A 53971-nucleotide genomic window follows, 5' to 3' on the forward strand; every position below is an offset into this window, starting at 1 on the left:
TCCTTCGGCAACTTCCTGATCAAGCAGGTGGTGCAGGATCTCGCCCGCGAGCTGCCGAACCTGAAGACCTTCGTGACCCTCTCGCCCGTGCCCGGCTTTGCCGGCTGGGTGCGGCGCGAGCTCAAGACCGAGGCTTCCGCCGCGATCGATGACGACACGCGCCGGGCGATGGCCGCGATCGAGGAAGGCGGCGACATCGCGCAGGCGAAAGATGCCATCACCGCGCTCGCCGCCTATTACTTCCTGAAAGCCAAGCTCCCCTCGGGCAAGCCGGTGGACCCCGTCGCCCGCTTCCATCTCGGCAACGGCGCGCGCCTGGAACGCCTGAACTTCCTTGGCGACGCCTCCGCCAAGGGCATGAAGCAGTCGTACGGGCTGATGGTGAACTATCTCTACGCGCTCGAGCACATCGAGGCGAACCACGAGGCCTTTGCGGAAGCCGGCACCGTCGTTGCCTCCGACAACGTGAAGAAGGCGCTTCGCGCAAAACTGTCGTCGCGCGACCTCGTTCCCAGTCCTCACACCAACTCGCAACGGAAGATCTCGTCATGAGCTCAAACCTGTACGACCGCTTGCTCGCCGGCGCGGAGTCCGATCAGTCCATCTGCATCGAGAAGGACGACGCCGCGGCATTGAGCTATGCCGAACTTGCCGCGCTGAGCGGCAGGTTCGCGAACTTCCTCGCGGGGATCGGCGTCGGCCCCAACCACCGTGTCGCGGCCAAGGTGGAGAAATCCGTCGAGGCCATCGCGCTCTATCTCGCAACGCTGCGCGCAGGCGCGGTCTATCTGCCGCTCAACACCGCCTATACGCCGGCCGAGACCGAGTATTTCATCCGCGACGCCCAGCCGACATTGATCGTGTGTGATCCCAGGGAAGAGGCCGATCTGCGGGCCATCGCCGCCAAGGCAGGCGGCCGGGTCGAGACGCTCGATCAATGCGGCAAGGGTTCGCTCGTCCACGCCGCGGCCGACTTTCCGGCGCGATTTGACAGCATCGCCAGGACGAATGACGATCTCGCCGCCATCCTCTACACGTCGGGCACGACCGGCCGCTCGAAGGGAGCCATGCTGACGCACGGCAACCTTTCTTCGAACGCGCTGACGCTCGTCCAGGAATGGCGCTATTCGAGCAAGGACGTGCTGATCCATGCCCTGCCGATCTATCACGTTCACGGGCTCTTCGTGGCTTGCAACGTCTCTTTCGCCGCACGCGCGCGTATCCTGTTCATGCAGAAGTTCGACGCCGAGCGTATTCTGGCGTCGATGGGGCGCAGCACGGTTCTGATGGGCGTGCCGACCTTCTATGTCCGCCTGCTCGAGAGCCCTGACCTGAACGAGCCAAGCACCGCCAACATGAGGCTGTTCGTCGCCGGCTCGGCGCCGCTTCTAGCCGAGACACACCGGGCCTGGAAGCAGCGGACCGGGCACGCGATCCTGGAACGCTACGGCATGACCGAGACCGGGATGATCGCCTCCAATCCCTATGAGGGGCCCCGCATTGCCGGCTCGGTCGGCCGGCCGCTCCCCGCTGTCGAGGTTCGCATCACCGATCCAGAGACCGGCGCAATGCTCCCCGTCGGCGAGGTCGGCATGATCGAGGTGAAGGGGCCGAACGTGTTCACGGGCTACTGGAACATGCCGGACAAGACCGCGGCCGAATTCCGTGCCGACGGCTCCTTCATCACCGGCGATCTCGGCAAGCTCGATGCGAATGGCTATCTGCACATCGTCGGGCGCGGCAAGGACCTCATCATCACCGGCGGGTTCAACGTGTACCCCAAGGAGATCGAAACCGAAATCGACGCGATCCCGGGCGTGTCCGAGAGCGCTGTCGTCGGCGTGCCGCACGCCGATTTTGGCGAGGGCGTCACCGCGGCGGTGGTTCGCTCGCCGGGCTCGTCGGTCGATGAGCGCGCCATTCTCGCCGCGCTGTCCGGACGATTGGCGAAATTCAAGCAGCCGAAGCGGGTCGTTTTCGTCGACGCCTTGCCGCGGAATGCCATGGGCAAGGTGCAAAAGAACCTGCTGCGGGAGCGCTTCGCTGACGTCTACTCAGCCAAACAGGATAAGACCGTGTTCACGCAGACGATGCGTTCCTAAACAGTTGGCCTTGGCAAGCACTGAGACACATGGAAGAATTGATAACGTCAAGTTCAGAATACTTGGCAACTTTTGTCTCACTGATCTCCGGCAGCCATTGGCGGGACACGGTATCTAGAAGGCCCGTGCGCAATAGGCCCTCCGAAGGTCCGAAGGCTACACGTTCGAACCGTGTCGGATTCGCCACGTTTTGCGGCGAGACGGCTGGTTTGTCAGTCAGGGTGCGAGCCGAGAAGCACCGTGAGCGCTGAGGGCAAGTTCAAAGCGGCACCTTCGGCGCGGCGGATAGGTAGGTGCTCTTCCTTTCCGCCGCGTACCATGTCAAGTGCAGCCCCTCGCAAGAGCGTGCTGTGTCCGCTTAAACGTCTAACAGCGGCGCAGAGCAGACATTCCGCAACTGCCATGCTCCACTGGTCATGTTGTCCTCCTCCGGTGGTTTCGTCCTGCTATTATTGGCGCCTTCGCAGATTGAATGCGGATCAGCTCGCCAGTCGCGCAGCAGCGCTCGCGTGTCCGAGCGCGCGGGCCAGCACGCGCCCGATTGTCGCGGCCTGTGAGGCGCTGCCGCGCCATGCCACAATCTGGTCGGGACGTATCAGCGCGAGGTCCGTCTCGTAGAGATCGCGCAAGGAGGCCGGCAGCGTGACGAGCTTCACCTCGACCACGAGCGCACGGGCAGCTTCCGTCACCGCAGCTTGAGCCGAGGCGACTTCGCCGAACTGGAGCAGCGTCCATTCGAACCCCAACAAATCGTACAAGGACACGCCGCCCTCCAGCCACGCATGCGGTGCGCGGCCCCCGGGACAGGCGCTCGGGGTGTAGACGTTTGCGGTATCGGGCGGCGGTGCGCTGCCGTCGGAGACGATGATCGGCGAGCCGTCGTAACGCCCGCCGAAAGGTGACGCCGGGGATGTTGAACTCGGCGCGGGCGTGCTGCTCGAGATAGTCACCGGCAATCCGCCGTGCTTCGCGGCCAGCGTCGGTTGCGTCCTCGATCTCCGCTGCCGGAGCGAACAGACCGAGAGAGTCGGCAAAGCGGCGCGCATAGTCGGTGTTGCGGAGCGCCACCGGACGCCGCTCGACCTCGTAGCTGTCGAGCAGGGCAGCCGGGCTCACGCCCTTAATGACGCTTGCGAGCTTCCAGCCGAGATTGACCGCATCCTCGATCGCGGTGTTGTAGCCGAGCCCGCCGGTCGGCGTAAACAGATGCGCCGCGTCGCCGCCGAGGAAGACCCTGCCCCGCTGCATCCCGTTCGCGACCAGCGCGTGACCGGCGGTCCAGGTCAGGAAGGACAGGACTTCGCAATCGATCGGCGCACCGCAGGCGCGCTGGAACGCGGCTTTGGCCTCGGTGATCGTGATCGCGCTTTCGTCCTCGCCCGGGCGCAACTGCGTGTGGAACCCAAATTCATCACGGCCGTTCACCGAGGCCATGAAGGCGTGGCGATCGCCGTTGAAGCAATTGTACATCCACGCCTTGGCGTGGGGGACGCGCGCGTAGAAATCGGGCGAGCGGAGATAGACCGCCAGCATGCGGCCGCCCATGAAATCGCGCTGCGTCCCAGTCTCGCCGCCGTAAACGATCCCGAGCGATTGCCGGAGCGTCGAGCGCGGCCCATCCGCCCCGACCAGGAAGTCGGCGCGGACCCGGAAGCGGCTGCCATCGTCGAGGCGTTCGATTTCGCCGACGATACCGTCATTGCTTTCGAGGTAGCCGATCAGCCGGTGACCGTAGTTGAGCTCGATTCCCGGGAGCCGTTCGGCGTGGCGGCGCAGCACCGCCTCGACATATTTCTGCGAGACCCGATGCGGCAGCTCCGCCGCGCTCCAGGAGCCCGACATGCCCTTGATCAGCTCGCCGGCGCGCGACGATGACGGCAGCGCGAACCGCGCCAGCTCGTAGCCGGCATAGCGCGTGAAATACGCAACGTCGGTCGGGTAATCAGCGGGCAGGCCTTCGCGTCTTATCTCGTCGGCAAACCCCAGCCGCCGATAGTGCTCCATCGAGCGCGCCTGCGTCGCATTAGCTTGCGGATTGAACGCGGTGCCCGGCTTCTCATCGACCAGCACCGCAGAGACGCCGCGACGGCCGAGCTCGTTGGCCAGCATCAGCCCGCAAGGGCCCCCGCCCACGATGAGCACCGAGGCCGCCAGACGTGTTTCCAAGACGCTTCTCCCTACCAGGATTATCCTGCATGGTAAAGTCGCCTGACGATATCGTCAAGTCGCCTGACTAGTACGCGCCGTCGAGCGTATCGAACTTCGCCCCGTAGACCGCCAATCCCTTCAGGATCGCGTCCATGCTGGCCTTACCGAGCTCGGCGCGCATCTCCTGCTCGGCGATGTCGACGGCATCGCGGAACGCATCCAGCCATTTGCGCCCGGCCGGCGTGAACATGACGATGCGCGCGCGCTTGTCGGTGGGATCGGCGATGCGCTCTACGAGGCCGAGCTCGGCGCATTGATCGACCAGCTCGCCCATCGCCTGCTTGCTCATGGAGGCGCGGCGGGCGAGCTCCGTGAGCCGCGTCCCCTCCACGTCGAGATTACGGGTCAGGCTGACATGCGCGATGCGCGTCTCGTCGTGGCCCTTTTCGCTCATCAATTCGAGCACGCGGCCTTCGAAGCGCCGCACCGCATTGTTGAGCAGGCGGCCAATATTGGCATGCCGCCACGCTGTTCCTGATGTCCTGGCTTTCAATGGGTATCCCTTTTGGGGAGCGCTCCAAATTCGACAAGAGTATTTGACTTATTTCACCTCGTCGATCCAGATCTGGCTCCGATGCTAGGCGGGTATAAGTCAGGCGACATCCGAGAAGACCCGGATCTGGGCGGCAGGTCAGGGTTCAGGTAAGCGGCGTTCATGATGTGCAAGGGGAGCTCCCAGTTCGAGAGCACGGGAGCGAGCTTGCCTGCGATGAGGTCGTCGGAACGATGTGGAGCGGGTGATCAGGTGCTGGCCGGACCGCAGACGATCCGGCATGATTGCTGATGGCGCGATCTGGACCATCTGCGTCGTGCTCACAGCATCGCTGTTCGCCTTACCGAACAGGTCCCGCAGATGACCGACGGCGGCTTTGTTTCGCCCCGCTGAGGTCGTGCCCGCCTGCGGCCTTTCGAAGCCGTGCAAAACGACGCGTCTCGAGATAAACAGGGGATACCACTTCGACCTGCCACAGGGTCGCTTCGACCTCACGACAGACCTGCCACGAGCGGACGTCGCAGATGTTTTGCCATCAACTCCGCGGCGTCGCCATAGCGACGCAGTTCCAGGACGTCAAGCAAGCGCAAATGCTCACGTACATGGCGCCTCATTCCATCGCGGTCGGCAAAACTGCGGTAGGCGAACAGGCGACGAATCGAGTTCACGCGCCTGAGCGCTTCGACGAAGAACGGGTTTTGGGCACCGCGGATGATCTCTTCGTGGAAGTCGCAGCCGGACTGATAGATCTCGCCGATGGTCATCTTCTCGAACTCGCCGTCGAGGACCCGCTGCTGTCGTTCCCGCAGCCTCACGATCACCTCGTGCGATAGCTCATAGCCGGGCTGTGCAATCGCCGCCGGCTCGATCACCACGCGAAAGGCTGTCGCCTGCGCCTGCGCGGCGGGACTCGCGACGGTCTCCGCGAAGCGCCAGCCATAGCCCGGTAGGCGCGCAATCCAGCCCTCGGCCGCGATGCGGTCGAGCAGCCGCTGCAGCTCGGCTCGGCTGAGATCGTAGCGCCGCATCAGCTCCGCTTCGGTGACGTCGGCCGTAAGCCGGCTCGAAAGAACATCGCCGGCAATGCTCGCATAGACCTGCTCGCCGCGCCTGACCGCCGCGAGCGCCGGCTGGGCCGCGCCACTGGTCGGATTCTTCGTCAGCACGAAGCCGCGATGCGGCTCGCCGCGCGCGAGCCCGGCGGCTTCAAGCGCCTTCAGGCCGAGCCGGATCGGCGCGCGGGAAAGATCGAGCGCATCCGCCAGCCTCTGCTCGATCAAGCGATCACCGGCCTTCATGCCGTCGCGCCGGGCAAGCGCCATGATCAGGCCGGCGAGGTGTTCGGCGCGCTCGGAACCGATGGACTTAGCTGCGCGCTGTCGGGAACTGTCGGACGCGGTCATTGCGGTGCACACAAGTTTATGGCTTGACAGAGCCTCCCACAAATTGTTCTTTAATGCAATAATATACAATCCAGCAGGGAGAGCCCGATGGCGCGCGCGCCCGATGTCCACATCTGCGAAGTCGCTCCGCGCGACGGGCTGCAAAACCTGGACGTCTTCGTTCCGACGGAGGCCAAGTGCGCGCTGATCGATGCGATCGCCGCCGCCCGTGCACGTGAGATCGATGCCGGATCCTTCGTGCCGCCGAAAGTCGTGCCGCAATTCGCAGATGTCGATGCGGTGATGGCTCATGCGCTCTCGCACGAGACCGCGACCATCGGCGCGCTGGTGCCGAACGCCAGGGGCGCTGAGCGCGCCATCGCGGCCGGCGTCGACGCCATCTATTTCGTCATCTCGGCCAGCGAGACGCACAACCGCGCCAACGTGCGCCGCTCGGTCGACGAGCAGGTCGACGGCTTTCGCGCAGTCCGCGCCGCGATCGACGCCCGGCCGGCGGGCCAGCGGCCGCAACTGATGGGCGCGATCTCCACCTCCTTCGGCTGCTCGCTGGAAGGTGAGGTGAGCGAAGCGGCCGTGTGCCGTGTGGCAAGCGCTTTTGCCGAAGCGCGGGCCGACGAGATCGGCCTTGCCGACACCGTCGGTTATGCGACGCCCAAATCGATCCGGCAGATCGTCGCCGCCGTGCAGCGCGAGATCGGAACGCAAATGACGCTGCGGCTGCATCTGCACGACACGCTCGGTGCGGGCCTTGCCAATGCCGTCGCCGGCCTCGAGGCCGGCATCCGCCGTTTCGACGCCGCGGTGTCCGGCCTCGGCGGCTGTCCCTTCGCTCCCGGCGCGCGTGGCAACATCGTCACCGAGGATCTGGTGTTCATGCTGGAGCGCATGGGACTCTCCACGGGCATCGACCTCGACCGCCTGATGCAGACGCGGGAGATTCTTGCCCGCCATATCCCGGCAAACCATCTGACCGGCCATCTGCACGAAGCCGGGATTCCCAAGGTCCTGCGGAGCGCGGCATGACCACGGCTGTGCGGCAGACGGCACCGGAGCTTCGTCCGCTGGCGGGCGTTCGGGTGATCGAGTTCAGCCAGATGGTGATGGGGCCGAGCTGCGGCCTGATCCTCGCCGATCTCGGCGCCAACGTGATCAAGGTCGAGCCGCCCAAGGGCGACCGCACCCGCACCTTCAAGGGGCCTGCCGCCGGCTTCTTTGCGACCTACAGCCGCAACAAGCGCAGCATCGCGCTGGATACGTCGACCGCGAAGGGCCAGAGTATCGCACGCAAGCTGATCGAGAACGCCGACGTCCTGATCGAGAACTTCCGACCGGGGCTGCTGAAGCGGATCGGCCTCGACTACGAAAGCGTCGCGGCCTTTGCACCGCGCCTGATCTATTGCTCGCTCAAGGGCTATCTGCCGGGTCCTTACGAGAACCGCCTCGCGCTCGACGAGGTCGTGCAGATGATGGGCGGCCTCGCCTACATGACCGGTTTGCCCGATAGGCCGATGCGTGCAGGCGCCTCGGTCAACGACGTCATGGGCGGCATGTTCGGCGTGATCGCGATCCAGGCTGCGCTCGCCGAGCGGCAGCGCACCGGCCGGGGCCGCTACATCCAGAGCGCGCTCTATGAGAACAACGTGTTCCTCATGGCGCAGGCCATGATGTGTGAGGTGGTCAGCGGTCAGCCCTCCATCCCATATTCGATCAAGGACAGCCCGTGGCCGGTCTATGACCTCTTCGACACCGGGGACGGCTCAAAACTGTTCGTGACCATCGTCGGTGAAGAGCAATGGGAAGCGTTCTGCCGCGCCTTCGATCGTCAAGCTTGGCTCTCCGATGCCCGCTTTGCGACCAGCAACGACCGGGTCGATCATCGCAACTGGCTGATCCCCGAGATCGCGAAGATCTTCAAGCAATGGGACAAGGCCGATCTCGCCGCGCGGCTCGAGCAGCTCGATCTGCCCTACGCCCCGGTGAACAAGCCCGGCGATCTCTTTGACGATCCCCATCTCAATCAATCTGGTGGGCTGACGGATATTCACCTGCCCGACGGCCGCCCGGCCAAGACGCCGCTGCTGCCGATCTCGATGGACGGTCAGCGTCTGCCCAATCGCTACGATCCGCCAGCGATCGGTGAGCACACGGACGAAATCCTGAGTGAGGCTGGCCTCACCGCCGACGACATCGAGGCGTTGCGGGAAGCAGGAACGATCCGGGTTGCATCGATGCCATCCTGACGAATGGCACGATCAAACAAGAACCAAGGGAGCAGCACATGGCTATCACCAGGCGCACGGCGCTGATCGCAGGCTCCGCATGGGCGGGCACATCGCTACTGCCAGGACGTTCGCGCGCCGAGGCTAAGCAGGTCTCGCTCGCCTTCGGCCCGGTCTCGCCGGTCTATGCCATCGGCATGATTGCGGAGCTGAAGGGCTACTTCAGGGACGAAGGGCTGGATTCAAAGCTCATCACCGGCAATGCGGGCACGTTCGGCCGCCAGACGCTGGCCGCGGGACAGGCGCTGTTCGCGCATGGCGATGCCAGCCATCCACTGCAGCTCAACGCGCGCGGCAAGCCCTGCAAGATCCTGCTCGCGACGGAGATGGTGTGCTCCTACGCCAACATCGTGGTCCGGCAGGATCTTTACGAGAGCGGCATCAATTCGGTCGAGAAGCTCGCAAGCTACAAGCGCGCCGACGGCGCCAAGCCGGTCGTCGCCGCGACCGCCATCGGCTCGGGGACCTGGGTGTTCGGCACCTATGTGTTCGAAGCACGCCGGCTCGGCGACAAGGTGAACTGGGTCGCCGGCGGCGGTCCCAACACGATGTTTCCGTCGCTCCAGACCAGGCAGTTCGATGCCATCATGGCGCCGCCGAGCTGGATCGTCGAAGTCGAGAAGAAGGGCTTTGGCAAGACCATCTACGACACCTCCAAGCCGGGCGTGTTCGAAAAGGATTTCGGTGGCACGCTGCCCGTGCTCGTGATCTACACGCTGCAGGATACGATCGACCAGGACAAGGCTATGGTGCAGGCCTATGTCAACGCGATCAATCGCGCCATGGTCTACGTGAAGGCAACACCACTCGCCGAGGTCCAGGCGCTTGTCGCGCCGAAATACTTCTCCGGGGTCGATCCGGACGCCGTCAGCGCCGAGCTCGGCTTCGACAAATCGACCTGGGCCTATGACGGGCACATTGACAAGGCCTCGTTCGAACGTGGCGAGAAGCCCTGGTATCGCAAGGGCACCGATATTCCCGAAACCAGATATGACGATGTCGTCGACATGAGCTTCCTCATGGCCGCGAGAGCGAAAACCAAATGATGGCTGTGCCAGGCCCGAGCCCAAGTCCAAGCACTCGCCTCGCGCTCGCGCGAGAAGACAGGCACGCGGATGCGGCCCGCACGCGCATCGCCGTGCAGGGTCTCACCAAGCGCTTCACCTCGACCGGCCGCGAGTTCGTCGCGGTCGATGACGTGTCCTTTGAAGTAAAACAGGGTGAATTCGTCGCGCTGCTCGGCCCGTCCGGCTGCGGCAAGAGCACCATCCTCAACATGGTCGCGGGCCTGTTGCCGCGCTCGGGCGGACGCATCCTGATCGATGACGACACCGTCGAGACCGGCAGGGTCAACCGCAAGGTCGGCTACGTGTTCCAGCGCGACACGCTGTTTCCCTGGCGCACCGTGGAGCAGAATATCGGTTACGGCCTGGAGATTGCGGGGATTCACAAGGCTGCGCGTGCGGGCCGCGTTGCATCCGCCATCGACAAAGCAGGGCTCGCAGGGTTTGCGCAGAGCTTCCCGCGCATGCTGTCCGGGGGCATGCGTCAGCGCGTCGCGCTGATGCGCACCTTGATCCTGGAGCCCGAAATCCTTCTGATGGACGAGCCATTCGGAGCGCTCGACACCCACACCAAGCTCGAGATGCACAAGACGCTGCTGGAGATCTGGGAGCGCGAGCGCCAGACCGTGTTGTTCGTGACACACGATCTCGGCGAAGCCATCACACTGGCGAGCCGCATCATCCTGCTCTCAGCGCGCCCCGGTCGGCTCAAGGAGGATTTCGAAATCGCCCTGCTGCGGCCGCGCGATCCCGTCAGCCTGCGCGAGAGCGCCGAATTCGGGCGCCTCTATTCCCACATCTGGCATTCGCTCGGCGAAGAATTCCGCCGCACCAGGGTCGACTGACATGCCCAAAAGCCGCATCGTGATCGTGCTCTGGCAACTCGCCATCCTCGCTGCCGTGCTCGTCATCTGGCAATGGGGCTTCGACTGGAGCAAGGCGCTGCTGCCGAAGGCCTATGTTCCGAAGATCCTCGACCCTTATTTCGTCGCCAAGCCCTCGCTGATCTGGCAGAGCTTTCTGCGACTCGGCTGCTTGGACGACAGCGGCGGCTTTGCCGCTTGTATCAAGGGCAACGACAACAATCTGTGGCTTGCGACGCTAATCACGCTGAAGAACACCTGGTGGGGATTCCTGTTCGGATCAGCCAGCGGGATTGCGGCCGGCCTGATCCTGGGGCGCTCCGATTTCCTGGCCCGCGTGTTCGGGCCCTACATCGTGGCGTTCAACTCGATCCCGCGCATTGCGCTGGTGCCGCTCGTCATTTTGATCTTCGGCCTCGGCGATCTCTCCAAGATCGCGACCGCTTGGCTTGTCGTGTTCTTCGTGGTGTTCTTCAACACGTTCGAGGGCGCCCGCGCCGTGGACCGCGACCAGATTGCAGCCGCCCGCTTGATGGGCGCCAGCGAATTCATCGTGCTGCGCACCGTCGTCGTTCCCTCCGCACTTGCCTGGGTCTTCGCTTCGCTCCTACCGGCAGTCTCATTTGCGCTGATTGGCGTGATCGTCGGGGAATTCATTGGCGCCGAGCGGGGACTCGGTAAGCTCATCATTGAGGCCGAGGCGCGCGCCAACGCCAGCGAGATGATGGTCGCCATTTTTATCATGATGTTTGTCGGAATCCTGCTGGCGGTCGTCGTTCGCTCGCTACAATCCTACCTGCTGCGATGGCAGCCGCAGTTCGAGAGATCAATGTAAACGGAACGTTTGTTCGCCCTCAGGCCCGCAGCATGTTCCTTGAAAGGGCGTCCTCTCCGCGATTCCGCTGTAAATACCTTGACCGCAACCAGGTAAAATTGAGCGTTCGGTCGTGCTGGGACCAGACTGGCCACCTCGCCCCCCTGCTAATGCTACAGCTTGAAAGGAACGTTGTAGCAAGCCGCGATCAAGGAAAGCTCGTGGGCCAGCGCGGGGCCGATAGGAACGCCTTGTGCCAAGTTGGTCATTTTCGCCAAGTATTCTCGCTCTCCCGGCAAAAAGATTTGCTGTACGCCGGGAGCTCTTTTTGCGCTTTTGATATCGCCGATGGCCTTCTGCATACGCGCTGCGTATGATGCGGGCTCATCGAATGCAGCAACGGGCAACACACCAAACAAATGACCACTATTTTGCGGCTCGCTCGTTTTCGCGTACAAATCACTGACGTCGCGTCCGAAGAGCGCTCCCGATAGCATCGTGCTCAAGAGCCCAACGGTTAGGGTAAGGGCATATCCCTTCGGGCCGCCAACCGGGACCATGAAGCCCTTCAAAGCCTCCGCTGCGTCCACGGTTCCGGACCAGTGGCCCAATCGGAGGGAATCGGCTTACCTTCCTTGGCTGCCACGATTATTTTGCCTCGCGCAGCTACACTGCAAGCCATGTCAAGAACAATCGGGAAGTCTCCCGAGGCAGAAAAGGCTATGGCAAATGGGTTGTTGCCAAGGATTGCCTCCGCACCGCCCCCGGGAGCCATGTGATTGATGGCTCCAATCGTAAATACGATTCCGATCATCCCGTTCCGAGCGGCCATTTCCGCGTAGTAGGCGGCTGCTCCAAAATGATTGCTGTTGCGAACCGCAACGAAGACGCAGTCGTCATTGGACGCCTTTTCTATCGCAGCTTCCATCGCGCGTACGCCAACGAGATGTCCGAGGCCATTGTCGCCGTCGATGACCGCAGTCGTGCGGGTCTGACGCACGGTCTTGATAGTTGGCCGGCCATTTGTCCCACCATCCACCAGCCGCTTGACATAAATGGGGAACCGAACGACTCCATGGGATGCGACACCCCGGAGGTCGGCCTCTATCAGATTGTCTGTAACGATCATTGCGTCATCGGTCGGAACGCCGAGCCTAATCAACACCCCGACGCAGAAGTCATTTAATACACGTTCTAGAACGCGGACCGGCATCTTCTCGTTCATTCTGTCCTAAGCTCCGCTCACGAGAGTCCGACCAGGGCTCTTGTCTCTGAGGGGGTCGCGACCTCCCGTCCCATAGCGCGAGCCAATCTAGCGATCTCCCGCACCACCTCTCCCCATTGTCGGGTGCGCCGAGTTCCGGCCAACCGTAGTCTCCAAGTCCGACCGCAACGTGTCCACCGAGCTCGATCGAGGCCGCGGCCGGACCGATGGGATTTCCGATCTTGGTGCATACCGTCCATTCGATCGGCTTCATTGGAAGAAAATCAAGGTGAGCCATCAAGCCCTTGATCGTACCCGGATGTCCGCCGAGAATACCATGGTCAGTTAGCTCGAACATGAAGTATGCGGGTTCAGCCACGAGCCCCATTTCGCAAAGCGCCTCGAAGCTGCGTGTAAATGCAATCGTCCAGCTCACGAATTGGGGTTTGATGCCAAGTTCTGGTAGCCGTTTGGCAAAAGCGATTAGCGTTGCGGTATCGTTGCGATATGTCTGCGTGTCCGTGACATAACGGCGCTCTTCTGCATCAAAACGATCGATATTGGTGCTACCTGTATCGATAGGCGCCAAATCTGGTCGTGTAGCGGGATCGCGCGAAAGCTGCTCAATATGCGCGAGCCGGTCCATTGCATCGCCTGATTTTGAGATTTGGCCCAACGTCGGAAAAACCAGGCAATCACACCGGGCACGGATTGCGCGGGTCGCCTCCGCATAAACGGATGGATCGTGCGAAGGAGAGCCATCGGCATTGCGTGGATGAAAGTGAACAATGCTCGCGCCCGCCTCACAAGCTTTCTCGGCTTCGGTGGCTATTTCTGCTGGCGTGTAAGGAACATGAGGGTTTGCCGAGCGCGGCATGTATTCGTTAATGCGTGCTTCGATGATGAGCTTCTTAGGCTGCAACTAACCCTCCCTTGAGCCATTCGGTACAATTTCAGTACCGGAGCAAGTCGGGAAGTCCTCAGACTTGCTTATGAGTGTTCTCGCTGGCGCGGCCACAGATCCATCCAACCTGCAATGCTTTGAAAACGCTCGCGCAGAGACCAGCCATCGCCCTAAACCGCTATCATACCGCCGTCGACCACCAGTTCGGCCCCCGTCATATAACTGGATCCGTCAGAAGCAAGAAAAGTGAGTGCTGCCGCGACCTCAGAGCACTTCCCGGGTCTTGCCATGATCGTGCTTCCCAGAATGAGCCGCGTCTGCTCCGGATCTGAGAAATAATCTTCATTTAGCGGCGTCCTGATCGTCCCAGGATGAATCGAGTTTACCCTTATCCGGTACTGCCACAAGTCGACAGCAGCGGCCTTTGTCAACATGCGGATGGCGCCTTTCGTCGCAGAGTAACCACTCATGCCTGGCATATTCGCAACGATGCCCGACACTGAGGAAACGTTGACAATCGAACCGCCGCCGGCGCGCCTCATGCTGGGAACGATCAGCTTACACCCGAGGAAAGTGCCGCCGACGTTCACGTCGTATAGTCTCTTGAAGTCAACGAGCGAGAAGCTCTCGATTGTCTTTCGGATTAGTATTCCTGCATTGTTAATGAGAACATTGACGCATCCGAGAGCGCGCTCCGCCTCTCCGATGACATTGATCCATGACTCTTCATCGACTACATCATGGGCGACGAAGATCGCTTTGCCGCCCGATGACGAGATCTCGCGGGCGACCCGAGTGCCGTTTTCCGTGTCTACGTCGGTCAGCACAACTGCCGCATGTTGCTTGGCAAACTCGCGGGCGTGGGCTTCTCCCATTCCCTTGGCAGCACCGGTGACTATGGCAACCTTCCCCTGGAGCATCTCTCCCCCTTTCATCCAGCCGAGCTGTGACGGATTGCACGCCGGTCAAATTCCTGTTGTGTTAAGACACACGGCATAGATCGAAGTGCTTGCGGCCATGAACAAACGATTCTTGCGGCGACCGCCGAAGCACACGTTTGCACAGGTCTCAGGAAGATGTATTTTCCCGATCAATGCGCCATCTGCAGAATAGCAGCGAACCCCGTCCTCGGCAGGATCGGCCCATCCCATGCTGCACCAGATGTTTCCGTGGACGTCGACCCGAAGTCCATCAGCAAAACCAGGAGCAAAGTCATCTGCAAACACGGAGCCGTTCTTCAAGCGTCCATCAACTACATTGAACTGGCGGATATGGGAGGGACCGCCGTCTGTGATGCCGCTGTCGACAACATAGAGCCGAGACTCGTCAGGGGACATCGCAAGGCCATTTGGCCTGACGAAGTCGTCAGCGACTACCGTGAGTGAGCCGCTCGGATCGAGTCTGTAGACCGCGCGAGGGAGCTCGGCTTCCTGCTTGATGCCTTCATAGTCGCTATCAATCCCGTATCCCGGGTCAGTGAACCAGACGGCGCCATCCGACGTCACAATGACGTCGTTGGGTGAGCTAAGACGTTTTCCTTCGTAACGATCTGCGAGTACCGTTATGTTGCCGTCCAACTCCGTTCTGGTGACGCGCCTGAGATGCTCGCAGCTCACGAGGCGTCCGGCCCGGTCGCGGGTATTGCCGTTGGCGTAGTTTGAGGGGCTTCGGTATATTCCTAATTTTCCATCGGATTCGAGCCATCGGTAAATGCGATTGTTCGGGATATCGCTGAATAGAAGGCAACCACTATCGCCGAAATAAACCGGACCTTCTACCCAGCCGAAGCCGGTTGCAAGGCGCTCGATCGGCGCATTGCCAATTTTGTAAGTAAAGCGTCTATCCAACGCCTCGACGCCGGCGACCGGATACCGTGAGCTATTTTCAATCGGGCCGAGAGCAAAACCCACAGCAGATTCTCCTCACCCTAGGCTTCTTTCAAGCGGCCGCCAAACTTGTCGGCGCACACAGCCATCAGGATGATCGCGCCGATCACGACCTGATGCCAGAACGTGTTGACGTTCAGGATATTGAGGCCGTTGCGTACGACGGCCATGAGGATCGCACCGGCCGCGGTACCCAGCAGGGACGCCTTGCCTCCGGCCAGGCTCGTCCCTCCCATGACCACTGCTGCGATCACGTCCAGTTCATATCCCTCGCCAGCCTCTGGCATCGCCGCTTCAAGGCGAGATGTGAGGAGAACACCCGAAAGAGCGGCCAGAAATCCCGTCAGGGCGTAGACAGTGATCTTAATGTGATCGATCCTTATACCGACCAGACGCGCGGCTTCCGGGTTGCTACCGATCGACAGAGTGTAGCGTCCGAACCGCGTTTGATAGAGTAGAAAGTAGATCGCCAAAAACGTCACTATGGTGATTAGAACCGGCATCGGTACCAGCCAGACGAAGCCTTGTCCGAACATCTGGAAGGTCGGGTTAGACAAACCCGTGAGTGGAATGCCTTCGGTGTAGACCATGATCAATCCGCGGGTCATGACCATCATCGCCATGGTCACAATGAAGTCGGCAATCTTCACTTTCGCGACCAACACACCGTTTACGATTCCGATCAGCGTTCCAGCCGCGAGACTTGCCGCGACGCTGGCGAACGGATTAAATCCCCGGTTCATCAGATCGGCGGCGATCAGACCCGTGAAGGCAAGCGTTGAGCCGACCGAGAGATCTATACCGCGCATGGCGATGACGAGCGTCGCGCCGAATGCTATGATGGCGACGAAAACGGCCTGTCGCGTGATGTCCGTGAGATTTCCCAGACTCAAGAAACGCGGCGAGGCCAGGCCAAGCGCGGCGATCAACACGATCAATGCGATCAAGATGCCGCTGCCGCCCCCTGACAGCTTGAACCGTGAGCCGAGCGATTTTACGCCCAGAGTCTGAGCCGACATCCTATCCTCCACGAGTCCCCTCGTATGTCCGTTGAATTGAAAGCGAGGCGATAGTCTCTTCGCTCGCGGAAGAGGCGTCCAGGATTCCGGCAGCTTCTCCCTCGAACATTACGAGAATCCGGTGGCACAACCCGATCAGCTCCGTGCTATCGGATGAAACGACGATGACCCCTTTGCCCATCCGAGAACTGGCTACGATCAACTGGTAGACATCTGCCTTGGCCTTGATGTCGATCCCGCGGGTTGGCTCCTCGAGCAGGATCACTTCCGGCTCGGTCAATAGCCATCTTGCGAGCAGCACTTTTTGCTGGTTGCCGCCGCTCAAGCGCCCGATCGGCTGGTGAGGACCTTCCGACTTAATTCCCATCTCTTTGATGTATTTGATGCACCAGCTTCGCTCGGCGCCTTGATTTAGCCGGATGCCGCCGAGCTTAGGCAGACTGGAAGCAGTCAAATTCCACCCGACGCTGTGTTCGGCGAAAATGCCTTGCGTCTTTCGTTCGGCGGGTAGAAACGCAATGCCGCTACGCATCGCAGATGATATTGAATCGATGGCGACCGGTTTCCCCTTCAAGAAGATATTTCCTGCATCTGCCGTCCCATCGCCAAACAGTGCCCTTACGAGCGGGCTCTTGCCTGATCCTTCAAGTCCCGCGAGGCCTAAAATCTCTCCTTCATGTAAATTGAAGCAAATGTCTTGGAACGCTCCCTTCCGAGAGAGCCCTTCTACCCTGAGGATTGGATTCACGCCTGGGCTCGTTTTGGCCGGGAATTGCTTTCCAAGCGAGCCGCCGATCATCAGGCCGATCACTTTGCTCACGTCGAGCGCCGAGGCCGGCAGGTCGGCGACGCACGCTCCATCGCGCAAGACGATCACGCGGTCACAGATCGTCAGCACCTCGTCCAGTTTATGGGAAACGTAGATGACGGATTTTCCGGCCCGTTTCAGGTCGTTGATGATCCTGACAAGCCGCTCTCTCTCCGCTTTTTCGAGTGCCTCCGTTGGCTCATCCATGATGAGGATGTTCGCGTTTGAATTCAACGCCCGGGCAATCTCCACGATCTGCCGCTGGGCAAGGGTGAGAGCGCCAATCGGGCAATCGAGATCGAGTTCGACGTTCAGTACCTTGTTCAGGATCTGCTGCGCGCTGTCGCGCATGGCCTTCTTTCGAAGCGGCGAAGTAAGCCGTGGCGATGTCCCAATCGAGATTTCACGGCCGATAAAGATGTTTTCGACGGCATTCAGATCGGGAAAAAGACTAAGCTCCTGATAGATGATACTTATTCCGGCTCGTTGGGCATCCGCCGGCTCGCGAATGTCGACGTGTACGCCGTTGACCTCGACCTCTCCTTGATCAGGGACGTGCGCGCCGGCGAGAATTTTCATCAGCGTGGATTTCCCGGCACCGTTTTCACCGACCAGGCCGAGCACTTCGCCCTTGGCGAGGTTCATCGAAACGTTGAACAGCGCGTTGGTCGCGCCGAATCTCTTTCCGACCCCCGTGATCTTCAGAGCTTGTTCCGGTTTCGCCATCAGAGAGTCCTTCCAACGGAGAGAGCCGCGCAACGCACACGGCTCTCTCCCTAGCCCCTACTTGGTAGACTTCGCCACGTAGATGTAGTCGGACGGGTCGAAAGTGCCGATGTTACTGGCGTCGTATGTCTTCGGGGCGACGAAGATCTTCTTTGGAACGCCCTCGCCCTTCATGACGAACTGTTCGACGGCACGGACGATATTGCGCCCTTCTTCCTTCGCGCCGGTATCTACGGTCGCTGCAAAGTCCCCGACCTTGATTGCGTCATTGGCTTCCTTCATGTTCTCGTATCCGACGATCGCGATCTTTCCGTTCAGCTTTCTTGCCTTGAGCGCCTGCAGGCCACCCAGCGCCATTTCGTCATAAAGAGCGACAAGAATGTCGATGTCTGGATGCGCGGTGAGCATGTTCTCCGTCACGCTGAGACCTTGCGCCCGCACCCAACCAGCAGGCTGTTTCGCAACAATCTTCAGGTTCGGGTACTTTGAGATGATCTCATTGAAGCCCTTCATGCGCTGAGCGGTATGCGGCCCAGGGAGACCTTCCAAGATGGCGATTTTGACTTCACCCTTGTCCTTGTAGTGGTCTACGATCCATTGCGCTTGAGCACGACCACCGTCACTCTGGTCGTATCCGATGTCACTCACATAGTATGGATCATCGGCGACGGGCGAATTGAACAGGAAGACGGGAATGCCGGCCTCGGTCGCGCGACGGATCAGAGGTTCCAACGCGCCCTCGTTGTAGAGAGCGACAGCAATTGCGTCTACGTGCTCATTAATCCACGCTTCCATCGTGCGGACCTGATCGTCTGTCGCGGACTGGCTCTTTGGCGCCTGAACGAGCAACTGAATCGTACTAGGACCACCCAACCTGTCGATCTCTTCCTTCACGCCGGCCAGGACCCGTTGGTAATAGGTATCCATGGCGGTGGGCAAGAAACCAACCTTCAACGGCCGGTGAGCCTTGGCTTGGGGCTTCGCCTCCTTACCGGTCGCCGGAATTACTTTGTCCAGAAGAATTCCGGGAAATGCGGCGCCGTAATCAGCAGCACGCACCACCGCAGGAACGATCATCGCCGCAAGCAAGGTGGCGGCAAACGGCAAGCTAATAGAACGTCTCATGTTTCCCCTCCAATGATTTCTAGGTACTGCACGTGCCGCACGCGCAAGCGCGGGCAGCCCTCGCCGATCGCTCCGATGACCCGGAGCGCCGCAAACGATCAATCGTTCGATGCGGTATCCTGCCGCTAATCCTTGAGATTGCGGAGAATCTCCTTCAAGAGCCGCCAAATAGGCTCTACCGTCGTATGGTTCAGGCGCTCCCGCGTCGTGTGGACGTCGAACGCTTCAGGCCCTATGGAGATCATGTCGATTCCGGGAATCTTCTGGTTGAAGAGGCCAAGTTCGAGGCTCGAGTGCGAGACCTCTACATGCGGCTTGACCTTGAAGGTCTCTTCGTAGGCGCGCGTGGCCACCGCCAAGAGCTTGGAGTCCTTGTTGTAGGGCCACTCGGGGCAGTCGGCGAAGGTCGTCACCTTTGTGCCGCGCCCCATCAGCGCAGCCAATCGCTCGATGCGCTTCAGGATCGCGTAGCGTCGCGAGCTGATCGCACTTGGGATGGTCGAAAGAATCTCAACCTCCTCGTCGCTTGTCGACAGCAAGGCGATCGTATTCGAGCTCTCTACCAGGTTGGCAATGGTAAGGCTCATGCTCTGGACCCCATTGGGTGTGAGCGTGATGGCCTGGACGACCGAGTTGGCAGTGATGTCCGAGAGAACACGTTCCACAGCTTCAGTGTGACGCTCCAACCCGACCTCGAGCTTGGGGTCGCTGACAAAGAACTCCTTTTTTAGATCCGCCGAAACGCTCCTGACGATTTCGTTCGCTCGGTCCAGATCAGCTTGATGCACGAGCAGGATCGCTTCGGCGTCGCCCGGGATGACGTATCGATTGACGCCTCCTTTGACGGAGGCAAGCCTAATCGGCAGTTCATCGAGGAGTGCACCAAGGATTCGGGCGAGAAGGACAATCGCATTGGCGCGTTCGAGGTGAATGTCAAACTCCGAGTGACCGCTGCTGAGCCCCTTCACGAACGCGCGCAGCGGCGTGAGGCCAGCCGGCGATTTCTGCCACTCAGCCGGTATTCGGAACCGAGCCGAGATATCGCCCGCGCAGCCTGCGAACAGGCTCTTTGGGTCGTGCCAATTGAAGTCGATCAGCCGCTTTCCAGTCAGGCGAGACGCATCGAAATACTGGGCGCCTCCCTTCCCCACTTCCTCCTGTACGGTAAGCACGACCTCCAGCGGTGGATGTGGAATATCTGTCGAATCGAGCACCGACAATGCCAGAGCTACTCCTACAGTATTGTCCGCGCCGAGCGTCGTGCCCGTGCCATGGATGAAGTCACCATCGATCCGAAGTTTGATACCTTCCTTCTCGAAATCGTGATGCACTCCTTCATCGCTTTCGCACACGATATCGGTATGACCATGGAAGATTACTGGAGCCGCACTCTCGTACCCATGCGTTCCAGGTTTTTTCACGAGGATGTTGTGAATGTCGTCTTGGAAGTATTCGAGTCCACGATCCCGCGCGAACTGCGCTATGTAGTCGCTAACCTGCTTCTCGTTATACGAGCCGCGCGGGATCCGGCTGATCTCCTCGAAATAGTGAAAGAAGATTTCGGGCTTGAGGCCGGATAGGATACGGTTCGTCTCAGCACCACCCGCTCGAGCTTCGGTCTGTCGCCCGCTTGCAGTATCGGTCAAGGTCTGGTGCGCAGACATCATCTTCCTCCCATGGCTCCGCGCCGCTTTGTTGCGACCGCTTCGGAAGGCATGATAGGAAGTAGGAAAATAGCATCAAACGAATTACTTGATCAGTTGAGTGAGCTACATTCACTTGATATGACGCCGATAAATGGATAGAGAGCTCCGCCACCAGTTCTTCACAGGAGCTTATTTAGGTCTCCGGAGCTGTCCTGCGTCCGATCATCCTCCCGCACGAAGCGCACGGGATTTTCAGACCTTGCTGATGCATAGCGCTGAAGGGGAGCTGGAAAGAATAGCGCGGCTCCCAGATTTAGCAGCAGAACCGTTTAGCCAAACGGGAGCCTCGTAGCCGAACTTGCTCAGAGGGTGTTCGGCCTTGAACAGAACTGAGGAAATAGCGGAGCCGGCGCCGATAAGACGTGCTCGCACGTCATGAGCGGAATGCGCTCAAGCTCTGAGCGGCTCTACGACATTTTGAGGGCGGCCGCTCCAATATGCCTCAATGTTATCCACTAGCTGGTCGGCGAGCGATTGGATTGCCTCGCGGCTGGCCCACGCAACATGCGGCGTAAGAATAACGTTCGGCAGTTCAGTCAAACGTATAAGTGGATGATCATTTGGCGGTGGCTCGACGGTCGCGACGTCAAATCCCGCGCCGGCGATTAACCCCCGGCGCAGAGCCTCGCCCAAGGCAACCTCGTCTACTAGGCCGCCTCTTGCGGTGTTGATTAGCAGGGGCTTGCGGTCCATTAGCGCAAACTCAGGAGCCGCGATCATGTTTCGCGTGGCGGACGTGAGGGGAGCGTGGAGAGTGATCACATCGGATGTGCGCAACACGTCTTCGAATGGCGTGTACAGCGGTCCCATACCAGGAACTCCCTTGTAGGCCGAGAATAGGACTCGCATTCCAAACGCGCGACCGATGTCCGCAACCGCTCTGCCTAACGCGCCGTCGCCGATGATGCCAAGAACCGATCCAGCCAGGTCGCGAATTGGATGATCGAAGTAGCAAAACTGGCCGGATGCGGCCCACCGACCGTCACGCACGGAATCCCGGTAAGCAAGCAAGCTTCGGCGCAATGCCAACAGCAATGCAAAGGTGTGTTCGGGTACAGTATTCGTCGCGTAATTCCGGATGTTCGATACCGTTATGTCTCTAGCGGCGCAGGCCGAAAGATCTATGATATCGGTCCCCGTTGCCGCAACAGCGACGAGCTTGAGATTGCGGGCCCTCGCGACCGCCGCCGCATTTATCGGCACCTTGTTGGTTATGACGATATGGGCGTCTGCTACTCTATTGCCGACTTGATCTGGCTCGGTGGCAGCAAATTCCTGCAGTTCGTGCGGAAAAGCGAATGGCCGCAGGGCGATGTCCGACGGCATGGTGTCGCGATCGAGAAACACGATCTTGGACAATTCGTTCTGAATCATGTTTCATCCCTTAGTCGAACAGTGCAATCTCGCGGAACCGACAGCGCGCTACCGCCAGGCGCAATTCGCGCCGAGAGTCGACCAGTGTCACCCGCTCGTCCCTCACTATTTAGCGCTTCTCCCCTGAGATAAAACGAAAAGCACCTCCGGATAGATGAGTTCTGGTCAACTGACTTGAACCACTCACGAATTTCGCAGATGTTTTTGGCAATATGCCGCGGCATTAACGCACCCACCGTCGTCCGGAATTGCCAGCGATCCAGCCAAGCAGCCGGTATAATTCGTCTTTCCTACTGATCAGGGTCGATCTTCGCGTAGGTTGCCACGCGCTTGTCGATTACCCATGAGGAAACCAACTGGTCGAAGCTGCGAAAGTGCTCGGTGGCGAGGTGGGCATCGAAAGCCTCTTTATCGTCGTAGAGTTCGTAGAGGAAGATTTCAGCCCCCTCCTTCGCCTCACAGACCTCAAAGAGATGGCATCCTGGCTCCAGTCCAAGAGAATCAGCAGCGTTCTTCGAGATCGCCTTCCGGAAATCTGCTCGGTATTCTGCCTTGATCGAGAAGCTGACGGTGACTACGAACCCTCCCATCATGCGACTTCCTTAATGGCGCTCGGAAGTGCTGCGATCGTTTCGCGGGTGACCGTGGCGCAGCCCGCTGCGCCTCCCAGTTCGATCGGTACGGTGCCCGAAGACAGCGCGATTTCAACCGCACTCTCGATCAACCGAGCTCGCGTTTCAAGGCGAGGTTCATTGTGTTTCTCGGCAAGCCAATCGAGCATCATCGCTGCCGATAGAAACATGGCGCACGGATTTGCCTTGCCTTGACCGGCGATGTCAGGCGCGGTGCCGTGAGCCGGCTGGAACAGGGCATGCGCATCGCCAACGTCGGCGGAAGGAGCCATTCCCATGCCTCCGACCAGACCCGCGGCGAGATCCGAAAGAATGTCTCCGAACATGTTCTCCGTGACCATGACATCCAAGGTCCAGGGCTTCTTCACCATGGTGAGAGCCATGGCGTCCACGTAGGCGTGATCCGCTTCGATACCGCCATGCTTGGCCGCCACCTCGTCGAAAACCTTTCGAAAGAAGGCCATCGACGCAAACACGTTTGCCTTGTCTACGCAGGTGACTCTAGCCTTCTTGCCGCGCGCTTGCCGTCGCTCTGCGACACGAAAGGCGAAATCGCTGACACGCGCTGTTCCAGCCCGGCTGATGTGCATCGTGTCGTAGGCATCGCGGTCGTCGATCAGTTCACCCTTACCTCTGGCGTAGAACAGCCCTTCCGTCTGCTCTCGGATCAACACGAAGTCGATGTCGCGCGCCCGTGGATCCGACAGAACGTTTGGCAATCCCGGAAACCAGCGAATGGGTCTGACACCGGCGTAAAGATCGAGCGCCATGCGCAGATCCAACTGCGGAATGATCTCGGTCCCATCGGCGTGCCTGATGTCCGGCCATCCCATCGCCCCGAACAGGACAGCGTCCGCCTTTCGGCAGGCATCGAGCGTGATATCCGGCAAGGCCTCGCCGCTCGTCGCGTAGTATTGGGCGCCGGCGTTCCAGATCGTGGTCTTTAGGGGCGGCCCTCCGGATGCCGTGGTTTCGACGGCCGACAGCACTTCCAGGCAGGCGGCCATCACCTCGCGCCCTATGCCGTCGCCGGGAAGTACGGCAATGTCCAGATGATTCGATGAAATCGTCAAAGTGCCTCTCCAGATCTGTGTTCAAGTGGGGCTGGTCGCGCCTGCTTGCGAGTGTCGCGCCGACCTTGACGGCGATATTGCGGAATGACGGAACTAATCGCTTCCAATGGAATCAGCGGCTTCATCGTTGCATTTGCATTCCTTAATGAATTCATTATTGTACTTTAGCGTTCTGCTGCGTTTGCCGCAAGCGCTGACGTGGTGTTTTCTCGAAGAGAGCGGAGCACGTCCTTCTGAAGGGCTACCATCCACTTTTTTTCAAGGAAACTCGGACACCTGCTTCTCTTTTTCGATGGAGCGTGCCTAGTCTGCCAGGAAGCACGTGATGCGTCGAAATTCGTGTCGCGTACCGGAAGAAGCGCAAGGAAAAGACAGGTAGCCGGCTGCAATGACCATCAAGCCTCGAAGGAATTCGCCCGAACGCAAGGCAGTCAAACCGAAAATTCCGACGAGCGGACGTTCGGCAGCTGCTCCTGCACGGGGCGTCCGGCCTAACCAGGCCGATGTCGCCTACTCCCGACTGCGGGAACTCATCTTGGCCGGATCGATAGCTCCGGGCAGCTTCGTTCTCGAACTCGAGGCCGCGGCTAAGCTCGGGATGAGCCGCACGCCCGTGAGGGAGGCGATGGTCAGGCTGCGCGCGGAGGGCATTGTCGAGATTCGCGCCAGGCACGGAATGCGAGTCCTTCCAGTCTCGGCCGACGACATGCGCGAGATCTACGAGGTGATTACCAGCCTGGAGTCCACCGCCGCCGGGCTCGTTGCCAAGCGAGGGATCGATACAAACGCACTGTCCTCCCTCAACGAGGCCGTGAAGGCGATGGATTCCGCGCTGGAGCGCGACGATCTGGAACGCTGGGCGCAGGCGGACGAGGATTTCCATCGCACGCTGATCAACAGCTGCGGCAATGGCCGCCTAATCCAGACCGTCGATCAATTTTGGTCGCAAGCACATCGCGCGCGTCTTTTAACTTTACGTCTGCGGCCGAAACCCACTCAATCGAATCGCGAACATGCTGCCCTGGTTAAGGCCATCGCGAAGGGTGACGCGGAGGCCGCCGTGCGCATTCACCAGGAACACCGCGAGCGGGCGGGACGCCTGCTGACCGACCTTCTGCGCAAGATCGGCTAGGCGGTCGGCTCATGGAAGTTGCTGTGCACGCCAAGGACGGCGCGCGCAGCGCATTCAAGATGCGGTTCCCAGGTTCGCCTGTGCCGACGCCGACATCCACCGCGAGCGTTGCAGCAGAAAGTATGCGAGCGACACCGCAACGCAAACGGCCCAGATCGCCGCCACACAATAGATCCCCAAGTCCAGCGTTTTGGTGGACTGGGTGAGATAACCGATGATGAATGGCGCGAAGAAGCCCGCCGTTAGACCGACCGAGTTGATGAACGCTATGCCGGTAGCTGCGGAGATGCCCTTGAGAGCAGCAGTCGGCAGGCTCCAGAACACGGGCAGCGTGGCCATGACGCCGCCCAGTGCCATGCTCAGTCCTACCAAAACCATAACGAGAGTGTCCTTGAACCAAATGCTGATCAGGAATCCCAAGATGCCGAACAGGCAGCTTCCGACAAAGTGCAGACCACGCTCCCGCCTGCGGTCCGAGCTTCGGCCAACCAGGAGCATCACGAGAACCGCGCCTGCGTACGGGACTGCCGAGTAGATCCCGAGCTGCACGGTGTCAGTGACCCCACTGCCCTTGATGAGCGAGGGCAGATAAAAGAACACTCCCGATTGCGCAAGCACGATGCCGAAGAGGATCACTGCAAGCATTAGAACGTCGATATTTTTGAAAACCGCGGCGATCCCGAGAGAGGGCTTTTTGGTGTTTTCAGATTCTATGTTCGTTCGCAAACGGACCTTCTCGCCCCTCGTCAGCCAAGTTGCATCTTCGATATTGTCGCAAAGTGTGAACCAGACCACGAATGCAAGAATTACAGCGGGAAGACCCTCCACAAGGAACATCCATTGCCAGCCGGTGAGGGAAGCAACGCCGTGCATATTGGCGATGATCAAGCCGGAGAGCGGAGCTCCGAAGATGCCGGCGAGTGGAGCGGCCAGATAGAACAGCGAAGTGACGGTTGCGCGCCGTTCTGTGGGGTACCAGCGCATCATGTAAAAGATGACACCGGGAAACAGGCCCGCCTCGCCGATGCCGAGCGCAATGCGCATGATGTAAAACGAGTGTTCCGACCATACGAGGGCCATTCCCATCGAGATCAGGCCCCAGGTCAGGAGAATTCGGCCGAGCCAGCGGCGCGGACCGAAGTAGTGGAGCAGCAGATTGCTGGGAACTTCCGAAGCTGCGTAGCCGATGAAGAATAGTCCGGCGCCCAGACCATAGATGGCTTCGTTGAGGCCGAGGTCTCCCATCATCTGTGGCTTCGCGAAAGAGACGTTGATCCGGTCCAGATAGGAGATCGTGTAGCAGGTAATCAGCAGCGGCATCAGATGCCGTGTCACCTTTTTGTAGAGCGGATTGTCCTTCGGATCCTGAGCGGGCATCTCCAAGCTCATGCTAGTCTCCTCCTGAGTATACCGCATTTGTTAATGTATACGTTAATGTCACAATTGCAGAGACGGGCTAGGGATGCAAGTACTTTTCTGGAAAGGCGTGCCTTGAGCGGGTTGCCAGCGAGCGGATAAGGGGAAGTGCTGATGCGTGAGGAAATCGATTATGTGATCGTGGGCGCTGGTGCGGCCGGCTGCGTGCTCGCAAATCGCCTGTCGGCCGATAGTGCCACGACGGTCTGCGTCCTCGAGGCTGATCCTGTGGACCGCAATCCGTTCATTCATATGCCAGCCGGGTTTATCAAAACGCTTTTCGATCCTTCATGCACCTGGCAATTCAAGACGGATCCGACCCCACGTACGGGGGGACGAGCTATCTCGACGACCCAAGGCCGCACGCTAGGAGGTAGCTTCGTCGATCAACGGCATGGTCTATAACCGTGGCCAGCCAGCGGATTTTAACGGATGGGCTCAACGCGGGAACCGCGGTTGGGGATGGGACGATGTTTTGCCCTATTTCCGTCGCTCCATTCGCAGAATCGCGATCGAGAACGATGATGCTGCCCATGAAATCATTCCTGTGAGCCGCATGGCCTGGATTCACCCTGCGTCAGAAGCGTTCATCCGCGGCTGCATCGGTGTCGGCATCCCCTCAATCAGGACTACAATTCCGGTCGGCAAGAGGGCGTCGGATATTTCCAGCGTACCATCCGGAATGGACTGCGTGTGAGCAGCGCGAAGGCCTTCCTGAGACCGGCGCTCGGTCGATCGAATCTGGATTTACGGACAGGCGCGCGCGCATGCAAAATCGTCATCGAGTCCAGGCGAGCCACCGGCGTTCGTTACGTTCGGCAACGTGGGGCGCCTCCCCTGGAGGTTCGGGCGCGCCGCGAGGTTATCGTGTCCAGCGGTACAGCGAATACCGCGCGTCTACTGCAGATCTCTGGCATTGGTCCCGCACAATTGCTTCGAAGCATCGGAGTCGAGGTGCTCCACGAACTTCCGGGCGTCGGCGAGAATTTTCGTGATCACCTCGCCGTGCGTGTTGTAATGCGTGCGCGGGATGCATGGTCACCTTGAACGAACTGTCGCGCGGCTTTCGACTGGGCGGGCAGATCGCGCGATGGGCGGTGCGTCGACCAAACATACTCGCCACCACACCCTCGCAGGTTCATGTATTTTGGAAGTCCTCCGAGGCTCTCGACGCGCCCGATCTGCAATGTGTCTTCCCCCCTGGTTCTTACAAGCAAGGCGCCGTCTACGTTTTGGATGACTATCCGGGGTTCACGGCCGGGGCTTGGCCCCACAGACCGCAGAGCTCGGGATATGTGCGCGCACGATCGGCGGACGTCTTCGATGACCCGGTCCTTCAGCCCAACTATCTGGAAGACGCTGCCGATCGGCGTGTCACTGTCGATGGACTGCGCTTGCTTCGTCGGCTGTTAACGAGCCCCGAATTCTCTGAATTCATTTCCCACGAGACCCTCCCGGGACCGGATGTACGGACTGATGACGAGCTGCTCGACTTTGCCTATGCTAATGGAAGCACATGTTATCACCTCGTCGGGACCGTCCGAATGGGCCCTGCAGATGATTCGGGCGCAGTGGTCGACAACGAGCTCCGCGTCCACGGCTTGGCCGGCCTGCGGATCGTTGACGCTTCCATCATGCCGACGATGCCTTCAGCCAATACATACGCCACGACGCTGATGATTGCGGAGAAGGCAGCCGATATGATCCGCGACAGAAGGGCCGCGTCCCCAGATCTCGCGCCTTGATCCTCGGATTTAGATAAAGGCGGCCGCTGCCAAAGGGCAGCGGCCAAGTCGAGGGAGGAAGCAGACGACCGGCCTGCCAGCGGAGAGCGCGAGATCCGGCAAATACTTTGCCGTACGGCGATATTTGCTTCAGATCGCGACTCTGACTGAATTCCGAAACGGGTCTTCAACGCATTACGAAGGGATCGGCAACATCTTCTGCGGTGCTGATCATCACGCTCTTGGTCTGCAGATAGTTCTGGATGGAATCGAGCCCGTTCTCGCGACCGATCCCCGAGTGCTTGTAGCCTCCCAGAGGAGAGAGATAGCTGATCACTCTATAAGTGTTGACCCAGACCGTCCCGGCCTGAAGTCTCTCCGACATTCTTAGCACCCGGCGGATGTCCCTGGTCCAGAAGCCGGCCGCAAGGCCATAGGTCGTGTCGTTGGCGATCCTGAGAGCCTCCTCCTCGTCGTCGAACGGGATGCAGGCCAAAACGGGCCCGAAGACCTCCTCTTGTGCAATCCGCATCTCGTTGCGAACACCAGTGAAGATGGTCGGTTCGACGAAGTAGCCGCCATCTCCGACCTCGGGTCCCGATGCGGGCCCGCCGCCGAGAACGCATGTCGCCCCTTCGCCCTTGGCGACACCGATGTACTCGAGGATCTTGCGATATTGGGGAGGCGTGGTGACCGGACCCACTTGCGTACCAGTCAGCAGCGGATCACCCTTCTTGGCACGCTTGGCGAATTCGACAATCCGTTCGACGAAACGATCATGGATGCTTCGCTGGACCAGCAGGCGTGAACCAGCGATACATGTCTGACCAGTCGCAGCGAAGATTCCGGAGATCACGCCTTTGACCGCATTGTCGATCTCCGCATCGTCGAAGACGATGTGCGGAGATTTTCCGCCGAGCTCGAGTGTGACCTTTTTGAACGTGCGGGCCGCGACCTGGCCGATGTGCCGACCAGTGTTCTCGCTCCCCGTGAACGCGATCTTGGCCACGTCCGGATGGCACGTCAGAGCATCTCCGATTTCGTTTCCGAAGCCGGTGACGACGTTAAATACTCCAGCGGGAAATCCCGCTTTCTCGACCAACTTGGCGAACTCGAGCGTCGAGGCTGATGTGAACTCGGATGGCTTCGCGACGAAAGTATTGCCCGCGGCGAGTGCCGGTGCGAGCTTGTAGGCCAGAAGGAGCAGGGGTGAATTCCAGGCCGTGATGCCCACGCAGACGCCCAGCGGCTCGTGACGAGTGAAATTGAACGTCTGCGGCTTGTCGATCGGAATGACGGCGCCTTGGATTTTGTCAGCGAGACCGCCGAAATAGTAATACCATTGCGGAATGTAGCGCAGTTGGAAAGCCATCTCGTTGATAAGCTTTCCGTTGTCGGTCACCTCAATACGCGCGAGCATGTCGGCGTTCTCGGCAATGAGGTCACCCAATCTGCGTAGGAGATGGCCTCTGTCGCTCGGCGTCAGCTGTGGCCATGGCCCCGTCGTGAACGCCGACTTGGCGGCAAGGACGGCTTGATCGACATCCGTCTGCCTTCCGCGCGGGATCATCGCCCAAGGCTTGCCCGTGAAGGGATTCTGACTCTCGAACTGCTCGCCACCGGCTGCATCGACCCACTGACCGCCGATAAACATCTTGTAGGATTGCATGCTCTCACCGTTCGGCTTGGTATTTTTGTGATCCTGCGCTGGATCAAGTTCCCATTTGCTGGGCGAGATCGATGATGTCCTTTGCGACGATGTCCCAGTCTTGTTCGGGAACCAAATCCGTCGTTTGTCCGGATCCGTACTCAATCGGTCGCGGGATGAATGCGGTCTTCAGCCCGAGCGCGCGAGCCGCCGCAAGATCGTAGTTGTGGGCGGCGCACATCATCACCTGGGCAGGGTTGAGGTACATCAGACGGCACACTCCGAGATAAGTCTCCGGATGAGGCTTGAAGTGACGGAAGAGCTCGCACGAAAATACGTTGTCCCAGGGGAGCCCGGCGTGCTTCGCCATGTTGACGAGCAGCGCGACGTTTCCGTTCGAGAGCGGGCCGATCACGTACTTCCGTTTGAGGCGCGTGAGTCCATCGACAGCGTCGGGCCAACCATCGAGCCTATGCCAGACGGAGTTGACGTGCTGCATCTGGGAACGAGATAGATTCTTGATCCCGACCTCCGCCGCCACCTTTTCGAGGGCGTGCGCGTGAAGCTCGTCGAGGTTGGTCCAACCGATCTCGCCGTTTCTCACGCGGTTCTTCTCGGGCTCGTATTCGAGCCGCCAGCGGTCCGCCAGTGCGGTCCAGTCGGCCTGAATCCCTTCGTTACGCCCCCAAATCGATAGATCACGGATGATGCTGCCGCGCCAATCGACCACTGTGCCGAAGGTGTCGAATACGACGACTTTGACGTCTTTGGTCAAACTCTTCATCGTCCGGCGCGCCCTGGCTGTTGCAACGAATTTGTTAACGTATGCATTACGAGATAGGGTGCGGCGCGTCAAGCCGGACGCGCCCTGTGCGGCATGGTTCCTCTCAAGAACTTCTGACGGCACGCTTCACTTGATGGACGACGTTCTCGGCGGTGATGCCGAAGTGACGGAACAGGTCCTCTCCAGGTCCCGACGCCCCGAACCCGGTCATCCCGACGAAGATGCCGTCCTCGCCGAGATAACGCTCCCAGCCCTGGCGGACGGCCGCCTCGATTCCCACCTTGAGTGTATCCGCGCCGCCAAGAGTGCTGCGCCGGTAGTCTTCGTCCTGCTGCTCGAAAGCTTCCCAGCTTGGCATCGAGACCACCGCGGACGATATCCCTTCCTTTTCAAGAAGCCGCTTTGCCTTGAGCGCGATCGAGACCTCGGACCCGGTCGCAACCAGGCTGACCTGTCTCGGACCGCCGACCGCCGCGGCGAGCACGTACGCGCCCCGCGCACAGAGATTCTCGTCGGTATGGCTGCGGCGAACCGGTGGTAAAGCTTGACGGGAGAGGATCAGGGAAGAGGGACCATCCCGCCTCGCCAATGCTATCTCCCAACATTCGGCGACCTCCACCGCGTCGGCCGGTCGCATGACCAGCATGTTCGGGATCGCCCTAAGTGAGGCCAGGATCTCGACGGGCTGATGGGTAGGTCCATTCTGCCCAATTCCGATCGAGTCGTGGCTGTAGACGAATATGCTGCGCACCCCCATGAGGGCGGCCATTCTGATCGCAGGTCTTAAGTAATCGGAGAAGGCCAAATAGGTCGCCCCGATCGGAACGATACCGCCGTGGGCGGCCATGCCGTTCATCATTGATCCCATGGCATGCTCGCGTATCCCGTAGTGAACAAAGCGCCCTCCTCTGTCACTCGCCGCAAAAGCACGCAGTTCGCGCTTGTGCCCCGTCGGCCCTTCGAGATCCGGAGCTCCGCTCACCAACTCGGGAATCGCGGCAAATACGCTTGCGATTGCCTCTCCGGAAGATTGAATAGACGGTTGGGCGGGCAGGTTGATCGCCGACCGCTTATACAGCCGCAGGGACTCCTCCCAGCCCGTCGGCAGCTCCCGCGCGGCGAGGCGCTCCACAAGAGCGCGTTTGTCCGCTGGCAGCCCGGCAAGCCGCGCCTGCCAGGCGCGATATTCGACGCCATTGCGCGCCTCTATCATGCTCCGCCAACCTGCCAAGACGTTTTCCGGGACGACAAACGGTGGTGAAGTCCAGTCCAGGCGCTCGCGCGCGGCTTCGGTGTCCTCTTTGAAGACACGACTACCATGCGCGCCCCTCTGACCTTCGAGCCGAACGAATCCCCGGCCGATGGTCGTGGCGCACGCGATCAGACTTGGCCTGGAATCGGATTTGGCGTGAGCGATCGCAACGTCGATTGCCTCCATGTCGTGTCCGTCTGCATCCAGAACCTGCCAGCCCGCAGCCCTGAACCGGCTTCGGATATCCTCGCTGATCGAGATCGAAGTGCTGCCGTCGTCCGTGATTGAGTTGTCGTCCCACAGTACGATCAGCTTTCCCAATCTCAAATGCCCGGCGAGCGAAAGTGCCTCCTGAGCGACCCCTTCCATCAGGCAACCGTCGCCGGCGAGAACATATGTGAAGTGGTCGACTATGTCTGGTCCGAGTACGCTACGCAGATGCTCTTCCGCAACGGCCATTCCCACGCCATTCGCGAAACCCTGACCAAGAGGACCGGTTGTCACCTCAATGCCATGTTCCGTTGCGTATTCCGGATGGCCATGACAGATCGAGCCAAGTTTTCGGAACGACTTGATCTGTTCGATCGTAACGGCCTCGTAGCCACTGAGGTGCAGCACGGAGTACAGCAGCATTGAACCGTGACCGTTCGAGAGCACGAATCTGTCGCGATCAAACCAATTCGGATTGGCGGGATTTAGCTTTAGGTGGCGTGTGAACAGAACGGTGGCGATCTCTGCGCAACCGAGCGGAGCTCCCGGATGACCATCGCCAGAGCGCTCGATCGCGTCCAGAGACAGCATCCTGATGGCGTCCGCCATCTTCTTGCTCAGGGTTGCGTCGGCAAGCACTTGTGTTCGGACGACATTCATAAGTTTACTCTCGCTTTATCGGGTGTGTGGTCGCTGATCTGCGTCTGCAGGCCCGCCTTAAAGGAAGCCGGTGGAAAGCCAGGGGATGCCGGCCACGATCGTTAGGCCGACCAAAAGGGCCCCCACGTATCCCAACAGGGGTCGGATGCCTTCCGCCGGATCCACGCGGCCTATCGCGCACGCGGCATAGTAGCCAACGCCAAAGGGCGGCAAGAACAGCCCGATTCCCATCGCGAGAATGACGACCATGGCATAGTGGACTTCATGGATGCCGACGCTCTTCGCGATCGGAAACATCAGCGGCGCGAACAGCACAAGCGCAGGGATCCCTTCCAGCACGCTTCCGAGGATCACGAACATAACAATGGATACGATCATGAAGGTCGGGGCGCCCCCCGGAAGCGACGACATCATCTTGGCGAGATCACGCGAGAAGCCCGACTGGGTGAGGCACCAGGCGACGGTCGTCGCGGCTCCTATGATGAAGAGGATCGCACCCGACAGGGCAGCCGTATCGACAAGCATCTTGGGAAGTTTAGACCAGTCGCAACGACGGTAAATCAAAAGTCCAACGAGAATCGAGTAAGCAATACCAATCGTGGAGACCTCAGTGGCGGTGGCAACCCCCTCGACGACCGCCGCTCTTATGATGAACGGCAGGGCAAGGGCCGGCGTCGCGAAGAGAAACGATTTGAGGACCTCTTTGCGACTCGGCGTTCTCGCGTCGGACACGTTCGCCTTGCGGTTGCGCCACCAGACTAGGACCGCGAGGGATGCCCCCACCGCGACGGCTGGGAGAAGACCGCCGGTGAAAAGTGCTGCGATAGACACCGTCGTGACCGATCCGATCGTGATCAACACAAGGCTTGGAGGAATCGTTTCGGTCTGGGCTCCCGTCGCGGCCAGTAGCGCCACGAGTTCGCCGCCGCGTTGCCCGCGTTTCCTCATTTCCGGAAACAGCGACGGCGCCACGGCCGCCATGTCGGCGGTCTTGGATCCGGAGATGCCGGATACCAGATACATTGCGCCGATCAGCACATAGCTCAATCCGCCCCTGACGTGCCCCAGCAGCGCGGCGAGGAAGTCGACCATAGCCTTCGCCATCCCAGTCGTTTCCATGAGCATTCCAAGAAACACGAACAAAGGCACAGCCAGCAGGATCAGGTGGGACATACCCTCGTCGAGCCGACCAGCAATGGTGAGCAACGGAGCATTGGTCGACAGACCTAGGTAGCCCAGTGCGGCGATCGCGAAGGCGAACGCAATGGGCACGCCAAGGAAGACCGCTACTCCGACAAGTCCGACGAAGAATATGATGAGATTGAGGTTTCCGAGTGCATGGAAAAGGCCACGCAAATACCAGGCGCTGGCCATTGCGAATGCAATGAAACAGGCCGCGGTCGCCACACGTCGAAAGCTGGCCATCGAACTGAGCCGAGCCAGAGCGAAGACAATCATCAAACCAAAGCCGATGGGAAGCGCGGAGGCCCTAATCGAGCCCGAGATTTCTAACGCCGGAGTGATGACAAACGATTCTTCGTGCGCGTAGTCGAACGAGGGAACGAAAACGAGCAGCATCAGCGCTACGCACACCAGCAACGCCAGGAGTTCGCAATTAGCGCGAGCAGCTCCGGGAAAGCGATCGACCAGCGCAGTCATGCGCATGTGCTGGCCTCGGTGCAGGGCGATCGCCGTCCCCAACATCGAAAGCCATACGAACAGAATCTGAGCCAGTTCGTCCGTCCACACGATGGGATTATGGAAGACATATCGTGCGACGACGCCTACCGAGAGCAGACCGATTTCGACGGCCACAACGAGGCCGGCGAGAAATTCGGTGACGGTCACCAGAGGCCCTAATAGGCGCGGTACGGGCGCCGATTGAACTCCAACGTCCATTACCGTATGCTCCGCGGCTGGCGACATCGTACGCTCCTCAGCTCAGCTTGCCGCTCGCGGCCTCCAATAGAGACCAGGCCTCCTCGCCATACTTGCTCTTCCATTCTCCATAGAATCCGGACTGCTGCAGCTTGGTGCGGAAGGCGGAGGCATCTACCTTGAGGAATTCGAGGCCTTTGGCCGCCAGTTCACCCTGCAATGAATTGTTGAGAGCGGCGACGTCGGCCCGCTGCTTGAGGGCCGCGTCATTGACGGTAGCAACGATCAGGTCGCGGTCGGTAGCCGAGAGTCCCTCAAACGATCGCCTGTTGGTTAAGAACCAGAATCCATCCCACATGTGGTTTGTTTCGGACAGGTACTTTTGGACTTCGTACATCTTCGCGAAGTAGATGCCCGCAAGAGGGTTTTCCAGGCCGTCCGCGACCTTCGTCTGCAACGCGGAATACGTCTCTCCCCACGGGATGGAAGTGGGGGATGCTCCCAACGACTTGAACAGCGAGGTCCAAAGCGGACTAGGTGGGACGCGAATCTTGAACCCTTTGAGATCGTCCGGGGTTTTGATCGGGCTGCGCGCAGATGTCGTCTGCCTGAAGCCGTTGTCCCACATCTTATCGAACGCCACGATGTTGGCTTTGGCGAAGCTCGCGACGATGTGCTTTCCAAGTGGTCCATCCACGGCATTCCAGACCTGCTTGTAGTCCGAGAACGCAAAACCTATCCCTGTGATGGCGGCTACGGGAACCAAGGTGGCGACAATCAGGCCCGACGAGGCGAAGAACTCGAGGGCGCCGGACCTGAGCTGACTGAGCATGTCCGCATCGGTGCCAAGCTGACTGTTCGGAAAGACCTGGATGTCGACCCGCCCGTCTGTTCCTTTCAGTATCGTCTCGCTCGCCTCCCTCATTCGAACATTGAGCGGGTGATCCGCTGGCATGATGTTGGCGAACTTCATCTTGAACTGAGGCTCGGCCCGCAAGATAGATGGACTTGCAAAGCCCACCGCCAGGCCCGTCCCGCCCAACAGAAGTCCGCGGCGCGAAAGCTTCCTCATAGTCTCCTCCTTGTTAGCAGCTTTGTTGACCGGCTTGCGCTGCGGGCTGCATCGCAGCGAGTTACTCAACCCTTCTCGGCGAAGAACTTCAGCAAAGCCTGCAAGACGAATTCAGGCTGCTCCTCCGCGACCCAGTGGCCGCAATTGGGAATGATGCCGCCACGTACGTTCGCGGCAACGCGCTTCAGAGAGTCTAAAGTCTCCAATCCACGCCCGAATGCCTTGTCTCCCCCAAGAGCGAGCACCGGCATCGTGAGTTTGCCGTTGCGTTCAAGCACTTCCCGGTTATCGGCCGCGTCCTGCGCGAACGCGCGGTAATAGGCGAACATTGCCCGGAACGCCCCTAACTTCTTGTAGGTGCGGTAGTATTCCTGCTTGTCTTCCTCCGAGATGCAGTTGGCTCGATGGCCGTAGTTCTCGAAGAACCAATTCATCATCAGCTCCTCTCGGCCGGCGCAGAGCGCTTCCGGGAGATCCGGCGTGCGATAGAAGGGATGATGCCAGCGTCTGCCACCCTGGGACATCTCAGCTCCGTCACCGGGTATGGTGACGTCCAGAATGGCCAGGCGCGACACTGCTTCCGGGTGATGCGCTGCGAGGGAGAATGCGACTGGCCCACCCCAGTCATGGCCGACAAGATGGAACCGGGTTACGCCGAGATGGTCATGGACTAGTTGCCATACGTCTTCGGCGACCGTCTTCTTGTCGTACCCGGACACGGGACGCGTCGAGTCGCCAAGGCCCCTCAGGTCCGGGGCGACAACGAGGTATTTTTCGGCCAGCTTGGGCAGAATGAAGCGCCATTCGAACGATGTCTGCGGAATTCCATGGAGAAGCACCAGCGCTTCGCCCTGTCCTGCCGTGAGATAGTGAAGGGTGACTTCCTTCAGATCGGCGAACTGTCCAGTGAAAACGCTCATGGTTGGCTAGCTCCCGCATCGGCTGTCATGGCACGATAGGCGCGAACCACCTGGCTGTCGTCGATCTGTCCCGCTCCCTGTCCGGACACCGCCAAGAACATTTGCTGAGCGACCGATGCAAGGGGAGTTGGCGCCTTGAGCCGGAGACCCGCATCCAGCACTATTCCGAGATCCTTCACGAAGATGTCGATCGCGCTCGTAACCTTTGGGTCGTTCGCGACCATCCGCGCCCCGCGATCCCGCAGCATCCAGCTTGAGGCGGAAGACTGCGAGAAGATGTCAATCAAGATGCGCGGATCGATGCCCGCCTTGGCTCCGAGCGCCACGGCCTCGCCCGCGGCGGCCAAGTGCACTCCGCACAGGAGCTGGTTGATTGTCTTGACCAACGCGCCTTGCCCGGCACGTTCGCCGACGTGGAAGACTTTGTCGCCCATCGCGTCCAGGATCGGCTTCACGAGCTCGAACGTCTCGTCATTGCATGCGGCCATGATCGTGAGTCCGGCGGATGCCGCACCCGCTACCCCCCCTGATACCGGAGCGTCGACGAAGCGTCGTCCCTTCGCCGCAACCTGAGCGGCGATCTGCTCGACCTCCGCGGCTGGACACGTGGCCATCAGGATGACTGTCGCGCCGGCCGGCAATGCGTCCACAGCTCCGGACTGGAAGAGAACCTGTTCTGCCTGACCAACGTTGACCACCATCAAGAGAAGGAACTCGGACCTAGTTGCCGCATCGCGCACGGACTCGGCCCACGTGCCTCCGTTCTCTTCGAACGCCACGCGCGCGCCGGCGCGAACGTCGAATCCCTTCACGCGAAAGCCGCGAGAGCACAAATTGCGCGCCATCTGGGAGCCCATCGATCCGAGCCCGATGAAGCCGATCTGCTTCGGCGCGGAAGCGGGTGAGCTCTGCTGTTGCATGTCGTCCTCAATCAAAGCCATGACTTGATGCTATTCGAGATCGCGCTTGCGGAAATTCCGTAGCGGTCGTGAAGCGTTGGAAGTGCGCCGGCGGCCAGAAATTCATCCGGAAGCCCGATATGGTGGAAAACGGGATATACGCGCGCGCGCATCAGAAGCGTCGCGATGGCTTCGCCCAGTCCGCCGATGACCGAATGGTTCTCGGCAACAACGACGGCCCGGCCCGGCTTTCGACAGGCCGCGACGATCGTTTCGACGTCGAGCGGCTTAATGGTGGGAACATGCAGTACGGCCGCTTTGATGCGATCCGCCGCGAGTAGCTTCGCAGCCTCAAGGGCGCGCATCGTCAGCAGGCCTGAAGATATGATGAGGATGTCTTCCCCATCGCGCAATTGCGTCGCTTTGCCGAGTTCAAATTCGTAACCGTACTCGTCCAGCACGAGCGGCACCTGCCCACGCAGGAGCCTCATGTAAACCGGACCCTTATGCTCGGCGATAGCCGGCACCACCTGCTCGATTTCCAAAGCGTCGCAGGGATCGATCACCGTCATGTTGGGCATCGCGCGGAGGAGCGCGAGATCTTCTGTCGCCTGATGGCTGGGGCCGTAGCCGGAGGTCAGGCCGGGCAATGCGCAGGCGATTTTGACGTTGCGATTCTCCCCCGCGATCGTCTGATGGATGAAATCGTACGCGCGACGTGACGCGAAGACGGCGTAAGTCGTGACGAACGGAATGAAGCCTTCTGAGGCCAAACCCGATGCGCTGCCAAAAAGAAGCTGCTCGGCCATGCCCATTTGATAGTGGCGGTCGGGGAACTCGTTGGCAAAGACGTGGAGATCAGTGTATTTGCCGAGATCTGCCGTCATTCCAACGATCTCGGGACGTCGGCGGGCGACCTCGATAAGCGCGTGACCGAAAGGGGCAGGCTTGGTCGCCTGACCCTCGGCTGCGATCGACGCGATCATCGCGGAGGTGGTCAGCCGCGGCTTGCTCGGCGCCGTCGTGGCGTTGGTCGTTTCCGGCTTCATGCTGACCTCCCTTCGCCGAGCGCCTTTAGTGCCAATTTCCACTCATTCGCATCGACCCGCATGAAATGGTTTGGTTCACGAGCCTCCAGAAACGGAACTCCCTTTCCCATCAGAGTGTCGGCGATAATCATTCGGGGCTGCGGTTCTTGGTGTGTCTTCGCCGCATCAAAGGCCCCGACAACTGCCTCCAGATCGTTACCGTCGACACGTTGCACGAACCAACCGAACGCCCGCACCTTGTCAGCGAGCGGCTCGAATCCCATCATCTGTTTGGACGGTCCATCGGCCTGCTGATTGTTGACGTCCACGATGGCGATGAGATTATCGAGCCTGAAGTGGGCTGCCGACATCATCGCCTCCCACTTTGAGCCTTCGTCGAGCTCGCCGTCGGAGAAGAGCGTGTACACGCGGCTGTCGGAGCCCCTTCTCTTGAGACCCAGACACTTGCCGACCGCGATGCTCAGACCGAGCCCCAACGAACCGCCCGACATCTCCATTCCCGGCGTGTAGCTTGCCATTCCAGACATGGGCAGTCGGCTGTCGTCGAATCCATACGTGTCAAGTTCGCTTTCCGGTACGATCCCGGCCTCGATTAGCGCCGCATAGAGGGCGATGGCATAGTGGCCGTTCGAGAGCAGGAAGCGGTCGCGGCCATCCCATTCCGGGTCTTCCGGCTTATAGCGCATGGCGTGAAAATAGGCTGCCGCCAGCACATCGGCGATGTCGAGCGCCTGCGCAATGTACCCCTGTCCTTGGACTTCGCCCATGCGCAGCGCGTGGCATCTGATGCGACGCGCGCGTTCGCTCAATGAAATATTGTGACCCTGACCTGTCATGTTTTCTACGTCCGTGTCCTTTCTACGAGCCAAAGACCCACAGGTCCTCCGCTTCGCGAACTCGTCACGCAGAATCAGACTCCGCTCGGCTGCGAGCGGGTTGAGCGTTTCTCCGATCTCTGCGGTTATTCGTCCGCTATTTCGTTCGAGACCGTATCCCCCTTGTCCAATTGCAACAAAAGAATTAAACCCTCTTTTAGATGAATAGGGCTCATTTGACGTGTCCGAGACTCCGCAGCTTCGCGCCATCCAGATTTTTGAGGCCGCGGCTCGCCTCGGATCGTTTCTTCGTGCTGCGGATGAATTGAGCCTGACGCCATCGGCAGTGAGCCACCAGATAAGGTCGCTCGAAGAATCGCTTGGCGTGCAACTCTTCCACCGCATCAATCGCGCCGTCATGCTGACGGACATCGGCAGCAAATACGCCGACGAGATCTCGGAGGCGTTGGGACGAATAGAGGCCGCGACGCACACGATTACGCGACGGGGCAAGAGTGATATCCTCACGATACATTCCGTTCCGAGCTTTGCCAGCCAATGGCTCATGCCACGATTGTCCAGGTTCGGCGCTCTCAATCCAGCGATCGATCTCAGGCTCAACGCATCGGGCGATGCAGCCGATCTTGGAGGCGATGCGGTCGACATCGACATTCGCTATGGGACGTTCGTTCCTGCGGCGTACCTAGGGGTCGATCCCTTCCCTCTCGAGACGATCGTCGTCTTATGTTCACCCAAATTGATGAAGGGGGCCTCGCGTATTCGAACACCAGCCGACCTAAAGAAGCACGTCCTTATCCACTCCGAGGTCAATCTCTATAGATGGAGGCATTGGGCCGAAGATAAGAACGTGGAATTGGATCTTGAACGAGGTCCTCGCTTCGATCGGTCGTTCATGGCGATCAGCACCGCCGTGGATGGCCTGGGCGTCTGTTTGGAAAGCCGTCTTCTGGTGCAGCGCGAGCTCGAAGACGGCCGCCTTGTCATGCCGTTCGGCGCTTCCGGCAAGCGGATAAAATGCCATAGTCTCGTTTACCGGCGATCCCGGTCGAACGTTCCGAAGATCGCGACGTTCCGGTCCTGGCTGGTTCGTGCCCTCAAGGAGACAGACACGTGAGCCGCTCTGAGCCCGGTTCACGCAGCAGCCGTACACGCGTATGTTCCGGTCCTCGGTTCTCGCTGTTATCTTTTCGAAAATACCCTGCTCATTTTGAGTCACGCCAGCTATGCGCCGGAACGTACCCGAGTATCCGACGCGCCTTATCGATCGAGAGGAGCGTTTCGTTGCCCTTGACTGCTCTTTTGAACGGCACTCCGGGAAAGTACTTTGCGGCGAGCTCGGCGCTCGGCGTCGGAAAGACTGTATCCTGATTTGCTATGACGAAGACCTCCGCTCCTTTCAAGTCGGACTCGAGCGACAACCGAATGGCCAGCGCTCCGTCCCGAGCGTCGATGTAACCGAATAGATTGAATTTCCGCACCTCTGGGTCGAATGAAGGGAAGTCTGCATATTCGGACGGATCCATTACGTTCGAGAACCGGAGGCAGATGATTTTCGTTTCGCGATCCCACCGGCAGAATTGGCGCGCCAACTCCTCGCCAACTGCCTTGGAAAGCGAGTAGGCGGTCTCTGGTCGCGCGGGATAGTCCTCATCCAAGGGCAAGTATGGGGGCGGAGTCTCGTACGGGAGTCCGAGCAGGGTCTCGCTCGACGCCCAAACGATGTTTCGTATGTGAAGACGTCGCGCGGCTTCGAAAACGTTGTATGTGGCCAACGTGTTTATTCTGAAAACCTCTCCGCTGGGCTTGACGCCCGGCATCGGAATGGCTGCGAGATGTACGATCGCATCGACACGACGATTGTGATTCCAATCCATGCCTGACAGTAGTTCGAGCGTGCGGTCCAGGCTGGTGAGGTCAACCTCGACAAAGGGGCAGATGCGCTGCTCCGGTGGCGAAACGTCGGCGTTGATCACGTTGTAACCGCGATCCAGTAGATCACGGACGCAGGCCCTGCCCAGTTTTCCGCTGCCGCCGGTTACGATCACCAAGGTCATCTGCACATTCCTTCCAATTCTAGATTTCGCTTGATCAGGAGCGCTGGCTTCGACCAAGCGCCACTGCCAAGACGATCAGGACGCCGCGGGCCATGAGTTGCTGACTGAAATCCAAACCCAGCAGGATCAGGCCGTTGTTGATCACACCAATCAGCAGAGCTCCGACGATCGATCCCACGACTGTACCGGCTCCGCCGAACAGGCTAGTACCGCCCAAAACGACCGCCGCAATGACGGAGAGTTCATCCCCCTCTCCCAGCTGGAAACGTCCGGATTGGAGGCGCCCCGCATAGAGCATCCCAGCGATTGATGCCGCGGTCGCTGTAATAAGAAGCGCCTGGAATTTTACTGTCCGCGTCTTGACGCCGCTGTAACGGGCCGCGGTTTCGCCACCGCCGGTCGCCAGAAGTTTTCTGCCGAAAGGCGTTTTATGCAGGGTAATGTGAGAAACGGTCCCAAGTATAGCCACCCAAAATACCAATACCGGCACTGGACCGATGTTACCCGAACCGAAAATCGCGATGAACGTATCGTCTATAACCGGCACCGGAGAGGTGCCGCTCGTCCACATACCCAGCCCACGCGCGAATCCCATCATCCCCAAGGTTACAAGGAACGAAGGAATACCGACCCAGGCAGTGAGTCCGCCGTTCACCGCTCCCACGACGAGGCCCGTGGCTAGTCCAGCCAGCACGCTCGGGATCAACCCGTAGCGGCTGAGTGTAATGCTGGAGACGACGGATGCGAGGCCTGCGATTGCTCCTACCGACAAATCGATCTCGCCAGCGCACAGCACGAACGTCATAGCCATCGCCATGATCGAGATGATCGCCGTCTGTCGGGTGATGTTCAGTAGATTATTCGTCGACAGAAATCCGCGGTCGCTTAAGACGACCGCGAACACTGCGAAAATGAGGACGAAGCCGATGTAGACGACATACTGCCTCCAGTTACCAATGAATGACAAACCCCGCCTGTTCCGCGCTGAATCTATGGACGCTGTCGTCATCGTGGTACCGTTCTCTTTCAGCGTGCGGGAGCAGTGAGCCGAACTTCTTGAAGCAGCATTTGCAAGCCGTGCTCGGCCTTCGCGATGCGCGCTCCACCGTCCGAATCAGACGGATCCTGGTCCTCCATCCAACTGGATATCTCGTCCCTCGTTACTTCTCTGACGAGACGGCCGTCGCTCATGATGAGGACGCGGTCGCTTACAGCAAGCAGTTCGGCAATCTCAGATGAAATCATGACAATGGCGCGCCCTTCGTCGGCTAACCCGCGGATCAGTTCGACGATTTCCGATTTGCTTCCGACGTCTATGCCTGCTGTAGGCTCGTCCAAAATGAGAATATCGGGGTTTGTGGCCATCCATTTCCCAAGCACGACTTTCTGCTGGTTGCCTCCAGAGAGGGTCCGCACCGGGACGGCGTCCGTCTCAGTCTTGATTCTGAGTTTGTGAACGATTCTTTCCGTCGACTTTGCTTCCTCAGCATTGTCGATCAAAGGCCCTCGAACGAGATCGTCGATCCTCGGGAGACCGAGGTTGGCCCGGACGCTATGAGCAACAATCAATCCCTCACGCGATCGGCTTTCGGGTATCAATGCGATGCCCGCGTCCATTGCTGCGCGTGGCCGATCGATCTCGATGGGTCTATCTTTCACCCTGATCTCGCCGGAGAGTTTCTGGTCGATACCGAACATGACGCGAGCAAGTTCGCTCCGCCCCGATCCGAGCAGGCCCGCGATTCCGAGTACCTCACCAGCATGCACTTTGAAGGAGACCTCGATTGGCTTTTCGGTTCCCGAAACGTTGCGCAGCTCGAGGACCGGAGGCCGAGAGCGATCAACGGCCCGGGGACGCCAGTCAAAGACCCCGACGCGTTTGCCGATCATGTGCTCGATAAGGTCCTGAATTTGCATCTGCTTTAGAGAGGCGGTCGCGACGTTGCGGCCATCACGAAGAACAGTCACGTGCTCAGCGACCCGATAGATTTCGTCCATGCGATGCGAGACGTAGATGATGGCCACGCCGTCTGCAGTGAGGCGCTTCAGCACGCCAAACAGATGCTCCACTTCGAACCCGCTGAGCGCAGAGGTGGGCTCGTCCATGATGAGCACCCGCGCATTTTGCGAAATCGCCTTCGCTATTTCCACCATTTGCATTTGGCCGGTGCTCAACTTCTCGACCCGGGTATTCGGATCAAGATCGAGCCCCAATTCGGACATCAAAGCCCGGGCCCTTGTTGCGGCGGCACCATCGTCCACGAAGACGCCGAATCGTCGTGGCTCTCGCGTCAGAAAGATGTTCTGCGCGATCGTGAGGGAAGGAATGAGGCTCAGCTCTTGAAAGATCATTCCGATCCCGAGAGAACGAGATATCTCGGGACTATGGACGCTCATCGGCCGACCGAAGACCGAGATGGAACCCTCGGTCGGCGCAACTACCCCTTGAAGAATTTTGAGCAGGGTGGACTTACCTGCGCCGTTTTCTCCCATTAGCGCATGAACCGTGCCGCGATCGACGGAGAACTCTACGCCTCGGAGGACATTAAGGCCGCCGAACGACTTCTTGATTCCAGTCATCTCGACCGCAGCGGCAACCTTGGTCATCACGCAGGTCTTCCCATCGAGAAATCGAATTGGCTTCTTGTCGCGCTACTTCATGGCGGCGGTGACAACGTTAGGAGGCTCGGTACCATTTGACTTCGGCCAAGCTGCGATAAGGTTGCGCTTCGATACCGCGAGCGCAGGAAGAACGACGTAAGCTGGCGCTTCCTTGCCAAGCAGCGCATACCCCGCGAGCATACCTTCCGCATACCCCGCACCATACGGTCGTTGCGATCCGGTCCCACGAACGAAACCGCTCTTTGCCATGTCGATCGCGATATTGACACCTAGGTCGCAGGTCGTGATCGCCAAGTCCTTGGAGGCGCGTCCGCTCGCACGCGCGGCGGCCAGCACGCCCTCGGTCGGCACATCCCAGACTGCCCAGATGCCGTTCAACTCGGGATGAGCGGTGAGCATGCCTGAGGCGATACGCTCGGATTCGCCGGCGAAATCTGGTCCCCCGACACCCTGCTCCGCCACAATCTTGATTTCCGGATATGCCTTGATCGCCTCCTTGAACCCGACCAAGCGCTCCTTCGTGGCGAACAGGTCGGATGCGTGGGGGATCAAACCGATGTTACCCTTGCCGTTTAGCGCTTCCGCCATGAGTAGCGCGGCCGCCTTTCCCATGCCGCGATTGTCCGATGACACGAGGCTTACATATTCTTTTCCTGGCACCATACTGGCGCCAGTCTGGTCGAGAAAGACGATCTTGATACCAGCAGCAGCGGCCCGTTTGTAGGCGGCCGAAGTGGCGCTCTGCTCGGCCGGGACGGATATCATTACGTTCGGCTTGCGCGCCATGACGGTCTCAATGTCAGAGACCTGTTGCTCCGCCTTGTATCCAGCGTCGGTAACGGCGATGATCTTGATACCGAGTTCGTCGAGCGCCGCCTTTTGACCGGCCATCTGAGCCTTGGCCCAATCTGACGCCGTGTAGTGCATCACAATGGCGGCAGTGGCGTTCATCGACTTTACTTTCGCGATCTCCTCCGCAGTCAGCTTGATGTCGCTCGCGAGGACCGGCTTCTCGCCGTTCGGACCGGGGGCCGGGTGACCTTCGATATCTTTGAGCGCCGCCGCGATGTCGGCGGAATGAGCTGGCGGGACGGCGATCGCGCTAAGCGCGACTGCTGCAATAGCAATAAGTGAGTTTTTCGAAAACAGATTCGACACGCAGACCTCCCATCGACCTGACATTAATGCAGTTATTAATGCATACATTAACGGACGCACGCCGCCGCGTCAATCCCATCTGGTTGTTTGTGAAACGTTTCAGGTTCTGGGGAAAAAGGCGTTGGGCGAACGACAATCGAGGGAAAAGCGCTAATGGGAGTGATCCGGAAACGAAAGCTTGAATGTCTTAGCTAGATCCCGTTCCTGGTCCGGCGACAGATAGCGAGGGTTGAGACCGCGTAAGAGCAAATAGAGCCTTGCGCTCTCTTCTAATTCTTCGGTTGCGAAGACAGCAGCTTCTAACGTGTCGCCCGCAACGACAGGACCATGGTTGGCAAGCAAGACGGAGGAATAAAGCCCACCGAGCCTCTTGATCGCCTTCGCAACCGCGGGATCGCCTGGCCTGTAGTACGGTATCAGAGCGGTCCGTCCGCATCTCATGAGGTAGTATGGGGTTATTGGCGGCAGGGCGGCGCGTGGATCGACATCCGGCAACATCGATAGCGCGACCGAATGAGTTGAGTGAAGATGTACGACGGCGCGGGCCGTACTCCGCGTTTGGTACAGCGCAGCGTGTAAAGGGACTTCCTTCGTCGGCGCATCCCCTGATAGAACACGTCCGTGTGCGTCCAGACGCGTGATCCGATCGGGATCGAGGAAGCCCAGTGATGCGTTAGTGGGTGTTACAAGCCAGCCGCCGTCATCCAGCATAACGCTCATATTGCCAGACGATCCCGGTGTGAGACCGCGCTCGAACAGCGAGCGGCCGAAGCGGCAGAGTTCATCTCTCAACTTGCTATCGCTCACCTGTCGCTCCGTTATTGGTCGAGTTCCGCTGGTTTTCTTCCAACTTTGAAGGGAATCTAACCTCGTCGGCGGCGTTCAGCTTCAGAGGCGGGCGGCTTCAACGGCTCAAGGTACCGCGATGACGCGGATATTGTTCGTGGTCCCAGCCTGCGCGAATGGAATTCCGGCAACGATCACCACGTGGTCCAAGCTCTCTGCAAAACGCTCTCGGACCGCGGTGGAGACCGCGCGCGACACCATTTCCTCGTAGTTGTTCACGTCGGACGAGAATACGCTGTGTGTCCCCCAAAGTAGACATAGACGACGGGCGGTGTCCGAACTCGGAGTAACGGCTAGCACAGGCACATCCGGCCGGCGGCGGGCGATCCGCGCAGCGGTGGTTCCTCCGGATGTATAAACGACGATTGCCGCCGCATGGATCGCCGATGCTAGGCCAGCGGCAGCGGCGGCCACTGCGTGAGGCGGTGTTTGTTCTTCGTCGGGACGCAAGGCGTCGACGATCGAACGATACATTTTGTGACGCTCAGTGCTGCGGATGATGCGGTCCATCATCTCCACCGCCTGGCGTGGATACCGGCCGACGGCGGACTCGGCTGACAACATCACGGCGTCGGCTCCGTCGTAAATGGCCGTGGCGACATCGGACGCCTCCGCGCGTGTTGGCGCCGGCGAGGACACCATCGAGTCCAGCATTTGGGTCGCGACGATCACAGGCTTAACTGCCAGACGGCAGGCTCGCACCAGCTCCTTTTGCCGGCCCGGCACGTCTTCATGGGGTATTTCCACGCCCAGATCGCCCCGCGCTACCATGACCGCGTCGGACAAGGCGATGATGTCGTCTATCCGATCGAGAGCAGCCGGCTTCTCGATCTTCGCGACAAGCCCCGCCCGCTCTCCGATGAGGCCCCTCGCCTCGATGAGATCTCCCGGTCGCTGCACAAACGATAGCGCAACCCAATCGACGCCGAGTCGAAGGCCGAATTCCAGGTCAGACCGATCTTTTGCGGTAAGCGGAGATAGATCCAAGATTGTCCCAGGCAGATTAACACCCTTGTGGTTGGAGAGTTTGCCACCCACAATGACCTCAGCTTCGAGACTGTCTCTGAACAGTGTTTTGACGCGAAGGCACAGCCGACCATCGTCGATTAGGAGATCGTGCCCTGGAGCGGCCGCTGCAAACACCTCCGGGTGCGGTAACGGGATGGCATCCCGATCGCGATCGGCGCCTTCTTGAACGAAGCGGATGGTTTCGCCCGCCGCTATAGTCAAGCTCCCGTCTCGCAATGTGCCGATCCGGATCTTCGGCCCCTGGAGGTCCAGCAAAATGCCAACCGGTCTTCCGATTTCAGCTTCGAGCGCGCGTATTGCTGCGTGAACAGCGGCATGATCCTCCCTTGCCCCGTGACTGAAGTTAAGGCGAAAGGTATCGACCCCCGCCTCGAACAACGTCCGCAGCATTTTTGGCTCGCAGCAGGCTGGCCCAACGGTTGCTACGATTTTAGCTCGGCGACTTCGGCGCACCTGACTAACCTTCCCTCGACAAAGCAAGCCTGTTCCAGGGACGCTAACGAGGCGGTGTTTTGTCTGGTCCGAACATCAGACCAGCTTCACGGAAGCCGCCGTCGACGTTCAAGGTATGACCGTGGACATACCTGCTCTCGTCCGATGACAGGAAGACCGCCGCGTCAGCGATTTCTTCCGGGGTTCCGTAGCGGCCCATCGGAATGAGGTATTCATAGGCTCGGCGCGTCGCCGGATCGTGCGCCGTCTTCGCCATCTCGGTTTCAATCGCTCCCGGAGCGATATTGTTGACGTTGATGCGGTGCTGAGCAAGTTCGACCGCCATGACTTTGGTCAGCAACTCGAGGCCGGCCTTGGCAGCGCCATATGCCCCGCGTCCATTCCCGCCCCGCTGCCCCGAGAGCGAGGCGATATTAATGATCTTGCCGCCACGCCCTTGCTTAACCATCTGGCGCGACACGGATTGCGCCACGATGAACGCCCCGGTCAAATTGATTGAGATCATTCGCTGCCAATCCTCGAGCTTGATGTCGAGGAAGGGTGTATTGCCACCGATTCCGGCATTGTTGATCAGGATATCAATTCCCCCACAGCGACCGACCATTCCGTCCATTAACTCGCCTACAGATCGTTGGTCTGCCACGTCCACACGCAGGCCTACGTGATCTCGGTTGGCATTTTCGAGAGCAGCTGCCGCTGTCTTCGCACCCTCAAGGTTGAGATCTGCGATCACGATGCGCGCACCCTCCCGCGCCAGCGCCTTCGAGATCGCAAATCCGATACCGCGTGCCCCTCCAGTGACGAGCGCCACTCTCTTGTCCAATCTCATGTCTATTTAACTCCCGATTTTGTCGTCTTCAGGTTAGCTTTCCCGCGGTGCTCTCAAGCATCGTCCAGAGTTCCTCGCCGTATTTGGCCCGCCATTCCTTGTAGAAGCCGGCCGTGCGAAGTGCATCTCGGAATGCGCCGACGTCGGGTTCGTTGAAGGTCAGACCCTTCTTGGCCAGATCACCGCGCAATGTCGTGGCAAGCGCAGCCATGTCCTTCCTCTCCGCCATTGCGGCGTCATTGATTGCCGTGGCGACGATTGCGCGGAGATCCTGAGGGATGGCTTCCCAGTTTCGCTTATTGGCCACGCAGAAGAAGGCATCCCACATGTGACCGGTCAGCGCGCAGTACTTCTGCACTTCGTAAAGGTTCGCCGTAAAGATGTTGGCGAGAGAGTTTTCCTGACCGTCGACAATCTTGGTCTGAAGCGCAGAGTACAATTCACTGTAGTTGATCGCCGTCGGTGCGGCGCCAAAGGCCTGGAACATGGATGTCCACAGTGCACCGACCGGCACGCGAATTTTAACGCCCTTCAAGTCGGCCGGCGTATTGATCTGCTTCGAGCTTGTCGTAATGTTGCGGAAGCCATTGTCCCACATCTTGGCCATCGGCACGAGGTTCGCCTTGCCGATCGCGGTTCGCAATGCGTCGCCGAGTTGTCCGTCCATCGCCTTCCAAACGGCGTCGTAGTCGGGAAAGATAAATCCCAAACCGTAGATCGACGCGGATGGCACGATCGTCGAGAGCACGTTGATCCCAGAATTGAGAAACAAATCTAGGCCGCCGGCGCGCAGCTGCGACAGCATGTCCGTGTCGCCCCCGAGCTGATTGTTAGGAAACACATTGATTTCCACCCGCCCCTTCGTTTCAGACAGCACGCGCTCGGCAGCTTCCCGCGCACGCGCGGTGATCGGATGCGACTCGGCCAGGTTGAATCCCCATCGGAGCTGAAATTCTGCCGCCCGGGCAGGCCTCACAGATAGTCCGGCTCCAGCCGCCAGCGCTACCGAGGTTGCTGTCTGCAAGAACGTTCTGCGATCAATCTTCCTCATTGTTTCCTCCATTGTTTAAGTTGCAGAGCTCGACGCCACCCGTTGCGGAGCGTCAGCTTCACAAGAACCCCGTCGAGATCCACGGAACTGACGCCACGATCACCAGCCCAACCAGCAGAGCCAACATGTAGCCGAGGATGGGTCGCATTCCAGTGTCTGGATTCACCCGACTGATTGCGCATGCGGCGTAGTAACCGACGCCGAAAGGCGGCGCGAAAAGGCCGATCCCCATCGCCAAAATGACGACCATCGAATAGTGAACGAGATCGATCCCCAACGCTTGAGCTATCGGGAAAAGCAACGGGCCGAAGAGAACAATGGCCGGAATTCCCTCAAGGACACTGCCAAGCACTACGAAGGCCACAATGGACACCGCCATGAAGCTCGTCGATCCACCAGGCAACTGCTTCATCGCCACAGCGAGCGAGCGAGAGAAGCCTGATTGGGTCAGGCTCCAAGCCATCGAAGTCGCAGTGCCGATGATAAAGAGAATCGCGCCAGAAAGACTTGCGGTCTCGACCAGCATCGGTTTGATCCTCCGCCAATCGAATTTCCTGTAGAATAGAGCGCCAACTACAATCGAATAGAAGATTCCGATCGTAGAGACTTCGGTCGCCGTCGCCACGCCTTCGATCACTGCTGATCGAATAACAAAAGGCAGGGCGATGGCCGGTACCGCTATCAGAAATGCCTTTCCAATTTCCTTGGCGGAGGCGCGACGAGCAAGGCTAAGATCCTCCTTGCGGTATCTCCATGCAATGACACAGCAAAGGGTAATCGCCAGAATAACGCCGGGAAGAAGTCCGCCCGTGAATAGAGCCGCAATGGAGACGCCGGTAACCGAGCCGATGGTGATGAGAACTATACTCGGCGGAATCGTCTCGGTTTGAGCACCTGTCGCGGCCAGCAGCGCGACGAGATCTCCTTCTTTCGCACCTCGGCGCTGCATTTCCGGGAACAGGACGGGCGCCACCGCGGCCATGTCTGCGGCCTTTGATCCGGAGATTCCCGAGACGAGGTACATCGCTCCAACTAGCACGTACAAGAGGCCGCCGCGCACATGACCCAACAGGCTCGCGAGGAACGCAACCATGGCCCGCGCCATGCCCGTCATTTCGATCAGTTGACCAAGAAAAACGAACAGGGGCACTGAAAGCAGGATGAGGTGGCTGACACCTTCGTCGATACGGCCCACGATGATCAGCGGCGGGGTCCTGGTCGTAAGCATGAGATAACCGAACGTCGCCAAACCGAACGCAAAGGCGATCGGAACGCCTGTAAAGACGGTGCAGGCAACGACAACGACGAAGAAGATTACGAGATTTATGTTGCCGAGCGGCGCAAAGAGCGGCTTGAGAAGCCAAAATATCCCTACCAACAGCGCGACAATGGCGAGCGCTGTCAGAACCTGTCTTGCATCACCGAGGCGCACGAGGCGAAGGAAGGCAAATAAGCCCATCAAGCCAAAACCGACGGGAGCGGCGGACGCTCGCCACGCGTTTGAGATATCCATCGCGGGGGTTCTAACGATGGCCTCCTCGATTGCGTACTCAAGTGTGGCCGGAAACAGCAGGACGACCAGGCCCAGCGAGGCTGCCAACGCGATCGCGTCCAGATGAGCTCGCGCCCGAGGAGACACGAATGCGAACAGAGCCGTCATTCTCATGTGCTCGCCGCGTCGCAATGCAATCGCGGAGCCCAGCATCACGAGCCAGAGAAACAGCATAGAAGCCAGCTCGTCCGACCAAATGATGGGCTTGAGGAAGACGTAACGTGCTAAGACTCCCGCAAACAGCAGCAGAATCTCGGCCGTCAGCAGTACGGTGACGCAGACTTCAAGGATGCGGCCGAGCAATTTGTCGGCGCCGTCTGCGATCGCATGCAAAACGCTCTGGCGCGAACTCTCTACGCCCCCCCCAAACGGCGCATGCGAGATCGCACTGCCATGACTATCGTGCATAATCACGTCGCCTGAAGCCATCGTTGGGGCGCGCATCGCTATTCTCCCTGGTTCGTTTTTGATTAAGACCGGCCCCGCCACCCGCGTTTGAAGAACTCTTCGTCGCCAAGTTGACCACCCTTGAAGGCGATCTGAAGTCCATCGAGGCGACCGCGGACCGATCTGGCCCGGCAAAGTGGGACGCCAGGGCTTAGGCGGGATTCGATCTCAAGCGCATCAATGTCCAAGAGCTGTGCGACCTGGCTCGACGTGTCACCACCGGACAACAACAACCTCTTTAGGGGCACCTCCTGTAGGATATCACGGACGAGTTGACCAATCTTCCGACCAAGGTTTCGACCACCTTCATGCTTGGCGAACTGGCGAGACATCCCGCCGCTTACGAGCAGATCGATCATCTTTCCGATCCGGGGGTCATCGGGACCACGGGCTGTATGCAAAATGACGCTGCGTCCTTCCTTGAGCAGCGAGAGGGTACGTCCGACGACTCGCCTCGCGGCTGCTATGTGCTGGCCGTCATCAAGCAGAGCGGCAGCGTCGAGAGGCACCTCGGCAAATCCGGCCCGAACAGCGGCATCGATCTGCAATGCCGTCACCGGGGAAGCACTGCCCGACACGGCCAGGACTTGATCGATCGCAGCCGGTCCGCCGTAGGTGTTAGAAGGCTCGGGGATAACACCCGCCTGCCGCCACCATTGCGTCAGGGCGTACTCCACGCCCGACGGGCCTACGACGAATGCGCTTCCACTCACTCCCGCCCAATCAATGAGGAGGCGACCAACATGGGTAAGTTGTGAATCGTTGGCCGAGTCGAGCAGGATCGCGTCGGCCCCCTCTGCCAAATCCTTGAACCGCCGGGCTGCTGCTTCATAGCCCTGGTCTAAGAAGGGGCATGTCAGCTTTTCGATCCTGAGCGCCGCCTGCCGTCCGATGTGGACCGCCAGATCGCCTTCGTGCATTGGCGTCACTGGGTGAACACTCATGACCGGATGTCTGTCGATGCGATAGACATTCCCGTCAGTTCCCGACCGTGCAAACAGGTTTCCAAAAGTGCAATATCTTTGAAGCGAGGGCGTGCCGCCAACGATGGGAACTGGATCGCCAAAGATCGATTTTGCAATTTCGATCACGCGACCGATGCTGCCAATCTCCGGCGAACTGTCGAAGGTCGAGCACACCTTGTAATGAACGATCGGCGCGCGAAGCGATGCAAGGTACCGCAGATCCTTCTCGAGATGTTCGGTCATCTCCGGGGGCGACATGCCGCGGCTCACTCCAGCGAGGCCGACAACGTCAATGTCCCGGAAGTGATCTAAAACTTCGGGGCTCGGCGGACGAAGAAAGAGAGCAGCACGCAGCCCAGCAAATGCTACGACCTCAAGCGCATCTGTCGACCCAGTGAAATCATCACCGTAGAATACCAACCGATAGCGAGATTGCGTCACCTCGGGCCTCCGAACTTGGACAGCGCGAGCTGAAGCGGCGCATGTGACTTTGCGTACTCGGCTGCGGGTATACCCTGGACCGCCGCCTCCCAAGCTTCTCGCAAGCTCATGACGCCGTCCGCGATACCGCCGGGATGCCCCATGATGCCGCCGCCGGCGAGATGCATGAGGTCTACGCTTCCGAGACGCTCGAATGTGTCTCCGGCTTGTCCGGCCCATTGTCCTGAAGAGAAGACCGGCATCATCGGTTTGACACCTGAAAACTCAGCCAAACATGAGCTTGCGGACAAAATCACGGAATCATCCGGCTCCCAGAACTTACTCCTCAGGCCATTCACGTGCAGATGATCGACACCAGCCAGTCGCCACAGCTTTTGAAATGCCAAGAAATCGAAGCCGAGCCAGGGATGACGGGTAAATAAGCCCCATCCATTGCGGTGACCATGGATCGGCAGATCTGTATAGGTCCGCAGATGTTCGATCGCAGAGAAGCCGCACCAATTGACGCTCACCATGACGCACGTTCCGCCAGCCTGTAGCACCAAGTCATGGCGACGCCGCATGTCGTCGATCGAACCACTGATGTTGATCGCGTACATGGGCTTTCGACCCAACCGGTCGGCATGCCTCTCGATCACGGGAAAGACCGCCTTCAAGCGCTCCTCGAAAGGCGCGTAAGGCGGATCGGCGATTAGCTCGTCATCCTTGAGAAAGTCGATTCCGGCTTCGCAGATCTTATCGACCAGCGACGCGGTCTCGGATGGAGACATACCGATACTTGGCTTCAAGATCGTACCGATCAGCGGGCGCTCAAAGATACCGGCTAAGCGTCGAGTCCCTTCGACACCGAACTTGGGACCTGGAAAGCTTGCGGCGTACTCGAGCGGAAGGTCGATGTCGAGCAGCCGAAGCCCCGTGATTTCGCCGAGTTCGAATAGATTGCCCGCAACAGTCGCCAAGAGCGTTGGAATATTGCGACCCACGTTATCAACAGGAAACGCAATTTCGATCTCGCCGCGCCGAAACGCCTTTGGTCTCTGCCTCCGCTCCGAGAACGCACTGCGCAATGTCGGGGCGTCGGCGGATGGCAACTCGGTCACCCCAAGTACCCGTGCGCGCGACCGCTTCTTCAGCTCGTCCGTTTCGCCAGGCAACGAGAGAAACGTCCCGCTTGACTGCTCTCCTGCGACGATTTCCGCCGCCCTCTCGAGACTATCGACGGTCTCGATCAGATATCGGGCTGTGAACTCGGATCGCGGATTGTCGCTGCGCATTGTGACGCCTTGCTGCATTTCTTCCCGGAATTCGTCTCTATGATCCCCCACAAACGAAGAACGTTTGGATGCGGACGGGGATATCTT

At 59.5% G+C, this 53971-nt stretch carries 44 protein-coding genes and 2 pseudogenes (1 of these 46 cut by a window edge); 10 read left to right on the plus strand and 36 right to left on the minus strand.

The window, feature by feature from the left end:
• Positions 1 to 552, plus strand: partial view of a malonyl-CoA decarboxylase gene (locus HZZ13_RS08255; protein ID WP_197959135.1) — the 3' portion only. 858 nt of this gene lie to the left of the window's left edge; 552 of the gene's 1410 nt are visible here — the last part of the coding sequence; its start codon lies beyond the left edge, outside the window; the stop codon is at positions 550 to 552.
• Positions 549 to 2102 carry a malonate--CoA ligase gene (locus HZZ13_RS08260; RefSeq protein WP_197959136.1) on the plus strand — a complete coding sequence of 518 codons (1554 nt, stop codon included), beginning with the start codon at positions 549 to 551 and terminating at the stop codon, positions 2100 to 2102. Before HZZ13_RS08255 ends, HZZ13_RS08260 begins: the two co-directional genes overlap by 4 nt.
• A 479-nt stretch (positions 2103 to 2581) precedes the next feature.
• Here the strand turns inward: HZZ13_RS08260 and HZZ13_RS08265 are convergent.
• From HZZ13_RS08265 to HZZ13_RS08275, 3 genes and pseudogenes are all read right to left on the minus strand, one after another.
• Positions 2582 to 4289, minus strand: a pseudogene (locus HZZ13_RS08265) (FAD-dependent oxidoreductase).
• 46 nt (positions 4290 to 4335) lie between these two features.
• On the minus strand, positions 4336 to 4803 hold the full coding sequence (locus tag HZZ13_RS08270) for a MarR family winged helix-turn-helix transcriptional regulator (RefSeq protein ID WP_197959137.1): 468 nt from the start codon (positions 4801 to 4803) through the stop codon (positions 4336 to 4338).
• Positions 4804 to 5294: 491 nt separating this feature from the next.
• Positions 5295 to 6206, minus strand: coding sequence for a GntR family transcriptional regulator (locus HZZ13_RS08275; RefSeq protein ID WP_197959183.1), 912 nt, complete (start codon positions 6204 to 6206; stop codon positions 5295 to 5297).
• An 87-nt stretch (positions 6207 to 6293) separates the two neighbouring features.
• Here HZZ13_RS08275 and HZZ13_RS08280 point away from each other — a divergent pair, with 87 nt between their 5' ends.
• The 5 genes from HZZ13_RS08280 to HZZ13_RS08300 are packed head-to-tail and all read left to right on the plus strand — an operon-like array spanning position 6294 to position 11247.
• Positions 6294 to 7229 carry a hydroxymethylglutaryl-CoA lyase gene (locus HZZ13_RS08280; protein ID WP_197959138.1) on the plus strand — a complete coding sequence of 312 codons (936 nt, stop codon included), beginning with the start codon at positions 6294 to 6296 and terminating at the stop codon, positions 7227 to 7229.
• Positions 7226 to 8446, plus strand: a complete 1221-nt coding sequence (locus HZZ13_RS08285; protein ID WP_197959139.1) for a CaiB/BaiF CoA transferase family protein — start codon at positions 7226 to 7228, stop codon at positions 8444 to 8446. The genes HZZ13_RS08280 and HZZ13_RS08285 overlap by 4 nt, the downstream gene beginning before the upstream one ends.
• Positions 8447 to 8484: 38 nt before the next feature.
• Entirely contained in the window at positions 8485 to 9531 is a 1047-nt protein-coding gene (locus tag HZZ13_RS08290; RefSeq protein ID WP_197959140.1) for an ABC transporter substrate-binding protein, read from the plus strand.
• A complete protein-coding gene (locus tag HZZ13_RS08295; protein ID WP_246504337.1) occupies positions 9528 to 10394 on the plus strand; it encodes an ABC transporter ATP-binding protein in 867 nt (288 codons plus the stop codon). The genes HZZ13_RS08290 and HZZ13_RS08295 overlap by 4 nt, the downstream gene beginning before the upstream one ends.
• Position 10395: 1 nt before the next feature.
• On the plus strand, positions 10396 to 11247 hold the full coding sequence (locus HZZ13_RS08300; RefSeq protein WP_197959141.1) for an ABC transporter permease: 852 nt from the start codon (positions 10396 to 10398) through the stop codon (positions 11245 to 11247).
• A gap of 152 nt (positions 11248 to 11399) precedes the next feature.
• On the opposite strand, the gene HZZ13_RS37180 is transcribed toward HZZ13_RS08300, so the two are convergent.
• From HZZ13_RS37180 to HZZ13_RS08360, 12 genes are all read right to left on the minus strand, one after another.
• Positions 11400 to 11798 carry an Ldh family oxidoreductase gene (locus HZZ13_RS37180; protein ID WP_197959142.1) on the minus strand — a complete coding sequence of 133 codons (399 nt, stop codon included), beginning with the start codon at positions 11796 to 11798 and terminating at the stop codon, positions 11400 to 11402.
• On the minus strand, positions 11795 to 12451 hold the full coding sequence (locus tag HZZ13_RS37185; protein WP_197959143.1) for an Ldh family oxidoreductase: 657 nt from the start codon (positions 12449 to 12451) through the stop codon (positions 11795 to 11797). Before HZZ13_RS37185 ends, HZZ13_RS37180 begins: the two co-directional genes overlap by 4 nt.
• Positions 12405 to 13352, minus strand: a complete 948-nt coding sequence (locus HZZ13_RS08315) for a beta-keto acid cleavage family enzyme (RefSeq protein WP_246504338.1) — start codon at positions 13350 to 13352, stop codon at positions 12405 to 12407. The genes HZZ13_RS37185 and HZZ13_RS08315 overlap by 47 nt, the downstream gene beginning before the upstream one ends.
• Before the next feature lie 152 nt (positions 13353 to 13504).
• Positions 13505 to 14254 carry an SDR family NAD(P)-dependent oxidoreductase gene (locus HZZ13_RS08320; RefSeq protein ID WP_197959144.1) on the minus strand — a complete coding sequence of 250 codons (750 nt, stop codon included), beginning with the start codon at positions 14252 to 14254 and terminating at the stop codon, positions 13505 to 13507.
• A gap of 45 nt (positions 14255 to 14299) precedes the next feature.
• Positions 14300 to 15244, minus strand: a complete 945-nt coding sequence (locus HZZ13_RS08325) for an SMP-30/gluconolactonase/LRE family protein (RefSeq protein ID WP_311972610.1) — start codon at positions 15242 to 15244, stop codon at positions 14300 to 14302.
• Between the two features lie 17 nt (positions 15245 to 15261).
• On the minus strand, positions 15262 to 16239 hold the full coding sequence (locus HZZ13_RS08330) for an ABC transporter permease (protein WP_197959145.1): 978 nt from the start codon (positions 16237 to 16239) through the stop codon (positions 15262 to 15264).
• Between the two features lies 1 nt (position 16240).
• Positions 16241 to 17773 carry a sugar ABC transporter ATP-binding protein gene (locus tag HZZ13_RS08335; protein WP_197959146.1) on the minus strand — a complete coding sequence of 511 codons (1533 nt, stop codon included), beginning with the start codon at positions 17771 to 17773 and terminating at the stop codon, positions 16241 to 16243.
• A 57-nt stretch (positions 17774 to 17830) separates the two neighbouring features.
• Complete coding sequence (locus tag HZZ13_RS08340; protein WP_197959147.1) at positions 17831 to 18898, minus strand: sugar ABC transporter substrate-binding protein; 1068 nt, start codon at positions 18896 to 18898, stop codon at positions 17831 to 17833.
• A 125-nt stretch (positions 18899 to 19023) separates the two neighbouring features.
• The gene (locus HZZ13_RS08345) at positions 19024 to 20565 is read right to left on the minus strand and encodes an aminoacyl-histidine dipeptidase (protein WP_246504339.1); all 1542 of its coding nucleotides are present in this window, start codon (positions 20563 to 20565) and stop codon (positions 19024 to 19026) included.
• 429 nt (positions 20566 to 20994) lie between these two features.
• Complete coding sequence (locus tag HZZ13_RS08350; RefSeq protein ID WP_197959149.1) at positions 20995 to 21978, minus strand: D-2-hydroxyacid dehydrogenase; 984 nt, start codon at positions 21976 to 21978, stop codon at positions 20995 to 20997.
• 290 nt (positions 21979 to 22268) lie between these two features.
• On the minus strand, positions 22269 to 22571 hold the full coding sequence (locus HZZ13_RS08355; RefSeq protein ID WP_197959150.1) for a putative quinol monooxygenase: 303 nt from the start codon (positions 22569 to 22571) through the stop codon (positions 22269 to 22271).
• A complete protein-coding gene (locus HZZ13_RS08360; RefSeq protein WP_197959151.1) occupies positions 22568 to 23683 on the minus strand; it encodes an isocitrate/isopropylmalate dehydrogenase family protein in 1116 nt (371 codons plus the stop codon). Before HZZ13_RS08360 ends, HZZ13_RS08355 begins: the two co-directional genes overlap by 4 nt.
• 388 nt (positions 23684 to 24071) lie before the next feature.
• Here HZZ13_RS08360 and HZZ13_RS08365 point away from each other — a divergent pair, with 388 nt between their 5' ends.
• Positions 24072 to 24815 (plus strand): GntR family transcriptional regulator, encoded by a 744-nt coding sequence (locus HZZ13_RS08365; RefSeq protein ID WP_197959152.1) that lies wholly within the window; start codon positions 24072 to 24074, stop codon positions 24813 to 24815.
• Positions 24816 to 24869: 54 nt separating this feature from the next.
• On the opposite strand, the gene HZZ13_RS08370 is transcribed toward HZZ13_RS08365, so the two are convergent.
• Positions 24870 to 26204: an MFS transporter gene (locus HZZ13_RS08370; RefSeq protein WP_197959153.1), complete on the minus strand. Its 1335-nt coding sequence runs from the start codon at positions 26202 to 26204 to the stop codon at positions 24870 to 24872.
• Positions 26205 to 26345: 141 nt separating this feature from the next.
• Between HZZ13_RS08370 and HZZ13_RS08375 the strand changes: the two are divergent.
• Positions 26346 to 27976 (plus strand): annotated as a pseudogene (locus tag HZZ13_RS08375) (GMC family oxidoreductase).
• A gap of 166 nt (positions 27977 to 28142) precedes the next feature.
• Here the strand turns inward: HZZ13_RS08375 and HZZ13_RS08380 are convergent.
• From HZZ13_RS08380 to HZZ13_RS08420, 9 genes are all read right to left on the minus strand, one after another.
• Positions 28143 to 29624 carry an aldehyde dehydrogenase gene (locus HZZ13_RS08380; protein WP_197959154.1) on the minus strand — a complete coding sequence of 494 codons (1482 nt, stop codon included), beginning with the start codon at positions 29622 to 29624 and terminating at the stop codon, positions 28143 to 28145.
• Between the two features lie 43 nt (positions 29625 to 29667).
• Complete coding sequence (locus HZZ13_RS08385) at positions 29668 to 30387, minus strand: haloacid dehalogenase type II (RefSeq protein ID WP_197959155.1); 720 nt, start codon at positions 30385 to 30387, stop codon at positions 29668 to 29670.
• 103 nt (positions 30388 to 30490) lie between these two features.
• Complete coding sequence (gene tkt / locus HZZ13_RS08390; protein ID WP_197959156.1) at positions 30491 to 32509, minus strand: transketolase; 2019 nt, start codon at positions 32507 to 32509, stop codon at positions 30491 to 30493.
• 57 nt (positions 32510 to 32566) lie between these two features.
• The gene (locus HZZ13_RS08395; RefSeq protein ID WP_246504351.1) at positions 32567 to 34408 is read right to left on the minus strand and encodes a TRAP transporter large permease; all 1842 of its coding nucleotides are present in this window, start codon (positions 34406 to 34408) and stop codon (positions 32567 to 32569) included.
• A 37-nt stretch (positions 34409 to 34445) separates the two neighbouring features.
• Positions 34446 to 35459: a TRAP transporter substrate-binding protein gene (locus HZZ13_RS08400; protein ID WP_197959158.1), complete on the minus strand. Its 1014-nt coding sequence runs from the start codon at positions 35457 to 35459 to the stop codon at positions 34446 to 34448.
• A gap of 65 nt (positions 35460 to 35524) precedes the next feature.
• Positions 35525 to 36379, minus strand: a complete 855-nt coding sequence (locus HZZ13_RS08405) for an alpha/beta fold hydrolase (RefSeq protein ID WP_197959159.1) — start codon at positions 36377 to 36379, stop codon at positions 35525 to 35527.
• Positions 36376 to 37320 (minus strand): NAD(P)-dependent oxidoreductase, encoded by a 945-nt coding sequence (locus HZZ13_RS08410; RefSeq protein WP_246504340.1) that lies wholly within the window; start codon positions 37318 to 37320, stop codon positions 36376 to 36378. The genes HZZ13_RS08405 and HZZ13_RS08410 overlap by 4 nt, the downstream gene beginning before the upstream one ends.
• A complete protein-coding gene (locus HZZ13_RS08415; protein ID WP_197959160.1) occupies positions 37311 to 38327 on the minus strand; it encodes a transketolase family protein in 1017 nt (338 codons plus the stop codon). The genes HZZ13_RS08410 and HZZ13_RS08415 overlap by 10 nt, the downstream gene beginning before the upstream one ends.
• Entirely contained in the window at positions 38324 to 39163 is an 840-nt protein-coding gene (locus HZZ13_RS08420) for a transketolase (RefSeq protein WP_197959161.1), read from the minus strand. The genes HZZ13_RS08415 and HZZ13_RS08420 overlap by 4 nt, the downstream gene beginning before the upstream one ends.
• Before the next feature lie 220 nt (positions 39164 to 39383).
• Here HZZ13_RS08420 and gcvA point away from each other — a divergent pair, with 220 nt between their 5' ends.
• Entirely contained in the window at positions 39384 to 40277 is an 894-nt protein-coding gene (gene gcvA, locus HZZ13_RS08425; protein WP_197959162.1) for a transcriptional regulator GcvA, read from the plus strand.
• 88 nt (positions 40278 to 40365) lie between these two features.
• Here the strand turns inward: gcvA and HZZ13_RS08430 are convergent, their stop codons facing one another.
• The 11 genes from HZZ13_RS08430 to HZZ13_RS08480 form a co-directional block, all read right to left on the minus strand.
• A complete protein-coding gene (locus tag HZZ13_RS08430) occupies positions 40366 to 41217 on the minus strand; it encodes an NAD-dependent epimerase/dehydratase family protein (RefSeq protein ID WP_197959163.1) in 852 nt (283 codons plus the stop codon).
• Between the two features lie 34 nt (positions 41218 to 41251).
• Positions 41252 to 42226 (minus strand): ABC transporter permease, encoded by a 975-nt coding sequence (locus HZZ13_RS08435; RefSeq protein WP_197959164.1) that lies wholly within the window; start codon positions 42224 to 42226, stop codon positions 41252 to 41254.
• 17 nt (positions 42227 to 42243) lie between these two features.
• Complete coding sequence (locus tag HZZ13_RS08440; protein ID WP_197959165.1) at positions 42244 to 43824, minus strand: sugar ABC transporter ATP-binding protein; 1581 nt, start codon at positions 43822 to 43824, stop codon at positions 42244 to 42246.
• A gap of 45 nt (positions 43825 to 43869) precedes the next feature.
• Positions 43870 to 44997: a substrate-binding domain-containing protein gene (locus HZZ13_RS08445; RefSeq protein ID WP_311972611.1), complete on the minus strand. Its 1128-nt coding sequence runs from the start codon at positions 44995 to 44997 to the stop codon at positions 43870 to 43872.
• Between the two features lie 150 nt (positions 44998 to 45147).
• Positions 45148 to 45804: a 3-oxo-tetronate 4-phosphate decarboxylase gene (gene otnC, locus HZZ13_RS08450; protein WP_197959166.1), complete on the minus strand. Its 657-nt coding sequence runs from the start codon at positions 45802 to 45804 to the stop codon at positions 45148 to 45150.
• Between the two features lie 105 nt (positions 45805 to 45909).
• Positions 45910 to 47325, minus strand: coding sequence for a pyruvate kinase (pyk, locus tag HZZ13_RS08455; protein ID WP_197959167.1), 1416 nt, complete (start codon positions 47323 to 47325; stop codon positions 45910 to 45912).
• Positions 47326 to 47368: 43 nt separating this feature from the next.
• Positions 47369 to 48154, minus strand: coding sequence for an SDR family NAD(P)-dependent oxidoreductase (locus HZZ13_RS08460; RefSeq protein ID WP_197959168.1), 786 nt, complete (start codon positions 48152 to 48154; stop codon positions 47369 to 47371).
• A gap of 28 nt (positions 48155 to 48182) precedes the next feature.
• On the minus strand, positions 48183 to 49205 hold the full coding sequence (locus HZZ13_RS08465) for a TRAP transporter substrate-binding protein (protein WP_197959169.1): 1023 nt from the start codon (positions 49203 to 49205) through the stop codon (positions 48183 to 48185).
• Between the two features lie 58 nt (positions 49206 to 49263).
• Positions 49264 to 51165 carry a TRAP transporter large permease gene (locus HZZ13_RS08470; protein WP_376707024.1) on the minus strand — a complete coding sequence of 634 codons (1902 nt, stop codon included), beginning with the start codon at positions 51163 to 51165 and terminating at the stop codon, positions 49264 to 49266.
• Positions 51166 to 51227: 62 nt separating this feature from the next.
• Positions 51228 to 52610, minus strand: coding sequence for a four-carbon acid sugar kinase family protein (locus HZZ13_RS08475; RefSeq protein WP_197959170.1), 1383 nt, complete (start codon positions 52608 to 52610; stop codon positions 51228 to 51230).
• On the minus strand, positions 52607 to 53902 hold the full coding sequence (locus tag HZZ13_RS08480; protein ID WP_311972612.1) for a ribulose-bisphosphate carboxylase large subunit family protein: 1296 nt from the start codon (positions 53900 to 53902) through the stop codon (positions 52607 to 52609). The genes HZZ13_RS08475 and HZZ13_RS08480 overlap by 4 nt, the downstream gene beginning before the upstream one ends.
• Positions 53903 to 53971 lie beyond the last annotated feature (69 nt).

Source organism: Bradyrhizobium agreste, from assembly GCF_016031625.1.
Lineage (GTDB): Bacteria > Pseudomonadota > Alphaproteobacteria > Rhizobiales > Xanthobacteraceae > Bradyrhizobium > Bradyrhizobium agreste.

Bases quoted from the DNA above. Each gene is read 5' to 3' on its own strand.
- tkt (WP_197959156.1), bottom strand. From the start codon at position 32,509: ATGAATGTCGTCCGAACACAAGTGCTTGCCGACGCAACCCTGAGCAAG.
- HZZ13_RS08420 (WP_197959161.1), bottom strand. From the start codon at position 39,163: ATGACAGGTCAGGGTCACAATATTTCATTGAGCGAACGCGCGCGTCGC.
- HZZ13_RS08290 (WP_197959140.1), top strand. From the start codon at position 8,485: ATGGCTATCACCAGGCGCACGGCGCTGATCGCAGGCTCCGCATGGGCG.
- HZZ13_RS08295 (WP_246504337.1), top strand. From the start codon at position 9,528: ATGATGGCTGTGCCAGGCCCGAGCCCAAGTCCAAGCACTCGCCTCGCG.
- HZZ13_RS08385 (WP_197959155.1), bottom strand. From the start codon at position 30,387: ATGAAGAGTTTGACCAAAGACGTCAAAGTCGTCGTATTCGACACCTTC.
- HZZ13_RS08480 (WP_311972612.1), bottom strand. From the start codon at position 53,902: ATGCAGCAAGGCGTCACAATGCGCAGCGACAATCCGCGATCCGAGTTC.
- HZZ13_RS08275 (WP_197959183.1), bottom strand. From the start codon at position 6,206: ATGACCGCGTCCGACAGTTCCCGACAGCGCGCAGCTAAGTCCATCGGT.
- HZZ13_RS08380 (WP_197959154.1), bottom strand. From the start codon at position 29,624: ATGCAATCCTACAAGATGTTTATCGGCGGTCAGTGGGTCGATGCAGCC.
- HZZ13_RS08440 (WP_197959165.1), bottom strand. From the start codon at position 43,824: ATGACCAAGGTTGCCGCTGCGGTCGAGATGACTGGAATCAAGAAGTCG.
- HZZ13_RS08415 (WP_197959160.1), bottom strand. From the start codon at position 38,327: ATGAAGCCGGAAACGACCAACGCCACGACGGCGCCGAGCAAGCCGCGG.
- HZZ13_RS08280 (WP_197959138.1), top strand. From the start codon at position 6,294: ATGGCGCGCGCGCCCGATGTCCACATCTGCGAAGTCGCTCCGCGCGAC.
- HZZ13_RS08285 (WP_197959139.1), top strand. From the start codon at position 7,226: ATGACCACGGCTGTGCGGCAGACGGCACCGGAGCTTCGTCCGCTGGCG.
- HZZ13_RS08365 (WP_197959152.1), top strand. From the start codon at position 24,072: ATGACCATCAAGCCTCGAAGGAATTCGCCCGAACGCAAGGCAGTCAAA.
- HZZ13_RS08260 (WP_197959136.1), top strand. From the start codon at position 549: ATGAGCTCAAACCTGTACGACCGCTTGCTCGCCGGCGCGGAGTCCGAT.
- HZZ13_RS08350 (WP_197959149.1), bottom strand. From the start codon at position 21,978: ATGATTCAGAACGAATTGTCCAAGATCGTGTTTCTCGATCGCGACACC.
- HZZ13_RS08435 (WP_197959164.1), bottom strand. From the start codon at position 42,226: ATGACGACAGCGTCCATAGATTCAGCGCGGAACAGGCGGGGTTTGTCA.
- HZZ13_RS08340 (WP_197959147.1), bottom strand. From the start codon at position 18,898: ATGAGACGTTCTATTAGCTTGCCGTTTGCCGCCACCTTGCTTGCGGCG.
- HZZ13_RS08300 (WP_197959141.1), top strand. From the start codon at position 10,396: ATGCCCAAAAGCCGCATCGTGATCGTGCTCTGGCAACTCGCCATCCTC.
- HZZ13_RS08410 (WP_246504340.1), bottom strand. From the start codon at position 37,320: ATGGCTTTGATTGAGGACGACATGCAACAGCAGAGCTCACCCGCTTCC.
- HZZ13_RS08320 (WP_197959144.1), bottom strand. From the start codon at position 14,254: ATGCTCCAGGGGAAGGTTGCCATAGTCACCGGTGCTGCCAAGGGAATG.
- HZZ13_RS08330 (WP_197959145.1), bottom strand. From the start codon at position 16,239: ATGTCGGCTCAGACTCTGGGCGTAAAATCGCTCGGCTCACGGTTCAAG.
- HZZ13_RS08395 (WP_246504351.1), bottom strand. From the start codon at position 34,408: ATGGACGTTGGAGTTCAATCGGCGCCCGTACCGCGCCTATTAGGGCCT.
- HZZ13_RS08405 (WP_197959159.1), bottom strand. From the start codon at position 36,379: ATGAGCGTTTTCACTGGACAGTTCGCCGATCTGAAGGAAGTCACCCTT.
- HZZ13_RS08470 (WP_376707024.1), bottom strand. From the start codon at position 51,165: ATGCACGATAGTCATGGCAGTGCGATCTCGCATGCGCCGTTTGGGGGG.
- HZZ13_RS08400 (WP_197959158.1), bottom strand. From the start codon at position 35,459: ATGAGGAAGCTTTCGCGCCGCGGACTTCTGTTGGGCGGGACGGGCCTG.
- HZZ13_RS08370 (WP_197959153.1), bottom strand. From the start codon at position 26,204: ATGAGCTTGGAGATGCCCGCTCAGGATCCGAAGGACAATCCGCTCTAC.
- HZZ13_RS08460 (WP_197959168.1), bottom strand. From the start codon at position 48,154: ATGAGATTGGACAAGAGAGTGGCGCTCGTCACTGGAGGGGCACGCGGT.
- HZZ13_RS08345 (WP_246504339.1), bottom strand. From the start codon at position 20,565: ATGATGTCTGCGCACCAGACCTTGACCGATACTGCAAGCGGGCGACAG.
- HZZ13_RS37185 (WP_197959143.1), bottom strand. From the start codon at position 12,451: ATGAACGAGAAGATGCCGGTCCGCGTTCTAGAACGTGTATTAAATGAC.
- HZZ13_RS08465 (WP_197959169.1), bottom strand. From the start codon at position 49,205: ATGAGGAAGATTGATCGCAGAACGTTCTTGCAGACAGCAACCTCGGTA.
- HZZ13_RS08335 (WP_197959146.1), bottom strand. From the start codon at position 17,773: ATGGCGAAACCGGAACAAGCTCTGAAGATCACGGGGGTCGGAAAGAGA.
- HZZ13_RS08355 (WP_197959150.1), bottom strand. From the start codon at position 22,571: ATGATGGGAGGGTTCGTAGTCACCGTCAGCTTCTCGATCAAGGCAGAA.
- HZZ13_RS08430 (WP_197959163.1), bottom strand. From the start codon at position 41,217: ATGACCTTGGTGATCGTAACCGGCGGCAGCGGAAAACTGGGCAGGGCC.